This is a genomic window from Rahnella sp. RFA10(1/100) (assembly GCF_004195115.1).
Taxonomy (GTDB): domain Bacteria; phylum Pseudomonadota; class Gammaproteobacteria; order Enterobacterales; family Enterobacteriaceae; genus Rahnella; species Rahnella perminowiae.
Genome location: NZ_SEWR01000015.1, coordinates 1 through 41,742, shown reverse-complemented (window position 1 = coordinate 41,742; position 41,742 = coordinate 1). Strand labels below are relative to the sequence as shown.

Sequence of the window (41,742 nt, the reverse complement as noted above, 5' to 3'; positions counted from 1 at the left end):
TGTTAAAGAGCAGTGAGTTACGCGCTTTCGCTTGCTAACTCGAGGTGGCGTATATTACGCTTTCCTCATTCAGTGTCAACCGTTTATTTCATCCGGTTGCCGCTGTTTTTAATCTTTCCGACCCGGTCACTTCGTGATGTTGTTCACGTTGTTCCCTGTCGATGGAGCGGCATTATAGGGATCCGAATTTTTTGCACAAGCCTTTTTTCCAATAAAAGGATCGACTGCGTATTTTTCGAGCCCTTCGCGGAGATCTCACCCGATCCGCTGGTTTTAACGTCGATCTCATCCCTCCCGAATTGGTATTTCCTCTCACCCGAACTATATTGCCAAGATTAAACTTATCTTTGGAGTGCTTCAGATGTCTCAACCTTTACGTTCTTATCAAGAATTAACACCTACATTGGGCGAACGAGTGATGGTGGATCCTTCAAGCGTGGTTATTGGCGATGTAGATCTGGCCGATGACGTCAGTATCTGGCCGCTCGTCGTCATACGTGGGGATGTTAATAATGTGGTTATCGGTTGCCGGACCAACGTACAGGATGGAAGTGTGCTCCATGTTACCCATCAGTCACGACAAAATCCTCAGGGGCATCCTCTTATTATTGGGGAAGACGTCACCGTCGGGCATAAAGCAATGCTGCATGGTTGTACGATCGGGAACAGAGTTCTGGTCGGGATGGGATCAATACTGCTGGACGGGGCTATCGTTGAAGACGATGTCATGATTGGTGCCGGCAGCCTGGTGCCGCCAGGGAAAACACTCGAAAGTGGTTACCTCTATTTAGGAAGCCCTGTGAAGCAGATACGAGAGCTGACTTCTGATGAACTCGCAGGGCTGACATACTCCTCTAATAATTATGTGACATGGAAAGATGTTTATCTTTCCCAGGAACAATAAAGAAACGTATTGCCTGAACAGTAACAAATCCGGCTGCTCAGGCACTCCCGATCACACCAGCAAGTCTTTTTTTAACTGCTCAAGCACAGGTTCTATCTGAGGCATCACACCATGCCACAGATAGAAAGCATGCGCTGCCTGCCCCACCAGCATTCCCAGTCCGTCTGCATAATGCGTTATCCCATTATTTTTCGCCCAGGTGATAAAAGGCGTTAAACCCGCCTGATAATACATATCGTAAACCCGGGTCTGCGTCGTCAGCACACTTTCTGGGATAGCGGGGATCTCACCCTTAATACCCGAAGCCGTAGCGTTAATGATCAGGTCGAAAGATTCTTCAGCCAGAGAAGCTAACGCGATGGCCCGAATATCACCTTTTTCCTGGAAAATTTGGCTCAGATGCTGCGCCCGCTCGAAGGTCCGGTTAGTCACGACGACGGAACAACCATAAGACAACAGAGGAAGGATCACCCCGCGCGCAGCCCCACCGGCGCCGATCAATAAAATCCGATCCCCCGGCGTCAAAAGCGCCAGCCGCTCAAGGTCACTCAGCATACCGATGCCATCAGTGTTATCCCCAAGCAGTCGCCCGTCTTCAAGTTTTTTGAGTGTGTTAACAGCACCAGACATTGAAGCGCGATCTGTCAGCTCATCAGATCTCGCAAAAGCACGCTCTTTGAAAGGTACCGTGATATTTGCCCCACGAGCGCCGTCTGCAAAAAAAGTTCGCAAAGTCTCTTCAAACTCTTCATGCGAAGCCAGAACCGTACCATAGGTATGATCGATACCAGTCTGACGGGCAAACAGTGCATGAATACGAGGGGATTTGCTATGCCCAATCGGATTCCCAAATACCGCGAAAGATGGCGTGACTTTCATTTGTTAGCCTTGACGAATAAGGTTGCCAGTGAGGGCATCCCGAATTTCAGATGGATTATCTCTTCCTCCTACTTCGCCATCCAGCACGGGAAAGTCTTTCCCAAACTGGAGTCTGACTTCTTCAGACAAACGGCAAGGAGGTTGCCCATTCAGATTCGCACTGGTTGAGACCAGTGGTTTTCCAAATTTTTGGCAGAGTTCTTTTACCAGGGGATGATCCGTGACGCGTACTGCCAGAGAACTGAAACGGCCAGTCAGCCAATCAGGCGTCACGGCTTTTGCAGGCATTACCCAGGTAACCGGCCCTGGCCAGAATGACCAAATGTACTGAAGTTGCTGTTCAGTTAATGATGAGTCATCGATATAAGGAAGAATTTGCTGATAATTGTCAGCAATCAGAATGAGCCCTTTATCTTTCGGACGTTTTTTCAGCGCCAGCAATGCTTCTACCGCTTGTTCGCTATCAGGGTCACATCCCAGACCGAAAACGGCTTCCGTTGGATAAGCAATAACATGCTCCCCACGCAATGCCTCAAGTACTGTGTTCAATGATTTTTGTGTCTCTTTATTCATCTTGTTCGTTATCTTTTCTTTCTACGGCTTTGCCGCACAATTTACTGGCACAGAATAACTTCATTCCCTGAGCCGTTTTCTTTTCCATCAATAACGGGTAATGGCAGTGTTCGCACTCCCCGGCTACCGGTTTATTATTGATGGCAAACTGACAATCCGGATAACGGTCACAGGCGTGGAATACTTTGCCGAAACGCGATTTGCGCTGTAACAGATGCCCTTTTCCGCATTGCGGGCAGCCCAGAGTCGTTTCTTCAGGTTTATCGATAGCTTCAATATGATCGCATTCAGGATACTGACTGCAACCAATAAACATGCCATAACGCCCCTGCCGCAGCACCAACGTGGAGTCACATTTAGGGCACACCTGTCCTTCAAGGACTTTCACAACATGCCCATCCGCTTGTGATTTCAGGGGACGAATATACTGACATTGCGGATAGGATGAACAACTGAGAAAGGGGCCGTGGCGACCACTACGGATCACCAAATCGGCCCCGCATTCCGGACAGGATCCATTTTGCTTATCAGCAAAAAGTGCTGCTTTTGTCATATGTTACGTTTTACCTGTTATCTCTTAGTGCAGATAACCCTCATTAACTTCAAATAATAGCTCTTCCATTTGCTGATACGCTGTTTCATATCCGGGAATATTAAACAGCACCATCAGCACGACCCACTTCAGATCCTCAAGATCGAACTCTTCAGTGTCCAGAGCCATAACACGATCGATAACCATCTCTCTGGTATCGAAATTCAATACTTTGATCTGTTCCAGGAACAACAGAAAACCACGACAACTGCTATCTAACCGAATTGTTTCCTCTTCGGTATAAACGCGTAATGCTGAAGGATCAGAATCCAGCATATAAGATGGGGTTCCACCCTCTTGCATATCCGCAAGTTTTTCAAGCCAATTCAACGCATTGTGAATATCAGCCCGGTGAAAACCAGCCTCGGTCAAGTCATCCGTTAACCTATCCTCGTCAACATTCATCTCCGCTTCGTTGTGAATGTAAGTTTCAAATAAGTACATTAGTACGTCGAACATGGCTTGCCCTCTTAATTCGGACATAGCCGCCGGATACAGCTGCGATCCATCCTGCTAACTCCAGTTCGAGTAGTTTACCTACGACTTCTGGCACAGGTTGGCCGGCACGTTCGGCGACGACGTCAACAGATGTCACCTCATATTCTACGTTAGCCAACACATCAGCAAATGGCAATTCAACTTCGCTATCTGGCGCACAAATAATCGCCTCTGACGCATCTGATTCACTCTCAGGCGGCATTTTCAAGGATTCCGATACCTTGATAGTGGGGAACCAGGTCAACCCGCTTCCTATCTGTTCGGCGATATCATTTGGTTCAGTCACGAGATACGCACCCTGCTGAATCAGCCAGTGCGTACCTTCCGAGGTTGTACTTCCCAGCGGGCCTGGCAATGCGAATACTTCCCGTCCTTGCTCAAGTGCATAGCGCGCGGTAATCAATGAGCCGCTGCGAAGCGTTGCTTCGATGACAAGTACACCCGCACTCAACCCGCTGATAATCCGGTTACGGCGGGGAAAATTAGCGGCTAAAGGGGGAGCCGTCACCAGATGTTCAGACACCAGCGTTCCCCCCTGCCCCAGAATACGATCTGCCAGCTTAAGATGACAGGATGGATAGCGCTTCATCAGCCCGCTTCCCAGCACAGCTATTGTCTTACCCTGAGCTTCCAGTGTTGCCTTATGGCTGATTCCATCTATTCCCATCGCCAGCCCGCTTGTCACAGTAAAACCGCTACTGACCAAACCGCCTGCAAAAACCTGCGCATATTGTTCGCCGTAATGGCTGTAATCGCGACTCCCCACCATTGCGATTTGTGGCGATAGTAGTAATTCAGCAGATCCCTCAGCGAATAAAATCAGTGGAGGGGAGGATATTTGTGCCAACAGCGGGGAGTAAAAATTGCTGCCAAAAGTAATGAGATGACAGTTTTCTCCTTCCAGCCATTTCAGTGATGCAGATAGCCAGTGTTGATTAATATGCTGAAAATCGGCTACTTGTTCGGGTAAAAGACCACTGTTCGCTAATTCTGAAGACGAATAAATCCCCCGGTCCGAGAGGGTATGAATGATCCCCGTCGCGCGTTGGGTACCGAGGCGTTTGACCACTGACATACGTATCCATGCTTCCTGCAATGTCATTATCCATTCCCTTCTCAAGGCCTTTCGGCGACTGATACAATTGGCAGAGGATGCTGTCAATCGGGGCAGGAAATGTCTAGAATAGAGTCTATATATCTTCAATCAATTGAATAAAGATCCAGAAAAATATGTCCGTATTACAGATATTACATTTCCCAGACGAGCGGCTTCGCATAACTGCAAAACCGGTCAAAGAAGTTAACGCCGAAATCCAGCAGATCGTGGATGATATGTTTGAAACCATGTATGCAGAGGAAGGCATTGGCCTTGCTGCCACTCAGGTCGATATTCATCAACGCATCATCGTAATTGATGTGTCTGAAAACCGGGATGAGCGTCTGGTTCTGATCAACCCTGAATTGCTGGAAAAAAGCGGCGAAACCGGGATTGAAGAAGGCTGCCTGTCGATCCCTGATCAACGGGCACTGGTGCCGCGCGCTGAAAAAGTAAAAATTCGTGCGCTTGACCGTGACGGTAAAACCTTCGAGCTTGAAGCTGATGACTTGCTGGCAATTTGTATCCAGCATGAAATGGATCATCTGGTAGGTAAATTATTCGTGGACTACTTGTCTCCCTTGAAACGTCAGCGTATTCGCCAGAAAATGGAAAAAATGGCCAAGCTGAACGCGCGGGCTGACTAATATTCGTGTAACACAGGACACTGCTTTGCGAATCATATTTGCCGGTACTCCCGACTTTGCAGCGCGTCATCTTGACGCGCTTTTATCATCAGAACATCAGGTTGTCGGTGTTTTCACTCAGCCTGATCGCCCGGCCGGCCGCGGAAATAAACTGACTGCAAGCCCGGTGAAAGTTCTGGCTCAAGCACATGACATCCCGGTATTCCAGCCTAAATCTTTGCGTCCCGAAGAAAATCAGTCCCTGGTTTCCTCACTGCAGGCTGATGTAATGGTTGTCGTCGCTTACGGTCTGATTTTACCGAAAGCAGTGCTTGATATGCCGAAATTGGGTTGCATCAATGTGCATGGTTCCTTATTGCCACGCTGGAGAGGCGCAGCACCGATTCAGCGCTCTCTGTGGGCGGGTGACGCAAAAACGGGTATCACCATCATGCAGATGGATGTCGGGCTTGATACCGGTGACATGTTGCACAAAGTCGAATGTGACATTCTCCCGGAAGATACCAGTGCTTCGCTTTACAACAAACTGGCTGGATTGGGTCCTCAAGGTCTGCTTGAAACTCTCAGGCAACTGGCGGATGGCACAGTAAAACCTGAAGTTCAAAGCGAAGAGCATGTCACCTACGCAGAAAAACTCAGCAAAGAAGAAGCACGCTTAGACTGGAATTTATCAGCTGAGCAGCTTGAACGTTGCATTCGTGCCTTTAACCCCTGGCCTGTCAGCTTTTTCATGATTGACGAACAGCCGGTGAAGGTCTGGCAGGCTGAATGTCAGTCAGAAAAAAGCAACGCAGCTCCCGGCACCATTATTTCTGCCGACAAAAAGGGCATTCGGGTTGCGACCTCCGATGGGATCCTGAATATCACCCAGTTGCAGCCGTCAGGTAAAAAGGCAATGTCCGCACAAGATTTGCTTAACTCTCGTCGCGAATGGTTTATCGAAGGCATACGTTTAGCCTGACCATAACGACTACGCCCGATATTTCGTCGGGCCTTATCTCTCTGATAATGCTGGCTCCGGTCAGCTTTTTTGACTATGAAAACACCCTATAATCTCCGTAGCATTGCCGCTCAAGCCATCAGCCAGGTGTTGGATAAAGGATTATCCTTGTCCACTGTTCTCCCTGGTCTGCAGAAAAACATTTCAGAAAAAGATCGCGGACTTCTTCAGGAACTTTGCTTTGGTACGCTTCGCGTGCTGCCACAGTTGGAATGGTGTTTGCAGCAACTCATGGCAAAACCTCTCACGGGTAAACAAAGAACATTACATTACTTACTGATGGTGGGTCTCTATCAGCTGATCCACACGCGGATCCCGGCACACGCCGTACTGGCGGAAACGGTTGAAGCCGCCGTTGCGCTAAAACGTCCGCAATTAAAAGGACTGATCAACGGCGTGCTGCGCCAGTTTCAGCGGCAGCAGGAAGAATTGCTTCAACGAATGGCCAACAATGACAGTCGTCATCTCCATCCCAGCTGGCTCCTTAACCGTCTGAAAAAAGCTTACCCCGGTGAGTGGGAAAGCATTGTTGATGCCAATAATCAAAAGCCGCCGATGTGGCTTCGCGTCAACAGACAGCATCACACACGCGACGAATATTTACATTTGCTAAACGAAGCTCAGATTGAAGCTGTACCGCATCCAGAATATAAGGATGCATTACGGCTGATCACGCCATGTCAGGTAAGCCTGCTTCCGGGATTCGCAGAAGGTTGGGTTACTGTTCAGGATGCTTCGGCGCAAGGCAGTGTTGATCTGCTGGATCCAAAGAATGGCGAACTGATCCTCGACTTATGTTGTGCACCGGGCGGAAAAACCACCCATATTCTGGAAGCCGCACCGAAAGCCCATGTTCTTGCCGTTGATGTGGACGAGCAACGTTTGAAACGTGTTCATGAAAACCTTCAGCGTTTGAAACTCAGCGCGGAAGTGAAGCAAGGTGACGGGCGTGAACCGCAGGTTTGGGCAGGTGATCGCATTTTTGACCGTATACTTCTCGATGCTCCCTGTTCAGCGACCGGCGTTATTCGCCGGCATCCTGACATCAAATGGTTGCGCAGAGACAGTGATATTGCCGAGCTCGCCAGCCTTCAAAAACAAATCCTTGATGCTGTCTGGCCACGGCTAAAAAGCAAAGGTGTCATGGTGTACGCCACCTGCTCAATTTTACCGGATGAAAACTGTCAGCAAATCACCTCATTCCTGGAATCACATCAGGATGCTACGCTGGTTGAAACAGGAACGATTGACCAACCAGGCCGGCAGAACCTTCCGGATGCTGAAGACGGCGATGGATTTTATTACGCTAAACTGATTAAAAGCTGATCATCTTGTATTAGTGCTGTTTACTCAGGCTGATACCTTCGTGGCAAAGCAGAGAGTCATATGAAAATAATAATTCTCGGGGCCGGGCAGGTTGGCGGAACACTCGCCGAAAACCTGGTTGGTGAAAACAACGACATTACGGTTGTCGACACGAATACCGTCCGGCTGCGTCAGCTTCAGGATAAATTTGACCTGCGCGTAGTCCAGGGGCACGGTTCTCATCCCCGTGTACTTCGCGAAGCTGGCGCTGAAGATGCCGATATGCTGGTGGCTGTGACAAATTCTGATGAAACCAATATGGTTGCCTGCCAGATTGCCTATTCACTGTTTAATACACCAAACCGCATTGCCCGCATCCGTTCAACTGAATACATCCGAGAATCTGAAAAACTTTTCCATCCGGAAGCTGTGCCTATCGATCACCTGATTTCGCCGGAACAATTGGTCACTGATTATATTTATAAACTCATTGAGTATCCGGGTGCACTGCAGGTAGTGAATTTCGCCGAAGGCAAAGTCAGTATTGCAGCAGTAAAAGCCTATTACGGCGGCCCCTTAGTAGGTAATGCACTTTCTTCAATGCGCGAACACATGCCGCACATTGAAACGCGTGTTGCAGCCATTTTCCGCCAGGATCGCCCGATTCGTCCGCAAGGCTCAACCATCATCGAAGCCGGCGATGAAATATTCTTTGTGGCCGCCTCTCAGCATATCCGTGCAGTCATGAGTGAGCTTCAGAGGCTCGAAAAACCTTATAAACGAATCATGATCGTTGGTGGAGGCAATGTCGGAGCGGGACTTGCCCAACGGCTTGAGAAGAATTACAGCGTAAAACTCATCGAGCGGGATCAACAGCGTGCCGCCGAGCTTGCAGAGATACTACAAGATACGATTGTCTTCTATGGTGACGCTTCGGATCAGGAATTACTGGCTGAAGAGCATATTGAACAAGTAGATGTGTTCATCGCTATTACCAATGATGATGAGGCAAACATCATGTCGGCAATGCTGGCTAAGAGGATGGGTGCAAAAAAAGCGATGGTTCTTATCCAGCGCAGCGCATATGTCGATTTGGTGCAGGGTAGTGTGATCGATATTGCAATTTCTCCCCAGCAGGCAACGATCTCAGCATTACTTGGACATGTCAGAAAAGCAGACATCGTCAGTGTTTCATCGCTAAGGCGCGGTGTCGCTGAAGCCATTGAAGCGATTGCCCATGGCGATGAGACCACATCAAAAGTGGTAGGCCGTACCGTGGAAGAAATCAAACTGCCGCCGGGTACAACAATTGGGGCTATTGTACGCGGTAATGAGGTAATTATTGCCAACGGCACAAGCAGGATCCAACAGGGTGACCACGTTGTGATGTTTATTACCGATAAGAAGTTTGTCAGGGATGTGGAACGTTTGTTCCAGCCAAGTCCGTTCTTCTTATAAATTGCATCTACTATTTATCGGATTTAGCGTTAATTGAGGTTCAGGTGAGAACTTTTGTAGCGAAGACCCTGCAAATAGTCTTTACTTGGTTTGACATATTTGATGAATTTGCCAAGGAGTATTTATGAGTTTTATGAAAGAGTTTCGTGAGTTTGCCATGCGCGGCAACGTGGTCGACCTGGCAGTCGGTGTTATCATCGGTGCTGCTTTTGGCAAAATAGTATCGTCATTTGTCGCTGATATTATTATGCCTCCGCTGGGTTTGTTGATTGGCGGGGTTGATTTTAAGCAGTTCGCATTTGTCCTCCGGGAGGCTCAGGGAGCAACACCCGCCGTAGTCATGCATTATGGGGTATTTATCCAGAACGTGTTTGATTTCATCATTGTTGCGCTGGCCATCTTTTGCGCTATTACCCTGATGAATAAAATGCGTCGTAAGCAGGAAGATAAACCCGCTGCACCACCTAAACCAACGGCGGAAGAGACTTTGTTAGCAGAAATTCGTGATTTACTGAAAGAGCAGCAGACACCGAGACTTTAACTGATATTACCCGCTAGGGCTTAATTAGAAGGGCAGTATTGAATACTCAAACGAACACTCAATACTGCCCTCCAGATAACCCCTCTTCTCATTTTTCGCTTTACGACAGTAGCTCCCCTTCCCTTTTTGATTTTTCTCAACACGTTGTTTAAACAATGGATCATGAAGAAGCGCCTGTAATGCATTATCCTGAATGATGCCTTTTTGATGCTTATAGTGGCTCATAAAACCTCGATATAATTAATACTGTTGAACAGAATGCGCGCATATGATACTGCTACAATTATGCTTGCGAAAGCGTTTTGTAAAACCCTTGAAATGCTTACGTTACCTTACCCGCTCCATCTTCCAGTGCTTCTAATATAGAACAACTGACACTAGTATGCGCAGAACCACAGCAGGCGGCGCTCAGCCTTTGGAGTGACTCGCGCATCTGATTAAGCTCTTGTAATTTAAGCTCAACTTCAGCAAGACGTTCATTCACGATAGATTTCGACTCCTGACAAGTGTGATGCAAAGGATCTATTCGAATAGAAAGTAACTCCTTGATAGCATCAAGCGTAAAACCTGTCGATTTGGCATAACGTATGAAGCGTAAACGCTGTACATCACCTTCGTTATACTGACGATAACCCGATGGATTGCGTGAGCCCGTGCCCATCATTCCCTGCTTTTCATAGTAACGCACAGTATCCGTGGAGACATTGGCCAGCCTGGCAAGTTCACCAATTTTATACATGCCTATTTTCCTCTGAATTTATCCTTTATCGCCTTTTCGTAATGCCCTTGAAGGAAGTCAGTGCTCATACCTGCCTGCTGTAGACGTATCTGTAAAATCTTCAAACGCTTTTCAGCGGGAAGAAACTTCGGATCATCGCTGTCTAATGTGCTCAATAGGTGATTTAACTCAATCGCTTCTTTTCGATCCTGCAACTCGGGCGGCAAATAGCCTGCATTTTTCAAAATACGATAGGAAGTTCTTAGCTCATCCGGAACTGCACTGTCGTCATCCAGGATAAGCGGGCGCCCACTGCCAGGCAGGTTATCAAATTCACCTTTTTCCTGAGCATCTTTGATGTGCTTTTCAACCCACTGATCCATTAGAAACATGATTTCGCCTTCGTCACATTGCACAAACCATTGTAGATCATAGCTGGAAGCGGCGCGCCGTAAAAGGGAGTGGAATGCAGAACGATTAAAGTTGGGAAAAAAGGGGAGTAGAACAGTGAGTTACAGATGTAAAAAAACCGGGCAGAAGCCCGGTTTTTTCATGCATCTACAGATTATTCAGCAGTTGCTACTTCTGCTTTTGACTCTGCACGATCAACGAGCTCGATGTATGCCATCGGCGCATTGTCGCCTGCACGGAAGCCACACTTAAGAATACGAGTGTAACCACCGGCACGGCTCGCGAAACGCGGGCCCAGTTCATTAAACAGTTTTGCCACGATCTCGTTATCACGAGTACGGGCGAATGCCAGACGACGATTTGCAACGTTGTCGGTCTTGGCAAGAGTAATCAGCGGCTCAACAACGCGACGCAGCTCTTTCGCTTTCGGCAGGGTCGTCTTGATGATCTCATGACGAACCAAAGAGCCGGCCATGTTACGGAACATAGCCTGTCGGTGGCTGCTGTTACGGTTCAGTTGACGACCACTCTTACGATGGCGCATGACCTTATCCTTCTCAGTAAAACCTTAACCTGTGATCCGGTTACTCGTCAGCAATACTTGCTGGTGGCCAGTTTTCCAGGCGCATGCCCAGAGACAAACCACGGGACGCAAGTACGTCTTTGATCTCAGTAAGAGATTTTTTACCCAGGTTAGGTGTTTTAAGTAACTCAACCTCGGTACGCTGTACCAGATCACCGATGTAGTGGATTGCTTCTGCCTTAAGGCAGTTAGCAGAGCGGACAGTCAATTCCAGATCGTCAACAGGGCGCAGCAGGATTGGATCGAATTCCGGCTTCTCTTCTTTGACTTCCGGTTGACGTACATCTCGTAAATCAACGAAAGCTTCAAGTTGTTCAGCAAGAATGGTTGCCGCACGACGGATCGCCTCTTCAGGATCGATCGTACCGTTGGTTTCCATTTCGATAACCAGCTTGTCCAAATCAGTACGCTGTTCTACACGCGCTGCTTCAACATTGTAGGCAATTCGCTCTACAGGGCTGTAGCATGCGTCTACTAACAGACGACCAATTGGGCGCTCATCTTCTTCCGAATGAATTCGGGCAGACGCCGGCACATAACCACGACCGCGCTGAACTTTGATACGCATGCTGATAGCAGCGTTCTCATCGGTCAGGTGGCAGATGACATGTTGCGGCTTGACGATTTCGACATCACCATCATGGGTAATGTCGGCTGCAGTCACAGGGCCAATGCCAGACTTATTCAGGGTAAGGATAACTTCATCTTTCCCTTGAACTCTCACCGCCAGCCCTTTCAGGTTGAGCAGGATCTCCAGGATATCTTCCTGTACGCCTTCTTTGGTGCTGTACTCATGCAGTACACCATCAATCTCAACCTCGGTCACCGCGCAACCCGGCATGGATGAAAGCAGAATACGGCGCAGTGCGTTGCCTAAAGTATGGCCAAAGCCACGTTCTAAAGGCTCAAGGGTCACCTTGGCGTGCGTCGAACTGACTTGCTCGATATCTACCAGGCGCGGTTTTAGAAACTCTGTCACAGAACCCTGCATTGTGTCCTCTCTTTGGTACTAAGCTTTACTTGGAGTAAAGCTCGACGATCAGGTGTTCGTTAATGTCGGAAGACAGATCAGTACGTTCAGGCATACGCTTGAACACACCTTCCATCTTGGCAGCATCAACTTCAAGCCAAGTCGGCTTTTCACGCTGTTCAGCCAACTCCAAAGCGGCCTTCACGCGAGATTGCTTTTTAGCTTTCTCACGGATGCTGACAACGTCATTCGGAGATACCTGATAAGAAGCGATGTTAACAACGCGACCGTTTACCATGATAGCTTTGTGGCTAACTAACTGGCGCGATTCCGCACGAGTAGCGCCGAAGCCCATACGATAAACTACGTTGTCCAAACGGCCTTCAAGCAGTTGCAACAGGTTTTCACCGGTGTTGCCTTTCAGGCGTGCTGCTTCTTTGTAATAGTTACGGAACTGACGCTCCAGAACACCGTAGATACGGCGAACTTTTTGCTTTTCACGTAACTGTACACCGTAGTCAGACAGACGCGGTTTACGCGCACCATGCTGACCAGGAGCTTGTTCAATTTTACACTTGGTATCGATCGCGCGAACGCCAGATTTAAGGAATAAATCTGTGCCCTCACGACGGCTAAGCTTGAGCTTAGGACCCAAATATCTTGCCATTTTCTCTCTCCAACAAACCTAAAAGCAGCGTTATACGCGACGCTTTTTCGGCGGACGACAACCGTTATGAGGGATAGGAGTCACATCAGTAATATTAGTGATGCGGAAACCAGCCGCGTTTAATGCGCGGATAGTAGACTCACGACCAGGACCAGGTCCTTTAACCATAACTTCCAGATTCTTGATACCGTATTCTTTCACTGCGTCAGCGCAGCGCTCTGCTGCAACCTGAGCTGCGAACGGAGTGGATTTACGAGAACCACGGAAACCGGAACCACCAGCTGTTGCCCAACCCAAAGCATTACCCTGACGATCGGTAATGGTAACAATGGTGTTGTTGAAAGAAGCATGGATATGAGCCACGCCGTCAGAGACTTGTTTTCTTACACGTTTACGTGTACGAACAGGTGCCTTTGCCATTTATTCAATCACCCCGATTATTTCTTGATCGGTTTACGCGGACCCTTACGGGTACGTGCGTTAGTCTTGGTACGCTGACCGCGCACTGGAAGACCACGACGATGACGCAAACCACGATAAGTTCCAAGGTCCATAAGACGCTTGATGCTCAGGGTGACTTCACGACGCAGATCACCTTCAACAATGAACTTGGCAACTTCGTCACGCAGTTTTTCGATTTGCTCTTCAGACAGCTCACTGATCTTAACATTTTCAGCAATACCGGATGCAGCACAGATAGACTGTGAGCGGGTTTTGCCGATGCCGTAGATCGAAGTTAATGCGATCACGGTATGTTTCTGATCAGGAATGTTAATGCCTGCTATACGGGCCACTATGCACTCCTACTATTTATATACGGCAACACCATTCTGAAAAGCCCGTTTTCAGGATACTCAAATAGTATTGCTGCTTACATACAAAAGATTGGCTGGCTAATCTAGCCAGCTCAACCCAACTTTGCAAGAAAAATATGCGAGATAATCAGCCTTGACGCTGTTTATGCTTCGGTTCTGCGCTGCAGATTACGCGAACGATACCGTTACGCTTAACAATTTTGCAGTTACGACATAATTTCTTGACGGAAGCACGAACTTTCATTTTTACTCTCCGTAACTTCGCAAACTCACCAGATTAGCGGTTATAGCCTTTCAGGTTTGCTTTCTTCAATGCAGACTCGTACTGACTTGACATCATCAGAGTTTGCACTTGAGCCATAAAGTCCATGATAACGACGACTACGATCAGTAGAGAAGTACCACCAAAATAGAATGGAACTTTCATCGCGTCACGCATGAACTCCGGGATAAGGCAGATGAAAGTAATATACATTGCACCAATTAAGGTTAAACGAGTCATTACTTTATCGATGTACTTCGCCGTTTGCTCTCCCGGACGAATTCCTGGTACAAATGCACCGGACTTCTTCAGGTTATCTGCTGTCTCCCGCGGGTTGAACACCAACGCAGTATAAAAGAAACAGAAGAAGATGATTGCAGTCGCATAGAGTAACACATAAAGCGGTTGTCCAGGCTGCAAATACAGCGAAATCGTAGTCAGCCAGTTCCAACCAGTCCCGCCCCCAAACCATGATGCAATCGTGGCAGGGAACAGAATAATGCTGGAAGCGAAGATCGCTGGGATTACCCCGGCCATATTCACTTTCAACGGTAAGTGCGTGCTCTGTGCTGCATAGACACGACGACCTTGTTGGCGCTTAGCATAGTTAACGACGATACGACGTTGACCACGTTCAACAAACACCACAAAGAAAGTCACTGCAAACACTAAAACTGCAACCAACAGCAACAGGAGGAAGTGCAGGTCGCCTTGCCGAGCTTGTTCGATAGTATGTGCAATCGCTGGCGGGAGACCCGCTACGATACCTGCAAAGATTATGATTGAAATACCGTTACCGATACCTCGTTCAGTAATCTGCTCCCCCAGCCACATCAGGAACATTGTCCCAGTCACCAAGCTCACAACTGCAGTAAAGTAGAACGCAAAGCCTGGGTTTAACACCAAGCCCTGCATACCAGGCATATTCGGCAGACCGGTAGCAATACCGATCGACTGAAACACTGCCAATACCAGCGTACCGTAACGAGTGTACTGGCTAATCTTACGACGACCAGCCTCTCCTTCTTTCTTTATTTCTGCTAAAGCTGGATGAACCACCGTTAACAGCTGGATAATGATCGATGCCGAAATGTACGGCATGATCCCCAGAGCAAAGATTGAAGCACGGCTAAGGGCACCACCAGAGAACATGTTAAACATTTCAATGATGGTACCTCTTTGCTGCTCGAGCAATTTGGCAAGTACAGTGGCATCAATACCAGGGATCGGAATAAAAGAGCCGATACGGAAAACAATCAGCGCACCGATAACAAACAAAAGTCTGCGCTTCAGTTCGCCTAGTCCACCCTTGGCACTTTGAAAATCTAATCCCGGTTGCTTAGCCATCTGCTACTTATTCCTCAATTTTACCGCCAGCAGCTTCGATAGCAACACGAGCGCCTTTGGTGACACGCAAACCACGCAGAGTTACCGCACGACCGACTTCGCCAGAAAGGATTACTTTCGCGAACTCGATCTGGATACCAACCACGTTAGCGGCTTTCAGCGCGTTCAGGTCGATCACGTCGCCTTCCACCAGAGCCAGTTCAGACAGACGAACTTCTGCCGTGATCATAGCTTTGCGGGAGGTGAAGCCGAATTTCGGCAAACGACGATATAAAGGCATCTGACCACCTTCAAAACCACGACGTACGCCACCACCAGAACGTGAGTTCTGACCTTTGTGACCACGACCGCCGGTTTTACCCAGGCCAGAACCAATACCACGACCTACACGCCTTGGCGCTTGTTTGGCACCATCAGCCGGAGACAGAGTATTTAAACGCATCTCTTACTCCTCAACCTTAACCATGTAGGAAACCAGGTTGATCATACCGCGTACAGCAGGAGTATCCTCACGCTCAACGGTGTGACCAATGCGACGCAGACCCAGGCCCAGCAGAGTAGCTTTATGCTTCGGCAGACGGCCAATGGAACTGCGAGTTTGTGTAACTTTAATAGTCTTTGCCATGGTTAATTACCCCAGAATTTCTTCAACGGATTTACCACGCTTGGCAGCGACCATTTGTGGGGATTTCATATTTGCCAAAGCATCGATAGTTGCACGAACCACGTTGATCGGGTTGGTAGAACCATAAGCTTTAGCCAATACGTTATGAACCCCTGCAACTTCCAGGACGGCGCGCATTGCACCACCGGCGATAATACCGGTACCTTCGGAAGCCGGCTGCATGAACACACGGGAACCCGTATGAGCACCTTTAACAGGATGCTGCAGGGTGCCGCTATTCAGCGCGACATTCATCATGTTGCGACGGGCTTTTTCCATCGCTTTCTGGATCGCTGCCGGAACTTCGCGTGCTTTGCCGTAGCCAAAACCAACGCGACCGTTACCATCACCAACTACTGTCAGTGCGGTAAAGCTGAAGATACGGCCACCTTTTACGGTTTTAGATACGCGGTTTACCGCGATCAGCTTTTCCTGCAGTTCGCCAGCTTGTTTTTCGATGTGAGCCATCTTAAACCTCTTCCTTAGAACTGAAGGCCAGCTTCACGGGCAGCATCTGCCAGTGCCTGGACTCGACCATGATATTGGAAACCGGAACGGTCAAAGGATACTTTCGTGATCCCTTTTTCCAATGCGCGTTCTGCGATAGCTTTACCTACAGCAGTGGCAGCATCTTTGTTGCCGGTATACTTCAGTTGCTCAGTGATAGTTTTTTCTACAGTAGATGCAGCAACTATTACTTCAGAACCGTTTGGTGCGATGACCTGTGCGTAAATATGACGCGGGGTACGATGTACCACCAGACGAGTCGCACCCAATTCTTTGAGCTTGCGGCGTGCGCGGGTCGCACGACGGATACGAGCAGATTTCTTATCCATAGTGTTACCTTACTTCTTCTTAGCCTCTTTGGTACGCACGACTTCGTCGGCGTAACGGACACCCTTGCCTTTATAAGGCTCAGGACGACGGTAGGCACGTAAATCCGCAGCAACCTGACCAATAACCTGTTTATCAGCGCCTTTCAGCACGATTTCAGTTTGGGTCGGACATTCTGCAGTGATGCCTTCCGGCAGTTGATGATCGACCGGGTGAGAGAAGCCTAAGGCTAAATTCACCACGTTGCCTTTAACAGCAGCACGATAACCAACACCTACCAGTTGAAGCTTTTTAGTGAAGCCGTCGGTAACACCTATAACCATAGAGTTCAACAGTGCACGAGTGGTACCCGCTTGGGCCCAACCGTTTACAGAGCCTTCGCGCGGAGCGAAAGTCAGTGTATTTTCTTCCTGTTTAACTACAACAGCGTCATGGATAGTACGTGACAGCTCGCCGTTTTTACCCTTAATCGAAATAACCTGACCGTTGAGTTTTACCTCTACGCCGGCAGGAATGACGACGGGTGCTTTTGCAACACGAGACATTCTTTCCTCCCAATTAAGCTACGTAGCAGATAATCTCGCCACCAAGACCAGCTTGGCGAGCTGCACGATCAGTCATAACACCTTTAGAGGTAGAAATAACAGCGATACCCATACCGGCCATAACTTTTGGCAGCTCATCTTTTTTCTTATAGATGCGCAGGCCTGGACGGCTGATACGTTGAATGCTTTCTACCACTGCCTTACCCTGGAAGTACTTCAGTACTAATTCCAGTTCAGGTTTGGCGTCGCCTTCGATTTTAAATTCTTCAATGTAGCCTTCTTCCTTCAGCACGTTGGCAATAGCCACTTTCAGCTTGGAGGAAGGCATGGTGACCGCAACTTTGTTCGCGGCTTGACCGTTACGGATACGGGTCAGCATATCCGCGATCGGATCTTGCATGCTCATCTGTCTTTACTCCCGTGATTCAATTGGTGACAATTACCAGCTAGCCTTCTTAAGACCCGGAATTTCACCGCGCATAGCGGCTTCACGGACCTTAATACGGCTCAACCCGAACTTCCGCAGGAAAGCATGCGGACGACCAGTTTGACGGCAGCGGTTACGCTGACGAGACGGGCTGGAATCACGCGGCAGAGACTGCAGCTTAAGAACTGCATCCCAACGATCTTCGTCGGATGAGTTCACACCAGAGATAATAGCTTTCAATTCCTCGCGTTTAGCGCGGTATTTATCAGCCAGTTTTACGCGAACGACTTCGCGTGCTTTCATGGATTGCTTAGCCATTAGTAACCCTGCCTTACTTGCGGAACGGGAAGTTAAAGGCTGTCAGCAATGCACGGCCTTCATCATCGGATTTCGCAGTAGTGGTGATAGTAATATCTAAACCACGAACGCGATCGACTTTATCATAATCGATTTCCGGGAAGATGATCTGTTCACGCACGCCCATGCTGTAGTTACCACGACCATCGAAAGACTTAGCAGACAAGCCGCGGAAGTCACGAATACGTGGAACAGCAATGGAGACCAGACGCTCAAAGAACTCCCACATGCGTTCGCCGCGGAGGGTTACTTTACAGCCGATCGGATAGCCCTGACGAATTTTGAAGCCTGCAACTGATTTGCGTGCTTTGGTGATCAACGGCTTTTGACCGGAGATTGCTGCCAGGTCAGCTGCTGCGTTATCCAGCAGTTTCTTGTCAGCGATCGCTTCACCAACACCCATGTTCAGGGTGATCTTCTCGACCCGAGGGACTTGCATGACAGAATTGTAACCAAACTCAGTCATGAGTTTTTTTACGACATCGTCTTTGTAGTAATCATGCAGTTTCGCCATCGTACTACTCCAAATTACTTGATAGTTTCGCTGTTAGATTTGAAGAAACGGACTTTTTTGCCGTCTTCGAATCTAAAGCCTACACGGTCCGCCTTGCCAGTAGCCGTGTTGAAGAGAGCAACGTTAGAAACCGGAATTGCAGCTTCTTTTTCAACGATGCCGCCTGGTTGATTCAGGGCCGGTACAGGCTTCTGATGTTTCTTAACCAGGTTGATACCTTCAACAATGACCTTGCCAGAAGACAGGACATTTTTTACTTTACCGCGCTTACCTTTATCTTTACCGGTAAGCAGGATAACTTCGTCATCACGACGGATTTTCGCTGCCATGGTTCGCTCCTTAGAGTACTTCTGGTGCCAGAGAGATAATTTTCATGAACTTCTCATTACGCAGTTCACGAGTTACCGGCCCAAAAATACGCGTGCCGATTGGCTGCTCGCTGTTATTGTTTAAAATAACGCATGCATTACCATCGAAGCGAATGACAGAACCGTCCGGGCGACGAACACCCTTCTTGGTGCGCACCACTACCGCCTTCAGCACATCGCCTTTCTTCACCTTACCGCGAGGAATTGCTTCCTTGATGGTAATTTTGATGATGTCGCCGACGCCTGCGTAGCGACGGTGCGAGCCACCTAGAACCTTGATACACATTACGCGACGTGCACCGGAGTTGTCGGCCACGGTCAGCATAGTCTGTTCTTGGATCATGTTAGTGCTCCGCTAATGTCAACTACAACTTTAGGACCCAGGATAGGTCATTAAGAAATCCCCACAATATGAGGGCGCGGCATTATAACACCGGTTCCCGATTATGGGTAGAAAAAATAAACGGCCCACGTACATGAGCCGTTTATCTATTTTTGAGAGGCGCTACTGTATTACAGAATCGCTTTCTCTACAACGCGAACCAAGGTCCAAGACTTAGTCTTAGACAGTGGACGGCATTCGCTGATTTCCACAACGTCGCCGATACCACATTCATTGTTCTCGTCATGTACGTGCAATTTAGTCGTACGTTTGATGAACTTACCGTAGATCGGGTGTTTCACCACGCGTTCAATCGCAACAACAATGGATTTTTCCATTTTGTTACTGATTACACGACCCTGCAGAGTACGGATCTTGTCAGTCATTACGCACCCGCCTTTTCAGTCAGTAAAGTTTTCACACGTGCAACATCACGACGCACTTGTTTCAACAGGTGTGTTTGCTGCAACTGACCGCTTGCCGTTTGCATGCGCAGGTTAAACTGCTCACGCAAAAGGTTCAGCAACTCAGTGTTCAGCTCTTCCACGCTTTTTTCGCGCAGCTCTTGTGCTTTCATTACATCACCGTCTTAGTTACAAAGGTGGTTTTGATAGGCAGTTTGGCTGCTGCCAGCTGGAAGGCTTCACGAGCCAGCTCTTCAGGCACACCGTCCATTTCGTACAGGACTTTACCAGGCTGGATCAAAGCAACCCAATACTCTACGTTGCCTTTACCTTTACCCATACGAACTTCGAGCGGTTTCTCGGTGATCGGTTTGTCCGGGAATACTCGGATCCAGATCTTACCTTGACGCTTAACTGCACGGGTCATCGCACGACGTGCTGCTTCAATTTGACGAGCAGTCAGACGACCACGGCCAACAGCTTTCAGACCGTAAGTGCCGAAGCTCACATCCGTACCTTGCGCAAGACCACGGTTGCGGCCCTTGTGCACCTTACGGAATTTTGTACGCTTTGGTTGTAACATCAGCGACTCTCCTTACTTGCGGCCTTTACGCTGCTGCTTTTTAGGTTGAGCAGCCGGTTCCGGTTGTTCAACTGCAGCCATACCACCCAGGATCTCACCTTTGAAGATCCATACCTTAACGCCGATTACACCGTAAGTGGTGTGCGCTTCAGATGTGTTGTAATCGATATCCGCACGCAGAGTGTGCAACGGAACACGACCTTCACGGTACCATTCAGTACGCGCGATTTCAGCACCGCCAAGGCGGCCGCTTACTTCAACTTTGATACCTTTAGCGCCAAGACGCATTGCGTTCTGTACTGCACGCTTCATAGCACGACGGAACATAACGCGACGTTCCAGCTGTGAAGTGATGCTGTCAGCAACCAATTTTGCGTCCAGTTCCGGTTTACGGACTTCGGCGATGTTAATCTGCGCAGGAACGCCAGCGATATCCGCTACGACCTTACGCAGTTTTTCGACATCTTCGCCTTTCTTGCCGATAACGATGCCAGGACGAGCAGTGTGGATAGTCACACGGATGCTCTTCGCCGGACGCTCGATAACGATGCGAGAAACGGAAGCTTTCGCCAATTCCTTAGTCAGGAATTGACGAACTTTAAAGTCGCCGTCCAGGTTGTCAGCGAAATCTTTGGTATTTGCATACCAAGTAGAGTTCCAAGGTTTGACAATACCCAGTCGAATACCATTAGGATGTACTTTCTGACCCATTGCTAGTCTCCAGAGTCTCAGCGATCGGACACAACCACAGTAATGTGGCTGGTGCGCTTCAGAATGCGATCTGCACGACCTTTAGCACGCGGCATAATGCGCTTCATGCTTGGGCCTTCGTCTACGAAAATCTTCGTGACTTTCAGATCATCGATGTCAGCGCCATCGTTGTGTTCTGCGTTAGCAATGGCAGACTCCAGCACCTTCTTAACCAGACCAGCAGCTTTCTTGTTGGTGTAGGCCAGAGTTTCCAGAGCTTGCGACACTTTCTTACCGCGAATCAGGTCAGCAACAAGGCGAACCTTCTGAGCAGAAGAACGAGCGTGGCGATGTTTAGCGATAGTTTCCATCTCTTCCTCCTACCTTAGCGCTTTTTAGCTTTTTTATCAGCCGCATGGCCGCGATAAGTACGAGTCGGCGCGAATTCACCCAGTTTGTGACCGACCATTTCATCGGAAACAAATACTGGTACGTGCTGACGACCATTATGGACAGCGATGGTCAAACCGATCATGTTAGGAAAGATCGTTGAACGACGGGACCAAGTGCGCAAAGGCTTCTTGTCACCGCTTTCCACCGCTTTCTCTACCTTCTTCAGCAAGTGCAGGTCAATAAAAGGACCTTTCTTGAGAGAACGTGGCATGGCTTATCCTCTAATTATTTTTTGCTACGGCGACGTACAATGAATTTATCAGTACGCTTGTTGCTACGGGTCTTCTTACCTTTGGTTTGAACGCCCCACGGAGTTACCGGGTGCTTACCAAAGTTACGACCTTCACCACCACCGTGTGGGTGATCGACTGGGTTCATCGCAGTACCGCGAACGGTAGGACGAATACCACGCCAACGAGCAGCACCTGCTTTACCCAGAACGCGAAGCATGTGTTCAGAGTTACCGACTTCACCTAAGGTGGCGCGGCAATCAATCTGAACTTTACGCATTTCGCCAGAGCGCAGACGCAGAGTTACGTAGGAACCGTCACGAGCAACGATCTGAACGTAGGCACCGGCTGAACGAGCCATCTGGCCGCCTTTACCTGGTTTCATTTCTACGTTATGAACCGTTGAACCTACTGGGATGTTGCGCATAGGCAGAGTGTTACCTGTCTTGATTGCAGCATCAACACCAGATTGGATCTGGTCACCCACTTTCAGGCCTTTCGGCGCCAGGATGTAACGGCGTTCGCCGTCTTTGTACAGAACCAGCGCGATATTCGCGGAACGGTTCGGATCGTACTCCAGACGCTCAACCACTGCAGCGATACCATCTTTGTTGCGTTTGAAGTCAACCAGACGATAATGCTGTTTGTGGCCACCACCGATATGACGGGTGGTGATACGGCCATTGTTGTTACGGCCACCGCTTTTGCTCAGTTTTTCAAGCAGCGGAGCATAAGGTTTACCCTTGTGCAGCTCAGGGTTAACCACTTTAACAACGTGGCGACGACCCGGAGATGTAGGTTTACATTTAACAATTGCCATTGTTCTTACTCCTCCGACTTACTCAGCGCCGCTGATGAAGTCCAGATTCTGGCCTTCTTTCAGGGTTACGTAAGCTTTTTTCCAGTCGCTACGACGACCAACACGCTGACCGTGACGTTTAACTTTGCCTTTAACCAGCAAAGTGTTCACATCTTCGACTTCGACTTCAAACAGTTTCGAAACCGCAGCTTTGATTTCCGCTTTAGTCGCGTCTTTGGCAACTTTGAGAACGATGGTGTTGTTCTTTTCCATCGCAGTAGACGCTTTTTCAGAAACGTGCGGCGCGCGCAGCACTTTCAGCAGACGTTCTTCACGAATCATGCCAGCATCTCCTCAACTTGCTTCACAGCGTCAGCAGTCATAACTACTTTGTCGAAGGCGATCAGGCTTACTGGATCGATACCTGCTACATCGCGAACGTCAACCTTGTACAGGTTACGTGCGGCCAGGAACAGATTCTCGTCGACTTCGCCAGTTACAATCAGCACGTCTTCCAGAGCCATGTCTTTCAGTTTCTGTGCCAGCAGCTTAGTTTTAGGCGCTTCTACAGAGAACGTCTCGACAACGATCAAACGATCTTGACGTACCAGTTCGGACAGAATGCTTTTCAGCGCGCCGCGGTACATCTTTTTATTTACTTTTTGACTGTGGTCCTGTGGCTTTGCAGCGAAGGTTACACCACCGGAACGCCAGATCGGGCTCTTAACAGAACCTGAACGCGCACGGCCAGTACCTTTCTGACGCCAAGGTTTTTTACCGGAACCGGTTACTTCAGCACGGGTCTTCTGAGCGCGAGTACCTTGACGGGCACCTGCTGCATAAGCAACAACGACCTGGTGTACCAGCGCTTCATTGAAATCACGCCCGAAGGTAGTTTCGGAAACAGTCAGCGCGCTCTGCGCGTCTTTCACTACTAATTCCATTCCTATCTCCTCGACGTTAAGCCTTAACAGCAGGTTTAACGATCAGGTTGCCACCGGTAGCACCCGGAACAGCACCCTTGACCAGCAGCAGGTTGCGCTCAGCGTCAACACGTACTACGTCCAGGCTTTGAACGGTTACACGCTCGTTACCCAGTTGGCCTGCCATTTTCTTGCCTTTGAACACTTTGCCCGGAGTCTGGTTCTGACCGATAGAACCCGGAACACGGTGAGACAAGGAGTTACCATGGGTAGCGTCTTGGGTACGGAAATTCCAGCGCTTAACTGTGCCAGCAAAACCTTTACCTTTAGAAGTACCGGTAACATCAACTTTCTTAACGTCTGCGAAAATTTCAACGCTAATGTTCTGACCTGCAGTAAATTCTTCACCTTCTGCAAGGCGGAATTCCCACAGACCGCGGCCAGCTTCTACGCCAGCTTTAGCGAAGTGACCCGCTTCTGGTTTGCTTACACGGTTAGCTTTTTTGCTACCAGTAGTAACCTGTACAGCGCGGTAACCGTCGTTGTCCAGGTCTTTGACCTGAGTAACGCGGTTTGCTTCAATTTCGATAACGGTTACAGGGATAGAAACGCCATCTTCAGTGAAGATACGAGTCATACCCACTTTCTTACCGACTAAACCAATCATTGTTTCAACCTCTCAATCGCTCAATGACCCTGATTAACCCAGGCTGATCTGCACGTCTACACCAGCAGCCAGATCCAGACGCATCAGAGCATCAACGGTTTTCTCGGTTGGCTCAACGATGTCAACCAGACGCTTGTGAGTGCGAATTTCATACTGATCGCGCGCATCTTTATTGACGTGCGGAGAAATCAGAATGGTAAAGCGCTCTTTGCGGGTCGGCAGCGGGATTGGACCACGAACTTGCGCACCAGTGCGCTTCGCAGTCTCAACGATTTCCGCAGTTGATTGATCGATCAGACGATGATCAAACGCTTTCAGGCGGATACGGATTCTTTGGTTCTGCATGAGACCAGAGCTCCAATTATTTTAAACGTAAATAATTACTCCTCAAACCCATTTCGATTGATGGGAGAGTGTAATCGTTCTTCACATAACCCCCATATCGGGAGTATTGTTGACCGGCAAGTAAACTTATCGGCCATCTGATTCTCATTGAATCAGACCTACCAAGATTAGGTAAGCCCGCGCATTATACTTAAACACCCGCAAGAAGCAATCTGAACTATAAAGAAAATGCTTTTATTTTGCGCTCTTCTCTTCTTGTTGCTGCTCCTGCATTGCTTTTTTCAGCCATTCTTGTAAGGGCATGTCAGGGCTTCCCTCCTCTAACTTGATGATTTGACTCTCATCACTTTCATCTGGCGGCGCCCCTTCCTGAGACTCGCTCTCCATAGATGAAGTTTCTTCAGGCAGTTCTTCCTCCGCATTTGCGTTGTCATCTGTATAGGCAGTCTGGCTAACAGCAGGCAGTGCTTTGTTCTTATAAATGTAATGCAACGGAGATTGATGATAAGGAAGAGGGGAATCTTCACTGATTTCTATACGGTGGCTTTGCCAGTTAAGGTAACTTATATGAAGATAAGTCCCGGCCACCGCGCCAGCCAACAAACATAGGCTACTTAGCATCAGGCAATACACGTTTTTTCTGAGCGGACGATGGACCGCCACCTTCACCTTTTGTTTGTTTAAATGGCTTGTGTAAGCCGATAAATGAATATTTTGCATTTTTATTTTAAAGCTCTTCTTTTGTAAGCAGTACTGGCATGTTGCCGGTACGTTTAGCGATTTGCATCAGGGTGCCTTTGCCTACCCTTCCATCAACAACAAGATCTTCCCGTTGCTGGAATAATTTAATCTTCTCAATCAAATCCTTATCCCACCGACCCGTTTTGCTGAATGGCTGGTTCAGGATTTTACTCAACGTCATATCCAGCCAGGCGGTATCAGCTTCCGAACTCGTATTGTTGATGGTGTTTTTACCACTTGGAGTCTGCGGGAATAGTTGGATATATTCGCCGCCCCAGACTTCGTTAAACCAGCTGCGCTGAACTGTCCACGTTTCATCTTTAATAAGAATATCTAACGTCTCATCCGTGACCTTCACAACGGTAACGTAGACGGACTGCTTATCTGTTGTAATCGGACTCACCCATGGGATGCCTTCCTGCACTAAAGCCTCTAATGTCGCCTTACCCTTTTTACACGTGAGCTGTGCACGCACGGCCTGATCACAGAACGCATCATCAGTCGGCACATCATAGCCCCATACCTTAAAGAGCTGGCGCATGCCATTACGCTCATTACTGCCAACATCATTCAGTGTCTTGGCCGCTGCAGGGATTTCATGAAGTCTTTCGGAAAGCGTCAACGTCAGCGGAAGGTATGGCTTTGCATAACTGAAATAAGTCCATCCCAACACACCGCCAAAAAGCATGTAACACGCGATGAGTAGCGTGAGACATTTCTTTTTGCCAGGAGAGAGCCCCCGGGTTTCGACACAAACTTTCATTTGCCGGTAAGTGACTGACTGCGTTTTTTCTGCATATGCGCTGTTAAGTGAATCTGCTGCCAGCGCATTAATAAGCTGGAACCTCCCACCAGAAGCACTCTGCAACAATTCAATGGCCGCTTTGTTAAAAATGCCCTCTTCCCCTCCGGCTGCTTGCAATCTTTGGGACAGATAATCCGATGTTTCGGCGAAATTCATCGGAGAAAGTGAATAAACCGCATGGGGTAGCCCCTTCTTATGCCGCCTGCTGCCTGCGCCTCCCTTATGTTCTTCTACTAACAGGAACGAGACGCGCAGAGATTGCGGATACGCTTTGAATGTCCGTAAAAATTCATAACTTTCTGCCGTGAGGTTTTCAGCATTATCAACGACAACCAGCCATGGCTCTGTGATATTTCCATGATGCTCAAAGGACTCTGCGATTCGCATGGTTACAATCGAGGGCGGTAATGCGCGCCATTTTTTCAACTGAAAACAACAAGCTAGCAATTGCCCCAGACTCTCACTGTCTGCTCCGTTCAAGGAAGCCGCACTTAAATGTAATACCCTGCGCTGGCTCCTTCGGGCAATCTCATGCGCCAGTCGTGTTTTGCCAACGCCTTTATTACCACTGAGTATCGCGACACCTCCCAGATTGAGCTTCTGCAGAATGAAATCCTGGGCGGCTAATAAACGTATATTATTGAAATAATTACCATCCTCAAAAGGAGAGGTGATGAATTTAAAGTAATCACAGTACATACCAATGTCCATAACCATTTATACATTCAATGAATGTTTTTAAATAAAAAAAACCGAAAGAGGAATAAATCTGAAAATCAAGAATCACAACCTCATTCATATTGAACATGTATTAATGTGAATCAATGTTTTTCTACGTATAATATAGCTTAATAAGTAACCCACTGGAATAATGAAAGCACAAAGGAATGATCCAACACATGTATGCCGCCTGGAATAAAGGACATTGGCCGAAGATATCATTGAAGATCGGAATGTTTATTCTCATAACATTCACCTGCATAATGATTTGTTGCTCAATAATCGCTGTTACTGTACTAAATAGCCGGGAAAGCATTAAGAGCATACCCAAGACCTCCGGTGAGGCCAAAACGCTTGTAAATATACCGGGCACACTCTTTGAGAAACCCAAAAAATCAGCGATTAAAGAGGCAACTCCGCCACCCGCCGTGAGCGTGAAACTCCCCTTACTCCTTAAGGGCGTTCTGACAAGTACTGACACCCGGCGCTCACTGGCTATCCTCCAGGGGCCGTCAGGTCAACAAAGTTATCGTGAAGGCGAAAAGCTCGCTGATGTGGAAAATGCTTACTTGGAGTCGGTAAAAGCAGATGAAGTTCAAATACGAACTCCCAGGGGAATAGCGATTTTATACCTCAATGATAAATCTCGGGAAAATAAACATCTTAAACCAGAAAAAGAGAAGGCTAACAAAGAACATGCAAAATACTTAATGCATTATTTAGTTGCCAACCCCATATATAAAGATGAGAAACTTACAGGTTATAGATTTAACCCCAGAACGAACAGTAATATTTATCTTAGAGCGGGACTTATTCCCGGTGAGGTCGTCATTAAAATAAACGGACAACCTCTTGACGACACCGCAACAGCAGATAAATACATTGAACAACTGGCAAGCCTGAGGGATGTACAACTTACCGTTCTGAGAGAAAGCCAACTTCAGAATATCTATATAAATTTAGCCACTATCGAAACATCGTTGGATACTGAAAGTCATGAAGAAGTTCATTAACCCTCTCTTAGTAAAGGCATGCATATTATTTGCTACCCTTCCAGGAATTGTACATGCGGAAGAATTTACTGCGAGTTTTAAGGGCACGGATATTAAAGAGTTTATTGATACGGTAAGCAAAAATCTGAATAAAACTATTCTTATCGATCCTTCCGTGCAGGGGACTGTTTCTGTCAGAAGTTATGATGTCTTGAATGAAGAACAATACTATCAATTTTTCCTAAGTGTGCTGGATATCTATGGTTTTGCGGTGATCCCCATGGATAACGGGCTACTGAAGGTCGTACGTTCAGCGAATGCCAAAATGTCTGGTGTTCCCGTCGCGGATAAAAACAGTCCCGGTAAGGGAGATGAAATTGTTACCCGCGTCATTACGCTTGTTAACGTGCCGGTCAGAGAACTGGCGCCTTTGCTTCGCCAGATGAATGACAGTACAGGCGTAGGGAATGTTGTTCATTACGAACCCTCCAATGTTTTGCTTCTGACTGGCCGGGCATCGGTGGTCAACCGGCTCATTAATCTGGTCGAACGCGTTGACGCGATGGGCAACCAGCAAAGACAAACCATCAAACTAAAATATGCTTCTGCTCCCGAAATGGCTGAGATGATGAACAACCTGGTTCGTGAAGAATCAAAAGGACAATCATCATCCATATTACAAGCCAAAATTGTCGCCGATGAAAGAACCAACACGCTCATTGTCAGCGGGCCAGAGAGCGTACGAAGCCGCGCAGCAAAACTGGTTAATCAGCTGGATAAAGACCAGTCTTCTCAGGGCAACACCCGTGTTTTCTATCTGAAATATGCCAAAGCGGAAAAGATCGTTCCCGTTCTGACAGGCATTACTCAGGAGATGAAAGAAGGCAAAACTGCTCAGACTTCGGCAGCCTCTAACAAACCTATGAGCATCACGGCTGATGAACAAACCAATTCCATCGTTATTACTGCTCAGCAAGATGTGATGCAGTCACTTGAGCAGGTCATCACCAAGCTTGATATCCGCCGGGCACAGGTGCTAGTCGAGGCCATTATTGTTGAAGTACAGGATGGTAACGGGCTCAATTTGGGTATCCAGTGGAGTAACAACCAGGTTGGTGGAACACAATTTACCGGTACAGGCGCGCCAATATCGACCGTTGCACCCGGAGTACGTCAGTACAAAAAAGAAGGCGTTATCAGCAGCGATAACCCTCTGAGCAGCACTTTGCAGACCTTCAATGGCATGACCGCAGGCTTCTTTAGCGGTGACTGGAACGTCTTACTCACTGCGTTATCTACCAGTAATAAAAACGATATTCTTGCCACGCCAAGCATTGTCACCCTTGATAATAAAGAAGCCTCATTCAATGTCGGTCAGGAAGTTCCTTCCCTTTCCGGCTCACAAACCACGTCTGGCGATAACATTTATAGCAGTGTGGTTTACAAAACCGTCGGCACAAAATTAAAGGTCACACCGCAGATCAATGAGGGTGACTCTGTCCTGATGGACATCGAACAGGAAGTTTCCAGCGTTGATACTTCAACTAACTCGACTCTTGGCCCCACCTTCAATACCCGAACCATTTCTAATGCCGTGCTGGTTCGTACGGGTGAAACTGTGGTTCTGGGCGGCTTACTGGATGACAGCACCAAAGAAACCAAATCCAAAGTGCCGCTGTTGGGTGATATCCCATGGGTAGGCAATTTGTTCCGCTACACCAGCACTGAATCAGCAAAGCGTAATCTGATGGTGTTTATCAGGCCGACCATTATTCGCGATGATGAAGTTTACTCTTCCCTTTCCAATAAGAAATATTCGCATTTTCAAAAGCTTCAGAAAACACGTCAGGCTGAAGATCATGAAGATCTGCTCACACCCAATACTCGTTCTGTTTTGCCTGACTACCCTGAAAATAAAGCGCCAAAAACCGCCATACCGGCCACGCCTAATGCCGGCAAACCTCGTAATCCGTTTAGTGGATAAGCCATGAACAAGGATAACGAATTGTCAAAAAAATCCGTTGTAGAACAAGTAGTTCCTGTTCTGCCTTATGCTTATGCCAAACAAAAAGGCGTCACGCGGCTTAATGACGTGCTTTTTTGCCGTCAGGACATTTCAGTGGAAACCCTGCTCGAGGCACGTCGGGTTATGGGGGAAATAACGTCAGTCGAAATAGTGGAAACTACGCTGTTCGATGAAAAGTTATCCGCAACCTATCAGCGTAGCAGCGGCGAATCGCAACAAATTATTGATGATATTGATAACGAGGTCGATCTTCTGTCTTTGTCTGAGGAATTACCGGATAACGAAGATCTGCTGGCCAGTGATGAGAATTCGCCGATCATCCGCCTGATTAATGCAGTGCTTTCTGAAGCCGTCAAAGAGGGCGCTTCGGATATTCATATCGAAACCTTCGAACGCATGCTCAGTATCCGGTTTCGTATCGACGGTGTATTACGGCAAATCCTGCAACCTGCCCGCAAGCTGGCGCCTTTTCTGGTATCGCGTATCAAGGTGATGGCAAAACTGGACATCGCCGAAAAACGTTTACCTCAGGATGGGCGTATTTCGCTACGTATTGGTCACCGGGCGATCGATATCCGCGTATCGACCATTCCTGCTCAATATGGTGAACGTGTCGTGATGCGTCTTCTGGATAAAAATAATTTATGCCTCGATATTTCACAACTGGGTCTGTCTACGCAGGATGAACAACAGCTGTCGGCATTAATCCATAAACCTCACGGGATTATTCTGGTCACCGGGCCGACTGGCTCAGGTAAAAGCACGACCCTGTACGCCGTTCTCTCGGCCCTCAACAATAACGAGCGTAACATTCTCACCGTCGAAGACCCGATTGAGTATGAACTGGAAGGTGTGGGGCAAACACAAGTTAACCCCCGCGTCGATATGACATTTGCTCTCGGTTTGCGGGCGATTTTGCGTCAGGACCCGGATGTCGTCATGGTCGGTGAGATCCGCGATAATGAAACAGCTCAAATCGCGGTACAAGCTTCACTGACCGGCCATCTGGTGATGTCAACCTTGCATACGAATAGTGCCGTCGGTGCCATCACCCGCTTACGGGATATGGGTCTGGAGCCTTTCCTTCTCGCCTCTTCGTTATTAGGTGTAGTAGCTCAGCGACTTGTGCGACGTCTGTGTCCGCATTGTGCACGGCCGTTCCCGTTAGAGGAGTCTCACCTTCCTTTATTCCACTTTCTGCCTGAGCCACCCTCCTCTGTTTTTAAAGCTGTAGGATGTTCTCATTGCCATTTCACAGGCTATAAAGGCAGGGCCGCCATCCACGAATGTATGGTGGTTGATAACGCTATACGTCAGGCAATTCATGAGAATCAGGATGAATTTTCCATTGAGAATATTCATCGCAAAACCGCCCGAAGCTTGCGGGAAAATGGCCTGCTTAAAGCCATCAGCGGCGAGACTACACTGGAAGAAGTGATCAGAGTTACTGCTGAACAAGAGATAGCGACACAGGGAACAATCTCATGAGTCGCTTCGCCTTTCATGCTACCTCCCCGACGGGCAAAACGCAGCGGGGAGTCATTGACGCTGATTCTCTGCGTCTGGCGCGTCAGATTGTGCGTGAGCGGGGTTTAACACTTCTTGAAATAAAGCCGGTTGGCAACCCGCTGATAGCTGGAAATAGTAAAAGTAAGGGATTGAAAACGCGTGTCCCCTCACATGCTGTTTCACTGTTTTCGCGCCAGCTCGCCACATTAACCAATGCAGCCCTGCCCGTAGAAGCCGCACTTGCCGTCATTGCCCGGCAAACCGAGCACGCCGGACTGACGCAAGTGCTCACCACCGTTCGTAACAAAGTGGTGGAAGGGCATACACTTGCCGATGCGTTATCTGATTTTCCTCGCATATTTGATCCGATGTTCAGGACTCTGGTCACCGCAGGTGAAAGAACGGGTCAACTCGGCACCGTACTGGAGAAAATGGCGGATTATTATGAAATCCGCCAGCAGATCAAAAGCAAGTTGTCACAAGCCATGATCTATCCGGCCATGCTCACCCTGGTTGCCATTCTGGTGATCGTCATTTTACTGGTTGCCGTTGTCCCGCAAATCATTGAGCAGTTTGTGCATATGAAACATACGCTGCCTGTGACCACCCGTATTTTAATCGGTGTCAGCGGTTTCCTGGAACGTGAATGGTGGCTGATTGCCATCGTGGTTATCGCTGGCATCGGTACCTTCAGGCTAGCTCTGCGCCGTAAAAATAATCGTATGCGTTTTCATACGATGTTGCTTGGCGTTGTCGTGGTCGGGCCGCTGATCAGGGCCATCAATAGTGCCCGATATGCCCGCACTCTCAGTATCTTGCAATCGAGCGGTGTTCCTTTACTTGATGCGATGAAAATCTCAACAGAAGGGATAACTAACCTGCGGATCCACTATTTACTTACTCAGGCGGCAGAACATGTTCGTCAGGGCAGTTCGCTGTTTGCTGTTCTGGAACAAACCCGTCTCTTCCCTCCCATGATGCTTTACATGATTGCTTCCGGCGAGCAAAGCGGACGTCTTGGCGAGCTTATGGCACACGCGGCCGACAATCAGGACAAGCTGATGCAGCACCGGCTTTCAATGGTATTAGCACTGTTTGAACCCCTGCTGATTGTCACGATGGCCAGTATTGTTTTGTTCATCATCATGTCGATTTTACAACCGATTCTCCAGCTTAATAATCTGGTCAGTTAAAGGTACAACTCAATGTTAAATACTCAAAAAAATCATCCCGTTATTCCTAAGAAGCAACAAGGTTTTACATTAATCGAACTGATGGTGGTTATCGTCATTCTCGGCGTGCTGGCGGCGCTCGTTGTTCCTAATGTCATGGGCAACAAAGAACGGGCTGATACACAAAAAGCCGTCAGCGATATCGTCGCCCTCGAGAACGCCCTCGACATGTATAAGCTGGATAACCATCGCTATCCAACAACCGAACAAACTCTGGAAGCTCTTGTCACTTTACCTACCCTGAGTCCATTACCAACCAATTACCGTAATGACGGGTATATAAAGCGTTTACCCGCTGACCCCTGGGGCAACGAATACATGTTAGTCAGCCCGGGTGAACATGGGGCTATCGATGTTTTTTCTGCCGGGCCTGACAGTGAGCCCAACACTGCGGATGACATCAAGAACTGGGTTGAGAAGGATCAGTAACTTTGTCCGCAGCCAAACAATCCGGCTTTACGCTGCTGGAAATACTGATGGTGTTGGCTATTTTCGCTATTGCAGCAGGGGTAGTCATCATGGTTTTACCGTCTGACAACTCACAAATCCAACGCGCTGAGCAAATGAAAACAGTGATGGAATATGCTTCTGAGCGTGCCGTGCTGGAAGGAAAGCCGCTCGGGCTTTCTTTAACGGCCGGCGCTTATCGGTTTGTGGTTTTAGGTGGCACGCTACCGTTAATACCACAAACACGTGAGCCTCAGTGGGAAGAGATTGAATCTTCCCGCATGCCTGTCAGCGGTGAATTAGCGGGAAACGAAACCCTTTCGCTCAGCCCGTTCGCACTCAATAAATCAATCAACCGTCCACCACAGATTGTTTTTATGCCCGACGGAACACTTTCAGTATTTGAACTCAGTTTCACTTCGTCTGCATCGGAACCGGCTTGTTGCAGCATCATTTCTGAGGGACGACTGCCACTGATATTACATGTCAGAAGGTCTGAAAAATAATGTGCATATCTTCAACACCTGACGCTAAAAATCAGCAAGGTATGACCCTGATAGAAGTGATCATTGCCCTTGGCATCTTTGCCACGGCTGCGCTGGCGTTACTGAACAGTATGAGTTCGCAAATGAGCGCTGTAGACCATCTGCAAACTTCTCTCTTTGCCAGCTGGGTTGCTGAAAATACGCTGATAGAAGCACAGATCAAATCTGCGAAAAAAGAAAAAGGACAAGTGGCACTGGCCGGCCAGGAGTGGTTCGTTGAACAGCAAGTCACACAAGATAAAAACAACAAAATTAGCCAGAACCAGGTACAGGTTTTTCAGGCTGAAGATACACGTTCGCCGCTCCTTTCCGTTAGCAGCTGGACTCAGATAATGGCAAAAAAACCATGAGCAGCCAGCCGGTAGGCAAACAACAGGGGTTCACGCTGATTGAAGTTATGATTGCGATGGCGATATTTGCACTATTAAGCCTGCTGGCTTATCAGATCCTTTCCGCATCCGTAAAAAACAGTGAAATGGCGCAAGAACACACGGCAAGACTGACCGCGATTCAGACAGCATTTTCTTTGATGGAACGGGATCTCACCCAGATATTGCCCCGGAAAATCGCTGAGAAAGAGGCTTTTTTATCCGCCTCTGAGACGTCATTAAGTTTTACTACCATTGGTAGTTATTCTGCCTCAGCACCCTTATCTGCCAGTGACCTTATCCAGGCTACCTGGACATTTACCCACCACACACTAACGCGAAGTGCACAATCTCTTCCTTCCCGGCCACTGAAAGATTCTTCACCGATTCCCGCCGTTACCCTGCTGACAGGTGTGAACTCTCTGCATTGGCGATTCTATTCCGGCAACTGGAGCAATAACTGGAACAATAAGAATGCTTTTCCCAACGTTATTGAACTCGTTGTCACGCTGGACGACATAGGAGAAATACGTCGGTTATTTCTTCTGCCTCAAACCATTGAGGAGATGAATACTGAATCAGCGGAAAAAGCGCCGGAGCAAAGCGGTACGGAATCCGCCGCTCCGATGCCCTTAAACGGGGAGAGCGTCATTAATGAGTAAGCAACAAGGTGTAGCACTACTGATTGTTTTAATGATCCTTGCCATTATGGCTGCATTGGCAGCAAAAATGACGCTGCAATTTCAGGTCAGCCATCAGCGCCAAAGCTGGTTGCTCAATCAACAGCAATTACGCTGGCTAACCTTTGCCGCCGAAGAAATTGCTTTGCCGCAACTCCGAAATGAAATGATTGAAAATCCTACCCGCAACAGTCTTGATCTATTTGCTGTTCAGCAAGGTAACTTCACCGGACAGGACGGGTTTTCAGTGGACTATATTATTGCGGATGGACAAAACTGTTTTAACCTTAACAGTCTGCGTAATAACGCACCTGATACGAAGTCAGAGGATGAACCGTACAATACGCAGGTACTGAAACAGCTTCTTCTCAATGCGCAGGCAACATCCGTTGAAACTGAACGGTTCGTTGATACTCTCAGCGATTATCTGGATGCCGATAACGAAGCCCGAACTTCCGGTGCTGAATCCGGGTATTACGAAACGCTGGCAATGCCCCGCGCTGCAGCTAACCAACGTCTTTTTTCCCTGAATGAACTGGCGTTACTCCCCGATCTTCCTCGTCTGCCACTCAACCAGATCCGCCAACAGCTTTGCATCCTCCCCGAAGAGTCTCAGCAAATTAACATCAATACGCTGACCGAAGAGCAGGCCCCCCTGTTGAGCGCCTTATTTCTGGGAGGGATTAATCAGGAGGACGCGATGGCATTAATTTCAGCGCGGCCACGCAGAGGCTGGGTTTCTGTTGACGCTTTTCTGAAAGAGGCAAAAAAACAGCGATTTACGCTGGAAATCCAAAGCAGTCAATTAAAGCCTCTGCTGACGGTACGCAGCCAGTACTTCGTACTCTATACGCTAGGGCGGTTTGAAGAACAGCAAAATGCTATGACCAGTTTTGTGCAATTCAATCCAAAGGATTCAAAAATCACAATTTATCAGCGACGCTATCGGGTAATTGAGTAAATGGAACAACTTCATCTGGCCAACAGGCTATTTATCAGGGCTGGCACTTCGCCAGAGCACTCAGTTTATTGGTTCACGGATCAGGCAGAATGTGATGAAGATATTCATTGCCTACCGGATACAGGACATTTATCAGCACTCGCCACACAACCTGCGGCACAAAATGTTTGTCTGTTCATCCCGGCCAGTGAAGTCATTTTTCGTCAGATCGTACTGCCTCAGCGCGCGAGTAAAATTACCCGCCAGATGATTGGTTATCTGACTGAGGAAAGTATTGCCGGCGATATCGACACATTGCATTGGGTGGAACTTTATCGTGAAGAGCAGACACTATTTGTGGCGGGTATTGAAGCAGATTATTTAAAAAATTGTCTGCAGCGATTTAGCGATGCAGGACTGACAATAAAGCACATTTATATTGATGCCTTGCTGCTGCCATGGCATGAAGAAGGCTGGTCGATAATGAGGCTTGATGAGCACTGGATCCTTCGACAATCAGAATACTCAGGCTGCCAGGTTGAGCAGGTCTTGCTCGATACGCTGCTTAAAATTGCAACGCCGGAAACCTTATATTATTACGGGGAGGAACAAGAAATCGCTTCTGACTGGGTACGCGCTGACCTGCCTTTCCATCCCCTGATTATGATGAAAAATAATTCCTCATCTGCAGTAAACCTGCTGCAGGGAGAGTTCGCCGTGCGTAAAGAGGAACCCGCCTGGGGGCGGCATCTTCAACGGGTGGCAGCAAGCATGATGATATTCACGGTAATAGTGATGATCAGTGCCAAACTTTTTACCTGGTGGCAGGTTTCACAGCAAGAATCGTTACTGAAAAACGAGATGCTGGCACTGCATCAGACCTGGTTTCCGCAGGACAAGCACACCCGTAATGTAAAGTTCTATTTTGAACAAAATATCAAAAAGGCGCCCACGGCCTTTCTTCCTGCACTGGCTAAGCTCACCGCTTACCAGCAGGAGATCCCGCAAATTACCATCGATAAATTAGATTTTCAGCAAAAGACCAAGCAGTTCACCCTGCAGGTGACGACTGATGACCGGGCAGCGATTGATGATTTTGTCGAACGGACAGACAGCGATTTTCACTTTGCTATTTCAAATTTAGCTACGTCCTCAGCGGGCATCACCGCTACGCTGACTCAGCGGAGTAATTCATGAAACAGTGGCTGATGCTTAAAGATAAACGAGAAAGATGGCTAATACTGATTGCCGCGTTTCTATTGGCAGTGGCTTGTGTCTGGTACGGCATTTTGACCCCGCTCAACAGCCGGATCGCCCAATCCCGGGTACGGATCAACACGCAACACCACCAGCTTGAATGGATGGTTCAGCAGACACAACAGCTCGGCGCGCCTTCAGGAGGGAAGGTCCAGAAAGATAAACTGACGGAAGCCATCAATACCTCAGCGACACATTTATCCCTGCAATTGCCTCAGCTCCTCGCAGACGAACGGGGGATTACCCTCAGCTACGAGCAGATTTCTTACGCCGAACTTTTGCGCTGGCTTGAAGTTCTCAGCCAGGAATACGGTATTCAGGTCGTGGCAATAACGATAGTGACGGGGACCGGGCAAACAGGCAGCGTAAGTGTTCCACAACTCACACTACGCTAAGCAGCAAAGCATTTCACATGAGCGAGGGATGGCAGCACATGGCACATATCACTTCATTATACGGCGGATTTTATCATACCGCTGTCGCCATATTAGGGTTGCTGATGGGCAGCTTCTTAAACGTTGTCGTCTATCGCCTGCCGCTGATGATTCAAAACAGCGGCGCACCGGCCGGCAGTCGCTTCAATCTGAGTTTTCCGGCATCGCACTGTCCGGCCTGTAAACATTCACTGAAATACTGGCAAAACATACCCTTGCTGAGCTGGCTACTGTTAAGAGGAAGATGTCATTATTGTGGTATCGCTATTTCAAAGAGATACCCTTTCACTGAAATCATTTGCGCAGCCCTGTTTCTCGGCATCTCCTTCTTATTTGTAACCCCCGTGAGCCTGGTAAGTGCACTGCTATTGTTCTGGTTTCTTTTGGCGCTAAGCCTGATAGACCTCGCCACTTACCTGCTTCCGGACCGGCTGACGCTGCCATTACTCTGGGCAGGGTTACTCATTCACTCCGTAGCGGGCAATGTTTCGCTTCAGGATTCAGTCTATGGTGCTGCTGCCGGCTATATTGCACTGTGGACTTTATACTGGGGAGTCAAATTAGTCAGTGGCAAAGATGGGATGGGATATGGTGATTTCAAACTATTGGCGGCGCTAGGCGCCTGGGTCGGCTGGCAGATGTTACCCTGTTTGTGCATTCTGGCCGCGCTGACAGGCATTGTGTTCGCGCTGATCCGTGTGGTTTTTTACAAATTGCCGGGGCAAATACCTTTCGGCCCCTGCCTGGCTCTGGCAGGCGCACTGGTTTACATCAGCCAGGAAAGCAAAACCCTCTGGCTGATGTTTAGCTAAAACACCCGAGATTATTGCGACTCTTCTTTCAGCTGAGACTGGATGTAATTCTGAATGCCAATACGCCCGATGAGTTCCAGTTCAGTTTCCAGCCAGTCGATGTGATGCTCTTCATCAGCAAGGATAGTAATCATTAAATCGCGGCTGACGTAATCATGCACCGAGTCGGCATAGGCAATGCCTTCGCGTAAGTCTTTCGCCCCTTCAAGTTCCAGCAGCAAATCAGACTTCAGCATTTCCTCAACATCTTCGCCGATATTGAGCTTGCCAAGATCCTGCAAGTTAGGAATGCCTTCCAGGAAAAGGATCCGCTCAATATAGATATCGGCGTGCTTCATTTCATCAATGGATTCGTGATATTCGATACCGTTGAGGCGCATCAGCCCCCAGTTCTTAAACATGCGGGCATGCAAAAAATACTGATTGATGGCAACCAGTTCATTTCCAAGAAGTTTATTGAGGTGAGCAATGACTTTTTTATCGCCTTTCATAGGTAACTCCTCCGTTCCGGTACCTAAAGCGTAGATCCGGTTCAGAGTAAGTCAAAGAAAACACCTACTTTTTAGCGATGTATTTTCAGGCGATGTTGTCGAATTGCGGTATCTGCTGTAATTCGTCTTCCATTATCTGGCGCGCAACACGAACACATTTACCGCACTGCGTGCCCACCGGAACAAAATTTCTGAGCTGCCGAAACGTCTGAGGTTGATAACGACGAACCGCCTGCCGTATCGTTTTATCACTGACACTGTTGCATAAACACACGTACATAGAAACCACACATCGCATAAAACTTAAGCTAACTGTAAATGAGAATGGTTAGTATTGCAAATCTCATCGCCAATAAATTTCTGGTCACCGTACTTGCAAAAAAGGGCCGCCCCCCGTCGGGAAGCCAGCCCTTACCTTCATGTTATTGCATTATTCTTAAATCCATATTTCATGAAAATGAAATATTACTTTTTCAGTACTTCCGGTGTAACAGTCAGATGCGATAACACTTTCAGACGTTTTGCGCCTGACGTGCTTCCATCAGCAAGAACAAATGAAAACTCGTCGCCTGCTTTTGCTCTCGCATAATCATAGGTTGAATAAAGGTGATTTAAAGCATATTCACCCCACGCGTCGCTGTATTTACTTGCGTTTTTACTCACCCTATCCATCAGATAAAATGAACCTGAGAGTTCCGAACTGGTAATTTTTCCATTGCTGTCTTTATGGTCAATAACCAGATTCAGGTATTGCCGTGATTGCATAAGCTCCGTATCAAGTACCACGTTGAAGGCTAACTGGCCATGCCATTCATCAAAATAAGTTTTTTGCACATCCTGAATATCAGCAGTATTTAGCATGTCCTGAGTCGTAGTGAAACTCCCATACACTTTACTTTCATCTTCAGCATCAACAATACTCACCAGTGAAGCTGGTTCCAGACCAAGGCCGACCGGCATGCAGAGAGAGATGGTTTCTCCACCGGTATCTGCTACACCACAATTGTGGGCATTCTGGCCTTTCCCTAAACCTGTTGAAAACAACACTCTACCTTCCGTGTTCTTAACAAAAAAATCAAATCTTCTATTATTATAGCTCGTGCGATCCATATCCCATTTGACGGTAACAGTCGCATTATCATCGGCAATGTTACGCCCGGTATGTAAGTTTGTAATATGCGGCTCATCAGCAGGTTTAGACAGAACACTTTTAACAATGGCGCCTAATTCATGTGATGAAGTATCACCACTCAGATCCCATATTATTGCCCCACCGAAGCCCTGTGCATTAATGTAATCTACTTTCTCCTGAACCGACTGCGGATCATCATAGGTGATAAATTCTTTTGTTTTAGCATTATAAAGATAAGGCACACCAGATTCGCTATCCCAGTAACGGGCATAATCCGCATTGGCCAGTTTATCTTTCAGTACATACCATGGATTGGTTCCGGTAAATTCTCCGACATCATCCCATGCACCATGAATCGATGCAGAACCCGTTGCGAACAGACCTGGAAGACCAGGGATGATTTCAGTGGCTGCCACATCACCCCATGCACGACCATAATAAGGAATACCCATCATCAGCTTACTCTTCGGAACCTGCCAGGTGGTGGCGTATTCCTGCATTGCTGAGGAAACATTGAGTTTAGGATCAGCATCCTGGCGGTTGGCATATAATGGAGCATTATGACCGGTGATAGGATCAAATGCGCCGTGTATGTCATAGGCCATGACGTTTACTGAATCCAACAGTGGCGTAGTTTCGGCAGGGTTTATGAATTCTATATTCTTATGATTCGTGGTGACGGCTGCCGATAACTGGAAATAAATATCATTTTGTAAACCAGCAGTATCGAGCTTGCTGCGTAAAACTTTAATCAGGTTGGTAAATTGTGCTTTTTCCTGATCATTATCTGGATATTCCCAGTCAATATCTACGCCATGGAATTTCCATTTCAGCACATAATCTACAATACTTTGCGCTAAACGTTCAGTACCTTCCTGGGTTGCTGTTGCCGCTTCGAACACACCTTCTTGTGAATTATCCCACCCGCCTATTGATAACATATTAGTGATACCGCGGTAGTTGGCGATATCCGCAATTTCTTTCATCAACTCTGGCGCTTTAGCCGTATCATGAGCCGTAATGACACCATTCTTTATCACAGCAAAACCATAGTTCAGATGTGAAATCTGGTCAGTCGCAATCTTATCCGGTGTAAAGTAGTTATGAGCCTCGTAAACTCCCCACTCAGGGAAATACCCGATAACTTTCCGCTGAGCGGCAACTTTGGCCTTAGTGTCTGCCTGATACTGCAGTGCTTTTTCCCCAGTCCATGGCGTAAAATAGTAAGTCCCTAAAATATTAGACTGAAGGTTTGTTGGCTCACCTTTCAACCAGACTGAATTTTCGCCAGGAATTTCTCCCGGATTCGCCCACCATTGGTTTGTCCAGTAGTAGCCATTGTAGCGAACTTTTGTTTGAGGGGTGCTGTATGCCTTATCCGCATCATAGCTCGGGGTATTGATAACGTTATAATCTAAATTCGCAACAACAACCGTTTCCCTGCCAGGGAAATTATTCCCTACCCCGTATGATTCTCCATCAGTGGTAGTTCCAAATACTAACCAGGTTGCACCATTATCTGTTGTGCGCATCATAGTGGCACCATTGGTGCCCTCAATCTGGTTGGTATCATCATTGGCTTTTAATTCTGCCATTGCTGAGGCAGAAACGAGAGACAACGACACCAATGCGGCGATATATTTCAGCTTCATAAATAATCCTTATTTATATATCCAATATTAATAGAATGACTGATAATTTCCATTATCAAAATAATCATACCAATTATTATTTTTTGTGAATAATTCAAATAAAGTATATGAAAGCATCTTTGATACATTAAAAGTATATTTAAATTATTTAATAATGAGAGGGATTGAGAATATACGCCGCGTTAATATATGCAGGATCTATTTTTAATAGATAAAAATAACGAGAGGAAATATATGATATAAAAAAAGGGTGCCGAAGCACCCTTTTATTTTGCATAAACTATCAGCGATTAAGCGATAACTTTAGCAACAACACCAGCACCTACAGTACGGCCGCCTTCACGGATTGCGAAACGCAGGCCGTCATCCATCGCGATTGGGTGGATCAGCGTAACAACCATGTTCACGTTGTCACCAGGCATTACCATCTCAACGCCTTCTGGCAGTTCGATAGTACCGGTCACGTCAGTTGTACGGAAGTAGAACTGTGGACGGTAGCCTTTGAAGA

Annotated in this window: 59 protein-coding genes and 1 pseudogene; 18 read left to right on the top strand and 42 right to left on the bottom strand. The window is 47.8% G+C overall.

Annotated elements, in window-relative coordinates:
* The first annotated feature begins 361 nt into the window (after positions 1–361).
* Positions 362–904 (top strand): gamma carbonic anhydrase family protein, encoded by a 543-nt coding sequence (locus ETV65_RS24490; RefSeq protein ID WP_129955661.1) that lies wholly within the window; start codon positions 362–364, stop codon positions 902–904.
* A gap of 51 nt (positions 905–955) precedes the next feature.
* Here the strand turns inward: ETV65_RS24490 and aroE are convergent, their stop codons facing one another.
* Genes aroE through dprA form a run of 5 tightly spaced genes read right to left on the bottom strand, consistent with a single transcriptional unit; the run spans position 956 to position 4,548 of the window.
* On the bottom strand, positions 956–1,783 hold the full coding sequence (gene aroE / locus ETV65_RS24485) for a shikimate dehydrogenase (protein WP_129955660.1): 828 nt from the start codon (positions 1,781–1,783) through the stop codon (positions 956–958).
* 3 nt (positions 1,784–1,786) lie between these two features.
* Entirely contained in the window at positions 1,787–2,356 is a 570-nt protein-coding gene (gene tsaC / locus ETV65_RS24480; RefSeq protein WP_129955659.1) for an L-threonylcarbamoyladenylate synthase type 1 TsaC, read from the bottom strand.
* Positions 2,349–2,909 carry a topoisomerase DNA-binding C4 zinc finger domain-containing protein gene (locus ETV65_RS24475; protein WP_129955658.1) on the bottom strand — a complete coding sequence of 187 codons (561 nt, stop codon included), beginning with the start codon at positions 2,907–2,909 and terminating at the stop codon, positions 2,349–2,351. Before ETV65_RS24475 ends, tsaC begins: the two co-directional genes overlap by 8 nt.
* 24 nt (positions 2,910–2,933) lie before the next feature.
* Positions 2,934–3,407, bottom strand: a complete 474-nt coding sequence (locus tag ETV65_RS24470) for a DUF494 family protein (protein WP_129955657.1) — start codon at positions 3,405–3,407, stop codon at positions 2,934–2,936.
* A complete protein-coding gene (gene dprA / locus ETV65_RS24465) occupies positions 3,379–4,548 on the bottom strand; it encodes a DNA-protecting protein DprA (RefSeq protein WP_129955656.1) in 1,170 nt (389 codons plus the stop codon). Before dprA ends, ETV65_RS24470 begins: the two co-directional genes overlap by 29 nt.
* Positions 4,549–4,676: 128 nt before the next feature.
* Between dprA and def the strand changes: the two genes are divergently transcribed.
* From def to mscL, 5 genes are all read left to right on the top strand, one after another.
* Complete coding sequence (def, locus tag ETV65_RS24460) at positions 4,677–5,189, top strand: peptide deformylase (RefSeq protein WP_013573714.1); 513 nt, start codon at positions 4,677–4,679, stop codon at positions 5,187–5,189.
* A 1-nt stretch (position 5,190) separates the two neighbouring features.
* Positions 5,191–6,150, top strand: coding sequence for a methionyl-tRNA formyltransferase (gene fmt, locus ETV65_RS24455; RefSeq protein WP_205951640.1), 960 nt, complete (start codon positions 5,191–5,193; stop codon positions 6,148–6,150).
* A gap of 75 nt (positions 6,151–6,225) precedes the next feature.
* On the top strand, positions 6,226–7,515 hold the full coding sequence (gene rsmB / locus ETV65_RS24450) for a 16S rRNA (cytosine(967)-C(5))-methyltransferase RsmB (protein ID WP_129955654.1): 1,290 nt from the start codon (positions 6,226–6,228) through the stop codon (positions 7,513–7,515).
* A 60-nt stretch (positions 7,516–7,575) separates the two neighbouring features.
* Positions 7,576–8,952: a Trk system potassium transporter TrkA gene (gene trkA / locus ETV65_RS24445; RefSeq protein WP_129955653.1), complete on the top strand. Its 1,377-nt coding sequence runs from the start codon at positions 7,576–7,578 to the stop codon at positions 8,950–8,952.
* A 124-nt stretch (positions 8,953–9,076) separates the two neighbouring features.
* On the top strand, positions 9,077–9,493 hold the full coding sequence (mscL, locus tag ETV65_RS24440; protein ID WP_129955652.1) for a large-conductance mechanosensitive channel protein MscL: 417 nt from the start codon (positions 9,077–9,079) through the stop codon (positions 9,491–9,493).
* A gap of 24 nt (positions 9,494–9,517) precedes the next feature.
* Here mscL and ETV65_RS24435 read toward each other — a convergent pair whose 3' ends face one another.
* The 33 genes from ETV65_RS24435 to ETV65_RS24275 form a co-directional block, all read right to left on the bottom strand.
* Positions 9,518–9,718 carry a ribosome alternative rescue factor ArfA gene (locus ETV65_RS24435; protein WP_129955651.1) on the bottom strand — a complete coding sequence of 67 codons (201 nt, stop codon included), beginning with the start codon at positions 9,716–9,718 and terminating at the stop codon, positions 9,518–9,520.
* A 97-nt stretch (positions 9,719–9,815) separates the two neighbouring features.
* On the bottom strand, positions 9,816–10,232 hold the full coding sequence (gene zntR, locus ETV65_RS24430; protein WP_129955650.1) for a Zn(2+)-responsive transcriptional regulator: 417 nt from the start codon (positions 10,230–10,232) through the stop codon (positions 9,816–9,818).
* A gap of 2 nt (positions 10,233–10,234) precedes the next feature.
* Positions 10,235–10,603, bottom strand: a complete 369-nt coding sequence (locus ETV65_RS24425) for a DUF1992 domain-containing protein (RefSeq protein ID WP_129955649.1) — start codon at positions 10,601–10,603, stop codon at positions 10,235–10,237.
* Between the two features lie 173 nt (positions 10,604–10,776).
* On the bottom strand, positions 10,777–11,166 hold the full coding sequence (rplQ, locus tag ETV65_RS24420) for a 50S ribosomal protein L17 (protein WP_013573706.1): 390 nt from the start codon (positions 11,164–11,166) through the stop codon (positions 10,777–10,779).
* A gap of 40 nt (positions 11,167–11,206) precedes the next feature.
* Entirely contained in the window at positions 11,207–12,196 is a 990-nt protein-coding gene (gene rpoA / locus ETV65_RS24415; RefSeq protein WP_002919219.1) for a DNA-directed RNA polymerase subunit alpha, read from the bottom strand.
* 25 nt (positions 12,197–12,221) lie between these two features.
* Positions 12,222–12,842 (bottom strand): 30S ribosomal protein S4, encoded by a 621-nt coding sequence (gene rpsD, locus ETV65_RS24410; RefSeq protein WP_014333606.1) that lies wholly within the window; start codon positions 12,840–12,842, stop codon positions 12,222–12,224.
* Between the two features lie 30 nt (positions 12,843–12,872).
* Positions 12,873–13,262, bottom strand: coding sequence for a 30S ribosomal protein S11 (gene rpsK, locus ETV65_RS24405; RefSeq protein ID WP_004929731.1), 390 nt, complete (start codon positions 13,260–13,262; stop codon positions 12,873–12,875).
* 17 nt (positions 13,263–13,279) lie between these two features.
* Positions 13,280–13,636, bottom strand: coding sequence for a 30S ribosomal protein S13 (gene rpsM / locus ETV65_RS24400; protein ID WP_013573704.1), 357 nt, complete (start codon positions 13,634–13,636; stop codon positions 13,280–13,282).
* A gap of 148 nt (positions 13,637–13,784) precedes the next feature.
* Complete coding sequence (gene rpmJ, locus ETV65_RS24395) at positions 13,785–13,901, bottom strand: 50S ribosomal protein L36 (RefSeq protein ID WP_012768118.1); 117 nt, start codon at positions 13,899–13,901, stop codon at positions 13,785–13,787.
* 33 nt (positions 13,902–13,934) lie between these two features.
* The gene (gene secY / locus ETV65_RS24390; RefSeq protein WP_013573703.1) at positions 13,935–15,266 is read right to left on the bottom strand and encodes a preprotein translocase subunit SecY; all 1,332 of its coding nucleotides are present in this window, start codon (positions 15,264–15,266) and stop codon (positions 13,935–13,937) included.
* Positions 15,267–15,273: 7 nt separating this feature from the next.
* The gene (gene rplO / locus ETV65_RS24385) at positions 15,274–15,708 is read right to left on the bottom strand and encodes a 50S ribosomal protein L15 (protein WP_013573702.1); all 435 of its coding nucleotides are present in this window, start codon (positions 15,706–15,708) and stop codon (positions 15,274–15,276) included.
* A gap of 3 nt (positions 15,709–15,711) precedes the next feature.
* Positions 15,712–15,891 carry a 50S ribosomal protein L30 gene (rpmD, locus tag ETV65_RS24380; RefSeq protein WP_013573701.1) on the bottom strand — a complete coding sequence of 60 codons (180 nt, stop codon included), beginning with the start codon at positions 15,889–15,891 and terminating at the stop codon, positions 15,712–15,714.
* A gap of 6 nt (positions 15,892–15,897) precedes the next feature.
* Positions 15,898–16,398 (bottom strand): 30S ribosomal protein S5, encoded by a 501-nt coding sequence (rpsE, locus tag ETV65_RS24375; RefSeq protein WP_013573700.1) that lies wholly within the window; start codon positions 16,396–16,398, stop codon positions 15,898–15,900.
* Between the two features lie 14 nt (positions 16,399–16,412).
* Positions 16,413–16,766, bottom strand: coding sequence for a 50S ribosomal protein L18 (gene rplR, locus ETV65_RS24370; RefSeq protein ID WP_013573699.1), 354 nt, complete (start codon positions 16,764–16,766; stop codon positions 16,413–16,415).
* A gap of 9 nt (positions 16,767–16,775) precedes the next feature.
* Positions 16,776–17,309: a 50S ribosomal protein L6 gene (gene rplF, locus ETV65_RS24365; protein WP_129955648.1), complete on the bottom strand. Its 534-nt coding sequence runs from the start codon at positions 17,307–17,309 to the stop codon at positions 16,776–16,778.
* Positions 17,310–17,322: 13 nt separating this feature from the next.
* On the bottom strand, positions 17,323–17,715 hold the full coding sequence (rpsH, locus tag ETV65_RS24360; protein ID WP_013573697.1) for a 30S ribosomal protein S8: 393 nt from the start codon (positions 17,713–17,715) through the stop codon (positions 17,323–17,325).
* A gap of 33 nt (positions 17,716–17,748) precedes the next feature.
* Positions 17,749–18,054 (bottom strand): 30S ribosomal protein S14, encoded by a 306-nt coding sequence (gene rpsN, locus ETV65_RS24355; protein WP_013573696.1) that lies wholly within the window; start codon positions 18,052–18,054, stop codon positions 17,749–17,751.
* Positions 18,055–18,067: 13 nt separating this feature from the next.
* Positions 18,068–18,607 (bottom strand): 50S ribosomal protein L5, encoded by a 540-nt coding sequence (rplE, locus tag ETV65_RS24350; RefSeq protein WP_129955647.1) that lies wholly within the window; start codon positions 18,605–18,607, stop codon positions 18,068–18,070.
* A gap of 14 nt (positions 18,608–18,621) precedes the next feature.
* Positions 18,622–18,936, bottom strand: a complete 315-nt coding sequence (gene rplX / locus ETV65_RS24345; protein ID WP_095923752.1) for a 50S ribosomal protein L24 — start codon at positions 18,934–18,936, stop codon at positions 18,622–18,624.
* A 10-nt stretch (positions 18,937–18,946) separates the two neighbouring features.
* Entirely contained in the window at positions 18,947–19,318 is a 372-nt protein-coding gene (gene rplN, locus ETV65_RS24340; protein WP_008457164.1) for a 50S ribosomal protein L14, read from the bottom strand.
* A 170-nt stretch (positions 19,319–19,488) separates the two neighbouring features.
* Positions 19,489–19,743 (bottom strand): 30S ribosomal protein S17, encoded by a 255-nt coding sequence (gene rpsQ, locus ETV65_RS24335; RefSeq protein WP_013573693.1) that lies wholly within the window; start codon positions 19,741–19,743, stop codon positions 19,489–19,491.
* A complete protein-coding gene (gene rpmC, locus ETV65_RS24330; protein WP_013573692.1) occupies positions 19,743–19,934 on the bottom strand; it encodes a 50S ribosomal protein L29 in 192 nt (63 codons plus the stop codon). The genes rpsQ and rpmC overlap by 1 nt, the downstream gene beginning before the upstream one ends.
* Positions 19,934–20,344 (bottom strand): 50S ribosomal protein L16, encoded by a 411-nt coding sequence (gene rplP, locus ETV65_RS24325; RefSeq protein ID WP_009639183.1) that lies wholly within the window; start codon positions 20,342–20,344, stop codon positions 19,934–19,936. Before rplP ends, rpmC begins: the two co-directional genes overlap by 1 nt.
* 12 nt (positions 20,345–20,356) lie before the next feature.
* Complete coding sequence (gene rpsC / locus ETV65_RS24320; RefSeq protein ID WP_013573691.1) at positions 20,357–21,055, bottom strand: 30S ribosomal protein S3; 699 nt, start codon at positions 21,053–21,055, stop codon at positions 20,357–20,359.
* 17 nt (positions 21,056–21,072) lie between these two features.
* Complete coding sequence (gene rplV / locus ETV65_RS24315; RefSeq protein WP_004391423.1) at positions 21,073–21,405, bottom strand: 50S ribosomal protein L22; 333 nt, start codon at positions 21,403–21,405, stop codon at positions 21,073–21,075.
* Between the two features lie 14 nt (positions 21,406–21,419).
* On the bottom strand, positions 21,420–21,698 hold the full coding sequence (gene rpsS, locus ETV65_RS24310) for a 30S ribosomal protein S19 (RefSeq protein ID WP_004929772.1): 279 nt from the start codon (positions 21,696–21,698) through the stop codon (positions 21,420–21,422).
* Between the two features lie 14 nt (positions 21,699–21,712).
* The gene (gene rplB, locus ETV65_RS24305; protein ID WP_112288137.1) at positions 21,713–22,537 is read right to left on the bottom strand and encodes a 50S ribosomal protein L2; all 825 of its coding nucleotides are present in this window, start codon (positions 22,535–22,537) and stop codon (positions 21,713–21,715) included.
* An 18-nt stretch (positions 22,538–22,555) separates the two neighbouring features.
* On the bottom strand, positions 22,556–22,858 hold the full coding sequence (gene rplW, locus ETV65_RS24300; protein ID WP_013573689.1) for a 50S ribosomal protein L23: 303 nt from the start codon (positions 22,856–22,858) through the stop codon (positions 22,556–22,558).
* Positions 22,855–23,460 (bottom strand): 50S ribosomal protein L4, encoded by a 606-nt coding sequence (gene rplD, locus ETV65_RS24295; protein ID WP_013573688.1) that lies wholly within the window; start codon positions 23,458–23,460, stop codon positions 22,855–22,857. The genes rplW and rplD overlap by 4 nt, the downstream gene beginning before the upstream one ends.
* Before the next feature lie 16 nt (positions 23,461–23,476).
* On the bottom strand, positions 23,477–24,106 hold the full coding sequence (gene rplC / locus ETV65_RS24290) for a 50S ribosomal protein L3 (protein ID WP_129955646.1): 630 nt from the start codon (positions 24,104–24,106) through the stop codon (positions 23,477–23,479).
* A 33-nt stretch (positions 24,107–24,139) separates the two neighbouring features.
* Positions 24,140–24,451, bottom strand: coding sequence for a 30S ribosomal protein S10 (rpsJ, locus tag ETV65_RS24285; RefSeq protein WP_009639175.1), 312 nt, complete (start codon positions 24,449–24,451; stop codon positions 24,140–24,142).
* A gap of 234 nt (positions 24,452–24,685) precedes the next feature.
* Complete coding sequence (locus tag ETV65_RS24280) at positions 24,686–25,171, bottom strand: hypothetical protein (protein ID WP_129955645.1); 486 nt, start codon at positions 25,169–25,171, stop codon at positions 24,686–24,688.
* 7 nt (positions 25,172–25,178) lie between these two features.
* Positions 25,179–26,714: an ExeA family protein gene (locus tag ETV65_RS24275; protein ID WP_129955644.1), complete on the bottom strand. Its 1,536-nt coding sequence runs from the start codon at positions 26,712–26,714 to the stop codon at positions 25,179–25,181.
* A 182-nt stretch (positions 26,715–26,896) separates the two neighbouring features.
* On the opposite strand from ETV65_RS24275, the gene gspC reads away from it, so the two are divergent.
* The 12 genes from gspC to ETV65_RS24215 are packed head-to-tail and all read left to right on the top strand — an operon-like array spanning position 26,897 to position 37,959.
* Positions 26,897–27,730 carry a type II secretion system protein GspC gene (gene gspC, locus ETV65_RS24270; RefSeq protein ID WP_129955643.1) on the top strand — a complete coding sequence of 278 codons (834 nt, stop codon included), beginning with the start codon at positions 26,897–26,899 and terminating at the stop codon, positions 27,728–27,730.
* A complete protein-coding gene (gene gspD / locus ETV65_RS24265) occupies positions 27,714–29,693 on the top strand; it encodes a type II secretion system secretin GspD (protein ID WP_129955642.1) in 1,980 nt (659 codons plus the stop codon). Before gspC ends, gspD begins: the two co-directional genes overlap by 17 nt.
* A gap of 3 nt (positions 29,694–29,696) precedes the next feature.
* On the top strand, positions 29,697–31,223 hold the full coding sequence (gene gspE / locus ETV65_RS24260; RefSeq protein WP_129955641.1) for a type II secretion system ATPase GspE: 1,527 nt from the start codon (positions 29,697–29,699) through the stop codon (positions 31,221–31,223).
* Positions 31,220–32,437 (top strand): type II secretion system inner membrane protein GspF, encoded by a 1,218-nt coding sequence (gspF, locus tag ETV65_RS24255; RefSeq protein ID WP_129955640.1) that lies wholly within the window; start codon positions 31,220–31,222, stop codon positions 32,435–32,437. Before gspE ends, gspF begins: the two co-directional genes overlap by 4 nt.
* A gap of 12 nt (positions 32,438–32,449) precedes the next feature.
* Positions 32,450–32,905 (top strand): type II secretion system major pseudopilin GspG, encoded by a 456-nt coding sequence (gene gspG / locus ETV65_RS24250; protein WP_129955639.1) that lies wholly within the window; start codon positions 32,450–32,452, stop codon positions 32,903–32,905.
* Positions 32,906–32,907: 2 nt separating this feature from the next.
* On the top strand, positions 32,908–33,429 hold the full coding sequence (gspH, locus tag ETV65_RS24245) for a type II secretion system minor pseudopilin GspH (RefSeq protein WP_129955638.1): 522 nt from the start codon (positions 32,908–32,910) through the stop codon (positions 33,427–33,429).
* On the top strand, positions 33,429–33,818 hold the full coding sequence (gene gspI, locus ETV65_RS24240; protein ID WP_129955637.1) for a type II secretion system minor pseudopilin GspI: 390 nt from the start codon (positions 33,429–33,431) through the stop codon (positions 33,816–33,818). Before gspH ends, gspI begins: the two co-directional genes overlap by 1 nt.
* Positions 33,815–34,498 carry a type II secretion system minor pseudopilin GspJ gene (gene gspJ / locus ETV65_RS24235; protein WP_129955636.1) on the top strand — a complete coding sequence of 228 codons (684 nt, stop codon included), beginning with the start codon at positions 33,815–33,817 and terminating at the stop codon, positions 34,496–34,498. The genes gspI and gspJ overlap by 4 nt, the downstream gene beginning before the upstream one ends.
* Complete coding sequence (gspK, locus tag ETV65_RS24230; RefSeq protein ID WP_129955635.1) at positions 34,491–35,477, top strand: type II secretion system minor pseudopilin GspK; 987 nt, start codon at positions 34,491–34,493, stop codon at positions 35,475–35,477. Before gspJ ends, gspK begins: the two co-directional genes overlap by 8 nt.
* Entirely contained in the window at positions 35,478–36,653 is a 1,176-nt protein-coding gene (gene gspL / locus ETV65_RS24225) for a type II secretion system protein GspL (protein ID WP_129955634.1), read from the top strand. It begins immediately after the preceding gene.
* A complete protein-coding gene (gspM, locus tag ETV65_RS24220) occupies positions 36,650–37,108 on the top strand; it encodes a type II secretion system protein GspM (protein ID WP_129955633.1) in 459 nt (152 codons plus the stop codon). The genes gspL and gspM overlap by 4 nt, the downstream gene beginning before the upstream one ends.
* Before the next feature lie 38 nt (positions 37,109–37,146).
* The gene (locus ETV65_RS24215; protein ID WP_240782881.1) at positions 37,147–37,959 is read left to right on the top strand and encodes an A24 family peptidase; all 813 of its coding nucleotides are present in this window, start codon (positions 37,147–37,149) and stop codon (positions 37,957–37,959) included.
* Between the two features lie 11 nt (positions 37,960–37,970).
* On the opposite strand, the gene bfr is transcribed toward ETV65_RS24215, so the two are convergent.
* The 4 genes and pseudogenes from bfr to tuf all read right to left on the bottom strand — a co-directional run.
* A complete protein-coding gene (gene bfr, locus ETV65_RS24210) occupies positions 37,971–38,450 on the bottom strand; it encodes a bacterioferritin (RefSeq protein WP_129955631.1) in 480 nt (159 codons plus the stop codon).
* An 85-nt stretch (positions 38,451–38,535) separates the two neighbouring features.
* Positions 38,536–38,730, bottom strand: coding sequence for a bacterioferritin-associated ferredoxin (bfd, locus tag ETV65_RS24205; RefSeq protein ID WP_129955630.1), 195 nt, complete (start codon positions 38,728–38,730; stop codon positions 38,536–38,538).
* 185 nt (positions 38,731–38,915) lie between these two features.
* Positions 38,916–41,234, bottom strand: a complete 2,319-nt coding sequence (locus ETV65_RS24200) for a glycosyl hydrolase family 18 protein (RefSeq protein WP_129955629.1) — start codon at positions 41,232–41,234, stop codon at positions 38,916–38,918.
* A gap of 290 nt (positions 41,235–41,524) precedes the next feature.
* Positions 41,525–41,742, bottom strand: a pseudogene (tuf, locus tag ETV65_RS24195) (elongation factor Tu); the annotation flags it as partial.

Excerpts from the sequence above, each read along its gene's own strand:
- ETV65_RS24490 (WP_129955661.1), top strand. The coding sequence starts at position 362 with ATGTCTCAACCTTTACGTTCTTATCAAGAATTAACACCTACATTGGGC.
- aroE (WP_129955660.1), bottom strand. The coding sequence starts at position 1,783 with ATGAAAGTCACGCCATCTTTCGCGGTATTTGGGAATCCGATTGGGCAT.
- tsaC (WP_129955659.1), bottom strand. The coding sequence starts at position 2,356 with ATGAATAAAGAGACACAAAAATCATTGAACACAGTACTTGAGGCATTG.
- ETV65_RS24475 (WP_129955658.1), bottom strand. The coding sequence starts at position 2,909 with ATGACAAAAGCAGCACTTTTTGCTGATAAGCAAAATGGATCCTGTCCG.
- ETV65_RS24470 (WP_129955657.1), bottom strand. The coding sequence starts at position 3,407 with ATGTTCGACGTACTAATGTACTTATTTGAAACTTACATTCACAACGAA.
- dprA (WP_129955656.1), bottom strand. The coding sequence starts at position 4,548 with ATGACATTGCAGGAAGCATGGATACGTATGTCAGTGGTCAAACGCCTC.
- def (WP_013573714.1), top strand. The coding sequence starts at position 4,677 with ATGTCCGTATTACAGATATTACATTTCCCAGACGAGCGGCTTCGCATA.
- rsmB (WP_129955654.1), top strand. The coding sequence starts at position 6,226 with ATGAAAACACCCTATAATCTCCGTAGCATTGCCGCTCAAGCCATCAGC.
- trkA (WP_129955653.1), top strand. The coding sequence starts at position 7,576 with ATGAAAATAATAATTCTCGGGGCCGGGCAGGTTGGCGGAACACTCGCC.
- mscL (WP_129955652.1), top strand. The coding sequence starts at position 9,077 with ATGAGTTTTATGAAAGAGTTTCGTGAGTTTGCCATGCGCGGCAACGTG.
- ETV65_RS24435 (WP_129955651.1), bottom strand. The coding sequence starts at position 9,718 with ATGAGCCACTATAAGCATCAAAAAGGCATCATTCAGGATAATGCATTA.
- zntR (WP_129955650.1), bottom strand. The coding sequence starts at position 10,232 with ATGTATAAAATTGGTGAACTTGCCAGGCTGGCCAATGTCTCCACGGAT.
- ETV65_RS24425 (WP_129955649.1), bottom strand. The coding sequence starts at position 10,603 with ATGTTTCTAATGGATCAGTGGGTTGAAAAGCACATCAAAGATGCTCAG.
- rplQ (WP_013573706.1), bottom strand. The coding sequence starts at position 11,166 with ATGCGCCATCGTAAGAGTGGTCGTCAACTGAACCGTAACAGCAGCCAC.
- rpoA (WP_002919219.1), bottom strand. The coding sequence starts at position 12,196 with ATGCAGGGTTCTGTGACAGAGTTTCTAAAACCGCGCCTGGTAGATATC.
- rpsD (WP_014333606.1), bottom strand. The coding sequence starts at position 12,842 with ATGGCAAGATATTTGGGTCCTAAGCTCAAGCTTAGCCGTCGTGAGGGC.
- rpsK (WP_004929731.1), bottom strand. The coding sequence starts at position 13,262 with ATGGCAAAGGCACCTGTTCGTACACGTAAACGTGTAAGAAAACAAGTC.
- rpmJ (WP_012768118.1), bottom strand. The coding sequence starts at position 13,901 with ATGAAAGTTCGTGCTTCCGTCAAGAAATTATGTCGTAACTGCAAAATT.
- secY (WP_013573703.1), bottom strand. The coding sequence starts at position 15,266 with ATGGCTAAGCAACCGGGATTAGATTTTCAAAGTGCCAAGGGTGGACTA.
- rplO (WP_013573702.1), bottom strand. The coding sequence starts at position 15,708 with ATGCGTTTAAATACTCTGTCTCCGGCTGATGGTGCCAAACAAGCGCCA.
- rpmD (WP_013573701.1), bottom strand. The coding sequence starts at position 15,891 with ATGGCAAAGACTATTAAAGTTACACAAACTCGCAGTTCCATTGGCCGT.
- rpsE (WP_013573700.1), bottom strand. The coding sequence starts at position 16,398 with ATGGCTCACATCGAAAAACAAGCTGGCGAACTGCAGGAAAAGCTGATC.
- rplR (WP_013573699.1), bottom strand. The coding sequence starts at position 16,766 with ATGGATAAGAAATCTGCTCGTATCCGTCGTGCGACCCGCGCACGCCGC.
- rplF (WP_129955648.1), bottom strand. The coding sequence starts at position 17,309 with ATGTCTCGTGTTGCAAAAGCACCCGTCGTCATTCCTGCCGGCGTAGAG.
- rpsH (WP_013573697.1), bottom strand. The coding sequence starts at position 17,715 with ATGAGCATGCAAGATCCGATCGCGGATATGCTGACCCGTATCCGTAAC.
- rpsN (WP_013573696.1), bottom strand. The coding sequence starts at position 18,054 with ATGGCTAAGCAATCCATGAAAGCACGCGAAGTCGTTCGCGTAAAACTG.
- rplE (WP_129955647.1), bottom strand. The coding sequence starts at position 18,607 with ATGGCGAAACTGCATGATTACTACAAAGACGATGTCGTAAAAAAACTC.
- rplX (WP_095923752.1), bottom strand. The coding sequence starts at position 18,936 with ATGGCAGCGAAAATCCGTCGTGATGACGAAGTTATCCTGCTTACCGGT.
- rplN (WP_008457164.1), bottom strand. The coding sequence starts at position 19,318 with ATGATCCAAGAACAGACTATGCTGACCGTGGCCGACAACTCCGGTGCA.
- rpsQ (WP_013573693.1), bottom strand. The coding sequence starts at position 19,743 with ATGACTGACAAGATCCGTACTCTGCAGGGTCGTGTAATCAGTAACAAA.
- rpmC (WP_013573692.1), bottom strand. The coding sequence starts at position 19,934 with ATGAAAGCACAAGAGCTGCGCGAAAAAAGCGTGGAAGAGCTGAACACT.
- rplP (WP_009639183.1), bottom strand. The coding sequence starts at position 20,344 with ATGTTACAACCAAAGCGTACAAAATTCCGTAAGGTGCACAAGGGCCGC.
- rpsC (WP_013573691.1), bottom strand. The coding sequence starts at position 21,055 with ATGGGTCAGAAAGTACATCCTAATGGTATTCGACTGGGTATTGTCAAA.
- rplV (WP_004391423.1), bottom strand. The coding sequence starts at position 21,405 with ATGGAAACTATCGCTAAACATCGCCACGCTCGTTCTTCTGCTCAGAAG.
- rpsS (WP_004929772.1), bottom strand. The coding sequence starts at position 21,698 with ATGCCACGTTCTCTCAAGAAAGGTCCTTTTATTGACCTGCACTTGCTG.
- rplB (WP_112288137.1), bottom strand. The coding sequence starts at position 22,537 with ATGGCAATTGTTAAATGTAAACCTACATCTCCGGGTCGTCGCCACGTT.
- rplW (WP_013573689.1), bottom strand. The coding sequence starts at position 22,858 with ATGATTCGTGAAGAACGTCTGCTGAAAGTGCTGCGCGCGCCGCACGTT.
- rplD (WP_013573688.1), bottom strand. The coding sequence starts at position 23,460 with ATGGAATTAGTAGTGAAAGACGCGCAGAGCGCGCTGACTGTTTCCGAA.
- rplC (WP_129955646.1), bottom strand. The coding sequence starts at position 24,106 with ATGATTGGTTTAGTCGGTAAGAAAGTGGGTATGACTCGTATCTTCACT.
- rpsJ (WP_009639175.1), bottom strand. The coding sequence starts at position 24,451 with ATGCAGAACCAAAGAATCCGTATCCGCCTGAAAGCGTTTGATCATCGT.
- ETV65_RS24280 (WP_129955645.1), bottom strand. The coding sequence starts at position 25,171 with ATGCAAAATATTCATTTATCGGCTTACACAAGCCATTTAAACAAACAA.
- ETV65_RS24275 (WP_129955644.1), bottom strand. The coding sequence starts at position 26,714 with ATGGTTATGGACATTGGTATGTACTGTGATTACTTTAAATTCATCACC.
- gspC (WP_129955643.1), top strand. The coding sequence starts at position 26,897 with ATGTATGCCGCCTGGAATAAAGGACATTGGCCGAAGATATCATTGAAG.
- gspD (WP_129955642.1), top strand. The coding sequence starts at position 27,714 with ATGAAGAAGTTCATTAACCCTCTCTTAGTAAAGGCATGCATATTATTT.
- gspE (WP_129955641.1), top strand. The coding sequence starts at position 29,697 with ATGAACAAGGATAACGAATTGTCAAAAAAATCCGTTGTAGAACAAGTA.
- gspF (WP_129955640.1), top strand. The coding sequence starts at position 31,220 with ATGAGTCGCTTCGCCTTTCATGCTACCTCCCCGACGGGCAAAACGCAG.
- gspG (WP_129955639.1), top strand. The coding sequence starts at position 32,450 with ATGTTAAATACTCAAAAAAATCATCCCGTTATTCCTAAGAAGCAACAA.
- gspI (WP_129955637.1), top strand. The coding sequence starts at position 33,429 with ATGTGCATATCTTCAACACCTGACGCTAAAAATCAGCAAGGTATGACC.
- gspJ (WP_129955636.1), top strand. The coding sequence starts at position 33,815 with ATGAGCAGCCAGCCGGTAGGCAAACAACAGGGGTTCACGCTGATTGAA.
- gspK (WP_129955635.1), top strand. The coding sequence starts at position 34,491 with ATGAGTAAGCAACAAGGTGTAGCACTACTGATTGTTTTAATGATCCTT.
- gspL (WP_129955634.1), top strand. The coding sequence starts at position 35,478 with ATGGAACAACTTCATCTGGCCAACAGGCTATTTATCAGGGCTGGCACT.
- gspM (WP_129955633.1), top strand. The coding sequence starts at position 36,650 with ATGAAACAGTGGCTGATGCTTAAAGATAAACGAGAAAGATGGCTAATA.
- ETV65_RS24215 (WP_240782881.1), top strand. The coding sequence starts at position 37,147 with ATGGCACATATCACTTCATTATACGGCGGATTTTATCATACCGCTGTC.
- bfr (WP_129955631.1), bottom strand. The coding sequence starts at position 38,450 with ATGAAAGGCGATAAAAAAGTCATTGCTCACCTCAATAAACTTCTTGGA.
- bfd (WP_129955630.1), bottom strand. The coding sequence starts at position 38,730 with ATGTACGTGTGTTTATGCAACAGTGTCAGTGATAAAACGATACGGCAG.
- ETV65_RS24200 (WP_129955629.1), bottom strand. The coding sequence starts at position 41,234 with ATGAAGCTGAAATATATCGCCGCATTGGTGTCGTTGTCTCTCGTTTCT.